Genomic DNA, 55,668 nt, shown 5'->3' on the forward strand with positions numbered 1-55,668 from the left:
CGGGCACGTCCTGAATATGCACGATGTCGCGTCGTTCCTCGCCGAATTCGCCGATCAGCACATGGTCGGCCGTGTAGATACGCAGCGGAACTTTGGGCCGGTAGTCGGTCAATGCATCGAGCGAAGGCAGGTTCGGTGTGGCCACGACCAGTGCATAACCGACTACCAGTAGCACACACAGAATGCCTGCGACGATCAGACCGAAAAAGCCAATGATCAGCTTGAGCCACAACGGGCGTTTGCGCTTCTGCGGCGCGGGCGGCGGGGACGTAGGAGACGTGGATTGCATAGGAGCATTAAAAAAACAGTCCCGCGATTATAGCCGTCTCGCCTCTCAGCTTTCGGCAGGCTTACGACGCTTCTTCACAAATCGGTGCATCACGCAGGTATGACTTCACTGTAGTCGCTTTGATCGCACGCGGGGCATGCGTTAGGCAACGTTAGCCATTTGGCTGAATGTCGCTCGGGGCTGCAACTGCGGACAATTCTTCCTCGTTACTCGCGTTCGAATGGTTCGTCGCGTGAGTCAGAGGGAGGACGTGATGACGTTCAAAAGTTCTTGGCTTCAGGCCATACAAACCGGTGGGCAGCGCTTTGCGGCGGGGATCGACGTGGGCTCGCAAGCCGTGCGTCTGGTCGTGCTGAGTCAGCGCACGCGCGGCTGCGCGCCGCTGCAGATCGAATATCTGAGCAGTATTGCGTTAGGCGCTGGCGTGATGGCCGGCACCGAGATCGCGGATCGCCAGGCCGTGACACGTGCCTTGCGCGACGCATTCGCAGGGCTGCCGCGCGAGTGTGCAACGCACGCATTGCGATGCGCGATGGCGCTGCCCGCGTCGGCCACCGTGACCACTACAGTGCCGCTCACGCGGCTCGCCGCGCAAAGCGGTTGCGCGGACGATGGCGGACATGAACTAGCTGGACTCGAACCCGCAGTGATGAGCGAAGTGGAGCGCATGGCGGGGCTCGAGCGCCACGCGCTTGCGGTCGACTGGTTTGTCGAAGAAGCACCTTCGCCAATCCGCTCGGTGAGGATTGCCGCGACAGCGCGCCAACATCTCGAAGCGCGGATCGAATGCGCGGCGTCGGCGGGCATTTCGCTGAGTGCGATCGACGGCGAACCGCACGCGGCGTTGCGCGCCATTCGTCACGCCACGACCCTTGAACTCGAGCCGCACGAGTCGTACGTCGCGTTGTGGATCGGCACGGATGGCGTCTACGGGTGGCGCATCGAAGACGACAGCATTGCCTGCGAAATGCGCTATCCCGCCCCGGAGCACGCCGATCTCGCCGACGCGCTGCGCGACCTCTCGCAGGGTCCGGCATTCGACTGCGCGCTCTTGAGCGGCGAGGTGGATCTGCTGGACGGCGTGGGCTTCTCGGCGGCAGATGTCGGAGACGTATTGGGGTGCACCGTCCTGCCGTTCGAGTGCGCAGCACTTGGCGCGCGCGCCCGGCAACTGGATGAAGTGCTGTTGTACGAGCCGGCGTGTGCCGTTGCGTTCGGGCTCGCCTTGCGCGGGGTGGTCGAATGATGCGCGGCCTGTTGAGTGCGGCGTACTCGGACACGCCAGCCGCCACGCGCGGCCTTCGCTTCGCGAGGCCGTGGCTTGGCGGATTCAATCTGCTGCCTTACCGGCAGCGCAATGCGCGGCTCGCGAGGCGTCGTCGCGTGCACGAATGGTTTGCAGCAACCTGCAGTGGTGGTGCGGCCGTACTTGCGTTGGCGGGATGGCAGGCGCTCGAAACAGCGCATCTCGATGCACGACGTGTCGCCGTCGACCATTCACTCGCACAACTGAGCGTGCCGCTCACCGAGCACGCGACATTGCAGCGTACCCGCGACGAGCAGCGCAAGGGCGCGGCGCGTGCGAAAACCCTGTCCGACCCGCTCACCTATTTGCGCGATCTGCTCGACATGCTGAGTTTCGAACCGGGTGATGGCGTCGTGCTTCAGCAGTTGCGTCAACGCGAGTACGAGACGGAATTGCTGGCGACGTCGAGCGGACATCTGGCGTCGGCTGAGTGGCTTAAAAGGCTTGGCGGAATTCGCGGGGTGAAAGAGGCGGAAGTGAGCGATCTGCATCGCGTGCCTTTGCCCGGTAATGCGGCTACTGCGGCCAGCGTGAACGTTCCGATCGAATTCGGCGCGCGTCTGCGTTGGGATGGCGCGGTGCAAAAGGGAAGCGCGCTGGCGTCGCGAGCGGTGAAGTCCGAACAGTCAAGGGGTGGGAAATGAGTACGATCTTCGTCGGGTTCGGTGGCGCGGCAAACCAGCGCCCCATTCTGTCCGCACTAATCAAACGCATGCGTGTGCCGCTCGAGGCCTGGAGCCCGCGTCGACGCTGGACAGTCGCGCTGTTGATTGCGTTAGCGGTGTTTGCGCTTGGCGCACACGGCTGGATCGTGGCCGATCTGGGTGGGATCGCGTCGAGCCGGGCGGCGCTGCGGGCGAGCGTCGAGCGTCTCGCCGAAGCGAGGCGCACGCTTGCGCAATTGCCCGCGCTGCGCGCTCAGGTCGCGGCCGTGCCCGCCGTACGGCCACCCGCGGCGTGGAGTTCCGCGGACGATGTGCGTGTCGTCTCCGAACTGGCCGCGCGGAGCGGCGTCACGCTGCTGACGGTGGAACCCGGCGCGGCGATCGGCGAAGGCGCGCAAAGCGAGCGTCCGCTACAACTCGCCGCACGCACTGATTTCGTTCATCTGATGGCGTTCCTGCGCGGTCTATCGGACCTGCCGGTACTGATCGTGCCCGTCGACGTAACGGTGAAACGGGTAGGCGATTCGCTTGCGGTGAGTGCCGCGTTGCGCGTGTTCAGTGCGCTACGGCCGGTTGCGTCCAGTTCCTCGGCGGCTGCTTTCGTGGACGAAAGTCTCGATGCGGATGACCAGGAAGACGTCGTGTTCTTCGACCCGTTCGCGGTGCCTTCGATGTTCGTTGGAGGCGATTTACCTGACGTGTCGCAACTACGTCTGGTCGGTCTCCTGCACGATCGCGTTCGTGGCCTGGCTTTGCTCGACACGGCAGACGGTGTGACCACCGTGGCGTCCGGCCAGCAGATCGGCACCGAGCGCGTCACTGGACTGGACGCGCTAAGCGTCACGCTCGCGAAAGGCGGCGCCACGCGCACGCTGTCGCTGACGGAGGCTTCATGAAGGGGCGCCTGAAGCGAGTGCGCAAGGCGAACCTTCTGCGCCGGTTTCGTGAATGCGTGAGACGACGCGCGTCTCTGGCGCTGTGTCTCAGCGTAGCGTTGAACGTTGGTATCGCGCGGGCGGCGATTCCAACGTTGCCGCCCCTGCCCGCGTATATGCCTGCCGACGACGCTGTCGCGGCACCCGTCGAGGCGTACGGCGCGTCGGCGCGCACGCGAGATGTCTCCGCAGAAGTGGCGAACCCGTTTCGTGATGACACGGCAAAAGATCCCGGTGACTCGCCGACGTCCTCTGGCGCGGAAAATAGCGCAGAGGTCGAACCGTCCACCGACACAGCCGGGTTCACCGACCCCGGCGACGGCTCCATGCCGCTGCGGAAATCCACTGCGCCGGCGACGCGCGCGAGTTTCATGGCAAGCGCCGCCGCGACCACGACGCTGGAAGGTCCGCCCGTTCCTTTGCCGCCCCTCGCCCGCCTGAGCAACGCGCCGAAAACTTCCGCGGATGCTGCCCTCGCCGCCGACGACAAACCGATCTCGCTGAATTTCCAGCGCGCGGAACTCGGCGCGGTGCTGAACGCGTTCGCCCAGTTCACGGGACTAAACATCGTCGCAAGCGAACGAGTGCGCGGCGTCGTCTCGCTGCGGCTCGACAAGGTACCGTGGCGTACCGCGTTCGATACCTTGCTCGACGTCAACGGTCTCGCGATGGAGCGCCACGGCAACGTGATCTGGGTTGCGCCGCTCGCGGACCTTGCCGCGCGCGAGCGGCAACGCTTCGAAGCGCACGCGCGGGCCGCCGACCTCGAGCCGCTGGCAAGCCGTACTTTCCTGCTGCACTACGCGCGCGCCGAGGACGTGCGGCGGCTGCTTGCGGGTTCAGGCGCGCAGCGTGTGCTGTCCAAACGCGGCGCGGCGACAGCCGATCCGCGCACCAATCTGCTGTTCGTGACCGATCTCGAAGGCCGGCTTGCGCAGATCGCGACTCTGCTCGAGCAGGTCGACCGGCCGACCCGGCAGGTACTGATCGAGGCTCGCATCGTCGAAGGGGAGCATGGTTTTTCGCGCAACCTCGGCGTGCGGCTTTCCATGGCAGGCACCAGCGCCGACGGTACGACACGTGGCTTGACCGGCGGCGCGGACGGCACGGTGTACGACCTGTCGGCCCGACCCATTGCCGGATTCGACGCAGCCACTGCCGGACTCACCTTATTTGCGGCAGCCGCCACGCGTCTGCTGAATATCGAGCTGAGCGCGCTGGAAGCCGAAGGTCGCGGCGAGATCGTGTCCAGTCCGCGAGTAGTCACGGCGGACCGAATGAAGGCCGTGGTCGAGCAGGGCACCGAGTTGCCGTATCAGGCGAAGGTGGGGCAGGGCGTGTCGGGCGTTCAGTTCCGGCGCGCCACGCTGAAACTCGAGGTCGAGCCGCAGATCATGCCGGACGGCCGCGTCGTGCTGGACCTCGACGTCGCCAAAGACAGCGTTGGCGAGCAGACCGATGCGGGGCCCGCGATCAATACCAAACACGTGCAAACGCGCGTCGAAGTCGAGGATGGTGGTACGGTGTCGATCGGCGGAATTTATGCCACCGACGACCGCGATGATGTGACGCGAGTGCCGGTCCTGGGCAAAATACCGCTTTTGGGCGCACTTTTTCGCCATCGGGCGCATCGCGACCAGCGCAGCGAACTGGCAGTTTTTATTACGCCGCGTGTCGTTCAGACGAATTAGGGGCAGGCTCGCGCCGCTTACGAGCGGCGGCGCGCAGGCTCGACAAGGCAGCCGCTTTGCCAGTAAGCTGCGGCACGACAAACCATACCGGATTAGCCAGAGGACACCGTTGCAAGCGCGGGACGCACACGCCAATGTTTTTTTTGTAGGGCTCATGGGGGCAGGGAAAACCACCGTGGGCCGGGCCATTGCGCGCCGTCTCGATCGCCCGTTCTTCGATTCCGATCACGAAATCGAGGCGCGTACGGGCGCACGCATCCCGGTGATCTTCGAGCTCGAGGGTGAAGCGGGCTTCCGCGAGCGCGAAGCGAACGTGATTTCCGATCTCACCGGGCGCGACAATATCGTGCTCGCAACGGGCGGCGGCGCGGTGTTGCGGCCGGAAAACCGCGCAGCGCTGCAAAATCGCGGGGTGGTGATCTATTTGCGCGCCAATCCGCACGATCTGTGGTTGCGCACCCGGCGCGACAAGAATCGCCCACTTCTGCAGACCGAAGATCCCAAGGCGCGTCTCGAAGCGCTGTACGAAGTGCGCGACCCGTTATACCGGGAATGCGCGCATTTCGTGATCGAAACCGGCCGGCCTTCGGTCAACGGACTCGTCAACATGGTTCTGATGCAGCTCGAGATGGCCGGCGTCGCCAAACATCCTGCGTCATAATGGGCCATATGATTACCGTACACGTCGAACTGGGCGAGCGCGCCTACCCCATCCATATTGGGGCCGATCTGATCGGCCAGACTGCGCTGTTCGCGCCGCATATTGCCGGCAGTTCGGTCACGATCGTCACCAACACCACCGTCGATCCGCTCTATGGCGACAAGCTGCGCGCCGCGCTGGCGCCGCTCGGCAAACAGGTGTCGACTGTCGTCTTGCCGGATGGCGAGGCATACAAGAATCTCGAAACGCTCAATCTGATTTTCGACGCGCTGCTCGGCGCACGTGCCGATCGCAAGACCACGCTAATCGCTCTGGGCGGCGGCGTGATCGGCGACATGACCGGGTTTGCCGCGGCCTGCTATATGCGCGGCGTGCCGTTCATTCAGGTTCCGACTACCTTGCTGTCGCAAGTGGATTCGTCGGTGGGCGGCAAGACCGGCATCAATCATCCGCTTGGCAAGAACATGATCGGCGCGTTCTACCAGCCACAAGCGGTGATCGCGGATATCGGCGCACTCAGCACGCTGCCGGCGCGTGAGTTGGCGGCGGGTGTCGCCGAAGTGATCAAGACAGGCGCAATCGCCGACGCCGGTTTTTTCAGCTGGATCGAAGCGAATATCGACGCCCTGAATCGCTGCGAACCCGCGGCATTGGCCGAGGCGGTCAAGCGCTCGTGCGAGATCAAGGCGTCGGTGGTGGCGCAGGACGAACGCGAAGGCGGACTGCGCGCCATCCTTAACTTTGGCCACACCTTTGGCCACGCGATCGAAGCCGGCCTCGGCTACGGTGAGTGGCTGCACGGCGAGGCCGTCGGCTGCGGGATGGTGATGGCGGCGGATCTATCCGTGCGCATGGGCTATCTCGACGAAGCCGCGCGCAAACGTCTGGTCGACGTGATCGTCGCCGCCCATCTGCCGACCCGCGCACCCGCGCTGGGCGATTCGCGGTATGTCGACCTGATGCGGGTCGACAAGAAGGCCGAAGCAGGCGCGATCAAATTCATTCTGCTGAAGCGTTTCGGTGAGACGCTCATCACCCAGGCGCCCGACGCCGAGGTGCACGCCACGCTGGCCGCCGCCGTCTAGACGTTAAAGACGGCAACGGTTTCAGCGAGGCATCGCGCATCTGCGTCACGAGGCGCCGCCCATGTTTCGGAGAACCCGGTGACGGACAGGCGCAGCGACGATGTAAAGCATGACATGGCAGGCGTGGCGCCGATGAGCGGCCCCACGCAGGAAACACTCGAAGCGCATCTCGCGCCCTATGCGGCGCACTCCGCGCAAACGCGTGGTCGTCGATATCCGGAAGCCGCGCCGAGTGCGCGCACCGAATTCCAGCGCGACCGCGACCGTATCGTCCACTCGACGGCGTTTCGCCGGCTCGAGTACAAGACTCAGGTCTTCGTGAATCACGAGGGCGACCTGTTTCGCACGCGCCTCACGCACAGCCTCGAAGTCGCGCAGATTGCGCGTTCGGTCGCGCGCAATCTGCGTGTCAACGAAGATCTCGTCGAAGCCATTTCCCTTGCCCACGATCTGGGTCATACGCCGTTCGGCCATGCGGGCCAGGACGCGCTCAACGAATGCATGCGTGAGCATGGCGGCTTCGAGCACAACCTGCAAAGCCTCGCGGTGGTGGACGATCTTGAGGAGCACTACGGCGCATTCAACGGCCTGAACCTCTGTTTTGAAACCCGTGAGGGCATTCTCAAGCACTGCTCGCGCGAAAACGCGCGCCGGCTGGGTGCTCTGGGCGAACGTTTTCTGGAAGGACGCCAGCCGTCGATCGAAGCGCAGATCGCCAATGTCGCCGACGAAATCGCCTACAACAATCACGACGTCGACGACGGTTTGCGCTCAGGCCTGCTCACGGTCGAACAGTTGGCGGAAGTGGAGTTGTGGCAGAAACACTATGAGGCGGCGCGGAGCGATTTTCCGCAGATCGAAGGCCGCAGACTGATTCATGAGACGGTGCGGCGCATCATCAATACGCTGATTGTCGACCTGATCGAGACGACCCGCGCCAATCTGGCGAGACAAGCCCCCATGTCGCTGGAACAGGTGCGTTCAGGACCGCCGCTGGTCGCCCATAGCGAGGCAGTGGCCGTCCAGGCGGCGACGCTCAAGCGTTTCCTGTTCAAGAACCTGTATCGCCACTATCGCGTGATGCGGATGGCCAACAAGGCGCGGCGAGTGGTGATCGGCCTGTTCGACGCGTTCACGGACGATCCACGGCTATTGCCGCCGAGCTATCAATCCGCCGACACCGCCCAGCAACCGCGCCTGATCGCCCACTACATCGCAGGCATGACAGACCGGTACGCCGTGAAGGAATATCAGCGGCTCTTCGTGATCGACGACAACTGACCGGACGGCAAGTCCGGTCAGTGCCAGTCCGGTTCGCTGGCTCAGCGCCTAGCGCAAGCGCGAGGCGAATAGGGCGCCGGCAATCAGCGCTACGCCGCCGACGATCGCAATCGTCTGCCACGGATTTTCGTGCACGTAGTCGTCGGCGTCCGAGATCGCCACCTCGGCGCGTTCCCGCACGGCTTCGCGGGTGTCGTTCAGGCGGCTGCGCGCGGCGTCCAGTTGTTTGCGCAGTTTGCCGCGCAATGCCACCGCGTCGGCCTGAGTGCCGTCCGCGAGGGTCGATTCGAGTTCCGACATCAGCGTACGCAGTTCGCCTGCAATATCTTCGGCCGCATGGCGGCTGTGGCGAGCGATACGCCGCGCACGGCGGCTGGTGCTGGTCCAGGATTCGCCGAGGGCGTCTCGCGTGTTCGGAAGTGCTGTCATGGTCGCTCCGTCGATGAGGGTGAAAAGATCCCGCGTTGGATTACCTGATTTGTTTGTTCAGACGCAGAACTTCACGTCACGACGCGGGAAACACCCGATGAACGCAACTTCGATGCCAAACCCGTCGGCCCCGTGTGTCAAGGCGCACAGGCCTTTATTCATCAGCAGATATTGCACGGGCCTGCGCGAATGTACGTCGTTTTTACAAACGTAATCGACGCAACCCGGCCGGCGCGAGCCTTCCCGACGCGACAAAACGAAGAAAAAACCGCGCGCCCAATAAAAAACGCCGGCATCGGATGGATGACGGCGTTGTCCAACCCGCGAAAATTCGACTACCCTAAGTCAACAGCCCCTAATTTTTCGAGGCGTTAGTTAGAAACGGTAACCGATGTTGACGTAGGAAACGATCGGGTTCAGCTTGATCTTGGTTTGCGACTGGGCGGTCAGCGTGCCCACCGGTGTAGCAGCGGCGGTGGTCAGCTTGGCGGTCGTGCTCAGCGGCAGATACGAGATCGAGACGCCCGCGAACCAGTGCTGGTCGAAAGCGTAGGTGAAACCCGCGTTAAATACCGGCTCCCACGAACTATCCGTATCTACGCTGGTCGGACCATGCAGAACGTTTGCCTGAAATCCGCTGTTGGTGATCTTGGCGTCCGTGAACCAGATGCGGCTCACGCCCACGCCGAGATACGGACGGAACGCAGCGGTCGGGGCATTGAAGTAGTACTTGAACAGCAGAGTCGGACTCCACTGTTTTGCCTGGCCCACTTTGCCGAATTGGGAGAGGCTGCCTGTGCCGTCCAGATCGAACGAAGGCGGAACGCCAATCACGAATTCCGTGGCGATGTGATCGGTGACGAAGTAACCCGCAGTGAAGCCGATGGTGTCGGCGGAACTGAGCGATGCCCCGGTGTTGGCTTCTACGATATGGGTCGGACTGCCGCCAAGGCTCGTAATGGTCAGCGGTTCGCTGCTCGATTGAGGCGCCAGGTGAAACCAACCCGTGGTGACGTAAAAGGTGCCGGCCGATTGTGCGTGCGCTGCCGTTGTCATGCAGGCTAGCGCCGCGATCCCCGTTACGGCCTGTTTTAATTTCATATGTGCTCCTCCAAAAAAGGCCCGCTCATTATGACTACAACGTTTGAAACAAACCATACGCGGCGGTTAGAGTTTTCTCCCTAAGCTCCGCGCGGTTTCTGGCTTAGCCGCGCCGCGCCGAACCTAGGGCGCATGCGGTTCTTCGGACCTTCGGGTATGTACCAACGCGACTATTGGATACTCCAGCATGGCACGGCTTGCACGTCTTTATGTCCCTGACCAGCCGCAACACGTCATCCTCCGCGGCCTCGATCAGCAGCCCGCCTTCGTCGACGACCACGACTACGAGCTTTTCATCGACTGTCTGAAAGCGGCTTCACGCGATCATCACCTTTCGATTCACGCGTATGCGTTGATGCCGGGCGCGGTCCAGCTGCTCGTCACCCCAACCGAGGAGTCGAGTTTGCCGAAGGCGATGCAGGCCGTAGGGCGTCGCTACGTGGCGCACTTCAACCGGCGTTACGCGCGCCGCGGCACGCTGTGGGAGGGCCGCTATCGCGCGACGGTGATCGAGGGCGAGCGTTACTTCCTGCTGGCGAGCCGCGTCGTCGAAATGTGTCCGGTGCGGGCGCAACTGGTGAGCATGCCGGAGGACTACCGCTGGTCGAGCTACCGCCACCATATCGGCCTCACGCTCGACAGCCTGATCACCGATCACCCGTTGTACTGGTCGCTCGGTAATACGCCGTTCGAACGACAGCGCGCCTATCGTGAACTGTGCGAGCAGCCGCTCGACGAGCGGGAGGCCAGCCAGCTTCAGCAGGCCACGTTGAAAGGCTGGGTGTTGGGCAGCGACACCTACCGCGAATGGGCCGCGCGGGCTGCCAACCGGCGTGTTTCGCCTTTGCCGCGCGGGCGGCCGCGCAAGGTCCGCGAGACTCCGCAACAGCAATAAAGCGTTTCGCGTCAAAGGGCTACATCGGAACGGCATCATCGTATGCCGTTTTCTTTTGCCTTCTTTTTGATATGGCACCAATAAAAAATAGCCGCAATGCACCAACTTGATAATTGGGGATCGACCAGCATGTTTTATTTGCTATTCCTTTGATTCGTCGCGTATATTCCGAATTCCGGCGCTTTTTGATACGCGTAGCATTCAACGTATCCACCCAAGGCGCCGTCGCGGTTGCGGTTGCAAGCCGCGGCAATAGAAAAACGGTTTAACGGCCTGTCCGGCCCCTCACAGACGGTGTCCCCATGAACGACCACCAGCAACCGACTCATCCGGTTCCCGCCGCGCAAGGTCTGTACGACCCGGAAAACGAGCACGACGCCTGCGGCGTCGGCTTCGTCGCTCACATCAAGGGCAAGAAGAGCCACGAGATCATCGAGCAGGGTCTGAAGATCCTCGAGAATCTCGACCACCGGGGCGCCGTCGGCGCCGATCCGCTGATGGGCGACGGTGCCGGCATCCTGATCCAGATTCCGGACGGCTTTTATCGCGAAGAAATGGCCAAGCAGGGCGTTGTGTTGCCGCCGCATGGCGAATACGGCGTCGGCATGGTCTTCCTGCCGAAGGAACACGCGTCGCGTCTGGCGTGCGAGCAGGAGCTCGAGCGTACGGTGAAGGCCGAAGGCCAGGTCGTGCTGGGCTGGCGCGACGTGCCGGTCGATCACACCATGCCGATTTCGCCCACCGTCAAGGCGAGCGAGCCGCTGATCCGCCAGATTTTCATCGGCCGCGGCAAGGACATCATGGTGACCGACGCGCTGGAGCGGAAGCTGTACATCATCCGCAAGACCGCGAGCCACCGCATCCAGGCGCTCAAGCTCAAGCACGGCAAGGAATACTTCGTGCCGTCGTGCTCGGCGCGTACGGTGGTCTACAAGGGCCTGCTGCTGGCCGGTCAGGTTGGCGTGTACTACCGCGACCTGCAGGACGACCGCACGGTCTCGGCGCTGGCGCTGGTGCACCAACGCTTCTCGACCAATACCTTCCCGGCGTGGGAACTGGCTCACCCGTACCGCATGATCGCCCACAACGGCGAAATCAACACGGTGAAGGGCAACGTCAACTGGCTCAACGCCCGCACCGGCGCAATCGCCTCGCACGTGCTCGGCGACGACCTGCCGAAGCTGTGGCCGCTGATCTATCCGGGCCAATCGGACACCGCCTCGTTCGACAACTGTCTCGAACTGCTGGTGATGGCCGGCTACCCGCTCGTTCACGCAATGATGATGATGATCCCGGAAGCCTGGGAACAGCACACGCTGATGGACGACAACCGCCGCGCGTTCTACGAATACCACGCCGCGATGATGGAGCCGTGGGACGGCCCCGCCGCGATCGCCTTCACCGACGGCCGTCAGATCGGCGCGACGCTCGACCGTAACGGCCTGCGTCCGGCGCGCTACATCGTCACCGACGACGACCTGGTCATTCTCGCCTCGGAAGCGGGCACGCTGCTGATCCCGGAGTCGAAGATCGTCAAGAAGTGGCGCCTGCAGCCGGGCAAGATGTTCCTGATCGACATGGAACACGGCCGCATCATCGACGACAAGGAATTGAAGGACAACCTCGCGAACGCCAAGCCGTACAAGAGCTGGATCGACGCAGTCCGGATCAAGCTCGACGAAATCGAACCGAAGGCCGAAGACGTCGCGACGGAGCGCCGCGAAGCCGCTGCTTTGCTGGATCGTCAGCAGGCGTTCGGCTATACGCAGGAAGACCTCAAGTTCCTGATGGCGCCGATGGCGCAAGCCGGTGAAGAAGCCGTCGGTTCGATGGGCAACGACTCGCCGCTGGCGGTCATGTCCAACAAGAACAAGACGCTGTATCACTACTTCAAGCAGCTGTTCGCGCAAGTCACGAACCCGCCGATCGACCCGATCCGTGAAAACATGGTGATGTCGCTGGTATCGTTCGTCGGTCCGAAGCCGAACCTGCTGGACACGAACAACATCAACCCGCCGATGCGTCTCGAAGTGTCGCAGCCGGTGCTCGACTTCAAGGACATCGCCAAGATCCGCGAGATCGATCAGTACACGGGCGGCAAGTTCAGCTCGTATGAACTGAACATCTGCTATCCGGTGGCCTGGGGCAAGGAAGGCATCGAAGCGCGTCTCGCGTCGCTGTGCGCGGAAGCCGTCGATGCCGTGAAGTCCGGCTACAACATGCTGATCGTGTCGGACCGCAAGACCGACCGCGACAACGTCGCGATTCCGGCGCTGCTGGCCACGGCCGCGATCCACACGCACCTCGTGCAGCATGGTCTGCGCACCAGCGCGGGTCTGGTCGTCGAAACCGGCTCGGCGCGTGAAACGCACCACTTCGCGCTGCTCGCGGGCTACGGCGCGGAAGCCGTGCACCCGTACCTCGCGATGGAAACGCTCGGCCAGCTGGCAGCCGGCCTGAAGGGCGACCTGTCGCCGGAGAAGGCCGTCTACAACTTCACCAAGGCAGTCGGCAAGGGCCTGATGAAGGTCATGTCGAAGATGGGCATTTCGACTTACATGTCGTACACCGGCGCGCAGATTTTCGAAGCGGTCGGCCTGGCTGAAGACCTGGTGCAGAAGTACTTCAAGGGCACCTCGTCGAAGGTCGGCGGCATTGGTTTGTTCGACGTCGCGGAAGAAGCGATCCGCCTGCACCGCGACGCATTCGGCGACAACCCGGTTCTCGCCAACATGCTCGACGCGGGTGGCGAGTACGCCTACCGCGTGCGCGGCGAAGAACACATGTGGACGCCGGATGCGATCGCCAAGCTGCAACACTCGGCGCGCAGCAACTCGTACCAGACGTACAAGGAATACGCGCATCTGATCAACGATCAGACCAAGCGTCACATGACGTTCCGCGGCCTGTTCGAATTCAAGTTCGATCCGACCAAGGCGATTCCGCTCGAACAGGTGGAATCGGCGAAGGACATCGTCAAGCGTTTCGCCACCGGCGCGATGTCGCTGGGCTCGATCTCGACCGAAGCGCACGCCACGCTGGCGGTCGCGATGAACCGCATCGGCGGCAAGTCGAACACGGGTGAAGGCGGCGAAGATTCGAACCGCTATCGCAACGAACTGCGCGGCATTCCGATCAAGAACGGCGACACGATGAAGTCCGTGATCGGCGAAGAAGTGATCGTCGACATTCCGCTGAAGGACGGCGATTCGCTGCGCTCGAAGATCAAGCAGGTGGCGTCGGGTCGCTTCGGCGTGACGGCGGAGTATCTGTCGTCGGCCGATCAGATCCAGATCAAGATGGCGCAAGGCGCGAAGCCGGGCGAAGGCGGTCAGTTGCCGGGTCACAAGGTGTCCGATTACATCGGCAAGCTGCGTTACTCGGTGCCGGGCGTCGGCCTGATTTCGCCGCCGCCGCACCACGACATCTACTCGATCGAAGATCTGGCGCAGCTGATTCACGATCTGAAGAACGCCAACTCGGCCGCTAGCATCTCGGTGAAGCTGGTGTCGGAGTCGGGCGTCGGCACGGTGGCCGCGGGCGTCGCGAAAGCCAAGGCGGATCACGTCGTGATCGCCGGCACCGATGGCGGCACGGGCGCTTCGCCGCTGTCCTCGCTCAAGCATGCTGGCACGCCGTGGGAACTGGGTCTGGCCGAAACGCAGCAAACGCTGGTGCTGAACCAGTTGCGCGGTCGTATCCGCGTGCAGGCCGACGGTCAGATGAAGACCGGCCGCGACGTCGTGATCGGCGCGCTGCTCGGCGCGGACGAGTTCGGTTTCGCGACGGCGCCGCTCGTCGTCGAAGGCTGCATCATGATGCGCAAGTGTCACCTGAACACGTGCCCGGTCGGCGTTGCAACGCAAGATCCGGTGCTGCGTGCGAAGTTCCAGGGCCAGCCGGAGCACGTCGTAAACTTCTTCTTCTTCGTTGCTGAAGAAGCGCGCGAAATCATGGCGCAACTGGGCATCCGCAAGTTCGACGACTTGATCGGTCACGCCGAACTGCTCGACATGAAGAAGGGTATCGAGCACTGGAAGGCGAAGGGTCTGGACTTCTCGCGCGTGTTCTATCAGCCGCAAGTGTCGGCCGACGTGGCGCGCAAGCACGTGGACTTCCAGGACCACGGTCTGGACAAGGCGCTCGACCACGTGCTGATCGAGAAAGCGAAAGCCGCGATCGAGAAGGGCGAGCACGTCTCGTTCATCCAGCCAGTGCGCAACGTGAACCGCACGGTCGGCGCGATGCTGTCCGGCACGATCGCGAAGAAGTACGGTCACGACGGCCTGCCCGATGACACGATTCATATCCAGTTGAAGGGCACCGCGGGTCAGAGCTTCGGCGCGTTCCTCGCGAGAGGCGTCACGCTGGATCTGGTCGGCGACGGTAACGACTACGTCGGCAAGGGTCTCTCGGGCGGCCGCATCATCATCCGTCCGACCAACGATTTCCGCGGCAAGTCCGAAGAGAACATCATCTGCGGCAACACGGTGATGTACGGCGCGATCGAAGGCGAAGCATTCTTCCGCGGCGTTGCGGGCGAGCGTTTCTGCGTGCGTAACTCGGGCGCGACGGCGGTTGTCGAGGGCACGGGCGACCACGGTTGCGAATACATGACGGGCGGCACGGTGGTCGTGCTCGGCGAAACGGGCCGTAACTTCGCGGCCGGCATGTCGGGCGGTATCGCGTATGTGTTCGATCCGGACAACTCGTTCGCGGGCAAGTGCAACAAGTCGATGGTCGCGCTCGATCCGGTCCTGCAACAGGCCGAACAGGAGCGCACGGTCGACAAGAGCCTGTGGCACACCGGTGTCACCGACGAAGCGCTGCTCAAGGGTCTCATCGAACGTCACTTCCAGTTCACGGGCTCGCCGCGTGCAAAAGCGCTGCTCGAAAACTGGGATGCGTCGCGCCGTCAATTCGTGAAGGTGTTCCCGACCGAATACAAGCGCGCGCTGGGCGAAATGGCCGCGAAGAAGGCGAACAAGGAAATTCTCGCCGCTTAATCGTTCGCTGGCTGCCAGCCAAGACGTCACCACTAGCCGTACCCGCCGCGTGCGACCGTTCAACGGTGCGCCCGGCGGGTGTAGATCACCCCACCTGATACAGATAGAGAAGAGAACCACATGGGCAAGGCAACCGGTTTTCTCGAGTTCGAACGTCGCCACGAGACGTACGAAGCTCCGCTCACACGTGTGAAGCACTACAAGGAATTCGTCGCCGCACTGAGCGACGACGAAGCGAAGATTCAAGGCGCACGTTGCATGGACTGCGGCATTCCGTTCTGCAACAACGGCTGCCCGGTCAACAACATCATCCCGGACTTCAACGACCTGGTGTTCCATCAGGACTGGAAGAACGCGATCGAAGTGCTGCATTCGACCAACAACTTCCCCGAGTTCACGGGCCGCATCTGCCCGGCGCCGTGCGAATCGGCCTGCACGCTCGGCATCAACGACGATCCGGTCGGCATCAAGTCGATCGAACACGCGATCATCGACAAAGCGTGGTCTGAAGGTTGGGTCGCGCCGCAGCCGCCGAAGCACAAGACCGGCAAGAAAGTGGCCGTGGTCGGTTCCGGCCCCGCAGGATTGGCCGTCGCGCAGCAACTGGCGCGCGCGGGGCACGATGTCACCGTGTTCGAAAAGAACGACCGCATCGGTGGTTTGCTGCGTTACGGCATTCCCGACTTCAAGCTGGAGAAGTGGCTGATCGATCGCCGCATGCGTCAGATGGAAGCCGAAGGCGTGACGTTCCGCGCCAATGTGTTCATCGGCAAGGAAGGGTCGCTGCCGGAGCACATCGGCAACACGGCGAAGGAAACCGTCACGCCGGCCGAACTGAAAGAACAGTTCGACGCCGTCGTGATCGCCGGTGGGTCGGAAATGCCGCGCGATCTGCCGGTGCCGGGCCGCGAGCTGGAAGGCATCCACTACGCGATGGAATTCCTGCCGCAACAGAACAAGGTCAATGCCGGCGACAAGGTCGCGAACCAGCTGCTCGCGAAGGCCAAGCATGTCGTCGTGATCGGCGGCGGCGATACGGGTTCGGACTGCGTGGGTACGTCGAATCGTCATGGCGCAAAGAGCGTCACGCAATTCGAACTGCTGCCGCAACCGCCGGAAGAAGAGAACAAGCCGCTCGTGTGGCCGTACTGGCCGATCAAGCTGCGCACGTCGTCGTCGCATGACGAAGGCTGCGAGCGCGATTGGGCGGTCGCCACCAAGCGTCTGGAAGGCAAGAACGGCAAGGTCGAGAAGCTGATCGCCGCGCGCGTCGAATGGAAGGACGGCAAGATGCAGGAAGTGCCGAACTCGGAATTCGAAATGAAGGCCGATCTGGTGCTGCTCGCGATGGGCTTCACGCAGCCGCTGTCGCCGGTGCTCGAAGCATTCGGCGTCGACAAGGATGCGCGCGGCAACGTGCGTGCGTCGACCGAAGGCGACAAGGCGTATTACACGTCGGTGGACAAGGTGTTCACGGCGGGCGATATGCGTCGCGGCCAGTCGCTGGTGGTATGGGCGATCCGCGAAGGCCGTCAGTGCGCGCGTTCGGTGGATGCGTTCCTGATGGGGCATTCGGAACTGCCGCGTTAAACGTCTCAGGCCGGTTTCACGCTAGAAGTAGAAACCGGCTCCCGCTTGCAGGAAGAGGTGGAGACGACAAAGCAGTACATCCAAGCCGTGAAAAACAGAGCCGGGCACCTGAGAGGGTGACCCGGCTTTTTACTGTCAGGCGCCTGGCCGCTTACGCGCGGTCTGTGTGATCGGCTTTACTTGCGATAGCGCGCCAACGTCAGCCCATCGAGATCGATATCCGGTGCGCGCTGCGTGATCAGATCAGCGACCACGCGTCCCGAGCCCATCGACATCGCCCAGCCCGTCGAGCCGTGTCCGAGGTTCAGCCACAGATTGTCTACACCGGATGGGCCGAGCAACGGTGCGCCGTCAGGCGTCATCGGACGGCGTCCGACCCAGAAATGCGCGGAGGTCGGATTGGCCGCGTGCGGAAACCAGTCTTTAAGCACCTTCATCAGCGTCTGCAGCGCCTGCTCGCGCAGGGTGGTTTGCCGGTTACCGAGTTCCGCCGTTCCCGCTACACGCAAGTTGTTGCCGAAGCGCGTGATCGCCGTTTTCAAGGACTCGTCCATCAGCGCCGCGTGCGGAGCCTTTTCTTCATCGGTGACGGGCAGCGTGGCCGAATAGCCTTTCACCGGATACAGCGGCACTTTCACGCCCAGCGGCGCAACCAGCGCTGCGCTATCGACGCCCAGTGCCACCACCACCGCATCGGCCTGCAAGGTCTCGCTGCCGCGTTCGCTTTCGACACGCACCCCGCGTACCGCCCCGCCTTGCACGTCGAGCGAGATCACGTTGGTGTCGAAGCGGAACTGCACGCCATTGCGCTCGCAGATCGCGCGCAGTTCGCGGGTGAAGCGCGCGCAGTCGCCGGCTTCGTCGTCGGGCAGATAGAGGCCGGAGAGCGGCGTCTGACGCGCCCAGCGCAAACCCGGTTCGATCTCGATGCATTGCGCCGCGCTGACTTCGCGGTGAACGATGCCCGCATCGCGCAACACGGCCAACGCGGGTTGCGCGAGTTCGACGTCGTACTCGCTGCGGAACAGTTGCAGATAGCCTTGGCTGCGGCCGTAATCGAACGGATGACGGCCGCGAAATTCGTGCAGACAATCGCGGCTGTAGTAAGCGATGCGCTGCATGCGCTGCTTGTTGACGCGAAAGCGTTCGAGATCGCATTCACGCAGCCAGCGCGCAATCCAGCGCCATTGAGCCGGATCGAAGGTAGGACGAAAGATCAGCGGCGAGGCCGGTTTGAAGAGGTATTTGAGAATCTTCGACGGCATGCCGGGCGCGGCCCAGGGCGTCACGTAGCCCGGCGCGATCACGCCCGCGTTGCCGAAGCTGGTGGAGAGCGCGACATCCGGTTCGCGCTCGATCACGGTGACGTCGCAGCCTTGCTGGCGCAAGTAAAAAGCGGTGGCGACGCCAATCACACCGCCGCCGAGAACAATCGTTTTCATGTATGTGTACTGCGTTTTCAGGCGGCAGGGTGAGCCGCGCCCAGCACTTTGCCCTTGGTTTCCGGCAGGCACAACGCGGCGACGATCACCAGCAGATAGCCCGCACCGGCCACGATGCCCATCGCTTTCACGAGCGTCATGGTTTGCGACAGGGTACCGACCAGAATCGGAAAGAACGAGCCGAGTCCGCGGCCCAGGTTGTAGCAGAAGCCTTGTCCCGAACCGCGAATCGAATTCGGATACAGCTCCGACAAATAAGCGCCTACGCCCGCAAAAATCCCTTGCACGACGATGCCGAGCGGGAAGCCGAGCGCGAGCATCATGACGTCGGTAATGGGCAGCATCGTGTAGACCATGCCGAGCACGAAGGAGCCGATCGCGAACAGCACGAACGACGCGCGTCGGCCGATCCTGTCGCACAAAATCGCCCCGACGATATAGCCGGTAAACGATCCGACGATCAGCACGATCAGATAGCCGCTGGTATTGAACACCGACAGATGACGCACGGTCTTCAGATAGGTGGGCAGCCAGGTGGTGATCGCGTAATAGCCGCCGAGCATGCCGGTACACAACGCACTGCCGAGCAGGGTGGTCTTCAGATGCAAAGCCGAGAAAATCTGCAGAAAGTGTGAGGTGTCGAAGCCACTCTCGCGGGCGCGGCGTGTTTCCAGAAATATCTCGGGATCGCTCACATTGCGACGAATGTAGATGATCCACGCCGCAGGCAGCAGGCCGATCCAGAAGCACGCGCGCCACGCGTATTGCTCGGGCAGCAGCGCGAAGAACGCCCAGTAGATGATGGCCGCCGCCGCCCAGCCGAACGACCAGCTGCTTTGCACGGTGCCCACGGCCTTCGCGCGATGCTGCGGCGAGCGGATGGTCTCGGCCATCATGATCGTCACGACCGACCACTCACCGCCGAAGCCGATGCCCTGTAGCGTGCGCGTGCTGAGCAGTTGCCAGAACGAATTCGTGAAGCCCGACAGAAACGTGAACAGCGCAAAGGTGGCGATGGTCCACTGCAGCACGCGAATACGACCGTAGCGATCCGCAAGAATGCCGGCGAGCCAGCCGCCGATGGCCGACGAGATCAGCGAACTGGTGGCGATCATGCCGGCTTCGCTCTTGGTCATGCCCCACGTCGCGATCAGTGTCGGAATGAGGAACGAATAGATCATGAAGTCGAAGGCGTCGACCGCATAACCGCCGAAGCCGGCATACAGGGTGCGCCGTTCGCGCTGGGTCAGTTCGGTGAACCATTGGAGAGAGGGCATGTTTTGTTGTGGTCTCCAGGGTTTTTCTTGCCGGCGGCGCATTGAGGTCGGCGCATTGGTAGGGTGTTTGTATTCTACGGGGACGAGGCTGGGTGAGGCCAGCGGTGGAAAAAAATGGCGCGAGCGGTAACAAGCCTCCCCTTTCCTTACCAACGACTACCATGTAACGCAAAAACGGTTTACCCCCGTTAAACTGCGGCGGCAGCGTCGATGCTGCGAAATAACTCTTCCCAACACCTCCACGCCCGCGCCCATCACGCCTCATGCCTTTAACCGCCAACACCTGCTCGCCTTTCCGTCGCTCCGCGAGCATGTCCGTGCGGGCAGGTCGGATTTCGTGCGATGAGGTATCTGAATCACGCCGCAGCTTTCTCAAGCGCTCGGCAAGTCTCCTGCTGGTGTCCGGCATGGGCAGCTCGCTGCTCTCCGCATGCGGCGGCAGCCTCGGCGCCGATCAGCCGGATACCCCGCGGCTCGCTTCCGTCGATAACTTCCGCGATGTCGCGGGCGCGGCAGCAGGCTATCCGACCGTCGACGGCAAACAGATGCGGCGGGGCGTCTTCTACCGCTCCAATACGTTGACCTTGAGCGCCGTCGATCAGACCACGCTCGACGCGCTCGGCATCGCCACCGTCTACGACCTGCGCACGCCCGGCGAAGTCGCGCGCACCGGCGATGTCCTGCCGGCCGGCGCGACATCGCAAACGTTCAATGTTCTGGGTATGCGCGACTTCGTCACGCCGGTCTTCGATACGCCCGGCGGCGCGGTCGCGTTCATGGAAGGGCAGGCGCGTTCCTACGTGACGGGCGCCGCACAGCGCGAGAGCTACGGTGCGCTCCTCACGCATCTCGCCGACGAACCCGGCGTGCAGCTATTCCATTCGAGCGCGGGTAAGGACCGCGCCGGGTGGGTGTCGGCATTACTGCTCAGTATCGCCAACGTTCCGCTCGACGTCATTACACAGGACTATCTGCTCAGCAACGTCTATCTGACCTTGTCGATCAAGGCGCAAACCGACACGCTGCGCGCGCAGGATGGCGACGCCGCCGTGACGGTCGAAACGCCGTTGCTGGATGTCCAGGAGAGTTATCTGCAGGCCGGGTTCGACCAGGTGCAGGCGAGCTACGGCACGATGACCAACTATCTGACGCAGGGCCTCGGCGTGTCGCAATCGACGATCGATACGTTGCGTGGTCGGCTCGTGGTCTAAGGAGCGCAAAGCGTTCAGGCAAAAAAAAAGTCCGCCCCAAACAAGCGGGCGGACAGAGAAGGGCGGCATCGAGGTTGCCGGTGGCGACTATAAGGCGCAAGCCATCGAAATAGTCGGTCCAGTAAGGGCACGTAAGCGCGCCCGCCCGATCTCCCTCATGCCAGCGCTGCCACGACCGGCAATTCAATTCGCACTTCCAACCCGCCTTGCGCGTGATTGCGCACCTGACAGCGCCCGCCGCGGTCGTGCGCGAGTCGCGAGACGATGGCGAGACCCAGACCGCAATGACCTTCGCCGCCGCGTGCCGCGTCGAGTCGCACGAAGGGTTTCATCGCCGCCGCGATGCGATCGTCCGGGATGCCCGGACCATGATCGCGCACGCTGATGACCCAACGCTGGTCGTTGCGCACCGTCACGATATCCACCGGTGCGGAGCCATGTTCGAGCGCGTTGTCGACGATGTTCGTGACGAGCCGGTCGAGCAGCGTGCGCGGCAACGTGAACGACGGACCGGCGCGCAGATCGAGCGTGAATAGCGGGGTTTCGGTGCTGTCGCTGGCGGAAAACTGTTCCTGCAGGAATTCGTCGACCTCGACCGGCGGACCCGCGTCGGCGGACTGACCGGCGAATTCGAGAAACTGCTGGACGATGTTGGTGAGCGAATCGACGTCACGAATCAGACCCGCACGTTCGTTCTCCGCGACCAGCACGCTCGCGCGCAATTTGAGCCGGGTGAGCGGCGCCTTCAGATCGTGCGCGACGCCTGCCAGCATCACCGCCTGGTCGTCGCCGGCTTCGTTCAGGCGCCGCATCATGTCGTTGAACGAGCCGATCAGATCGCGCAGTTCGCGCGGGCCTTGTACCGTCACGGGCTCCGGGCGGCCGCCCGAGCCGAATGCACGGGCCGCATCGGCGACGCGCGACAGCGGCCGTTGCATTTGCCAGACCGCGAGCAGCGACAGAACCAGCGCCCCGACCAGCATCGAAACGGACTCGACGAGAAAGCGCGGGCGCGGCGGCACGTCGACCGGCACCACGACCCAGTTCGATTTGCCGGGGAATAGTACCCACAACTGCGGCGGGTGCAGGTCATCCACCGCGATGCGCGTACCGGGCGGCAGATTCTCACGCAAATGCCGGCTCAGCTCCACCAGCGGACGCATGGTGGGCTCCTGCAAGTGCACGCTTGCCGGCATGTTCCAGGTGGGCACGAGATGCACGCGCATGGCGGGCGCGAGCGCGGCGCCTTTCATCGGCTCGCCGTTGACGGCTTGCAGCACCAGCAGAATGCCCCGTGCGAAGCCGTCGATTTCATGGCGTGGCGGCTGCATCACCACCAGCACGAACCAGCCGGCCTGAATCGCAAACAAGACCGCCGTGGACAGCAACGCCATTCTGCCGAACAGCGTGTTCAGCGGATTTCTCATGCGGTGGGGCTGGCCTCGTCGGCGAAGGGCGTGCCGTCTGCGTCGGGCACGAACACGTAGCCTTTGCCGCGCACCGTCTGCACGTAGCAGGGGTTGGACGGATCGTCTTCGATCACGCGGCGCAGACGCCAGATCGGTACGTCGAGGCTACGGTCGCGAAAGGCCAGATTGTCGCGATGCACGAGATCGTGAATCAGCACGCGCGACAACACCTTGTACGGATTGTTGACGAAGATCTTCAGGAGCGCGAACTCACTGTCGCGCAGCGGCAGCTTCGTGTCGTCGCGCGACAGCGCGCGGGTCGCGAAGTCGAGTTCGAACGGCCCGAACCGGTAAGGCTTGCGAGCCTCCGGCGCGCTGGTGGTGGAGGGCCCGCGACGACGCAAGACCGTGTGGATACGGGCGAGCAATTCGCGTGGATCGAACGGCTTGGTCAGATAGTCGTCCGCGCCCAGCGAGAGCCCGACGATGCGGTCGGCCACCGTGCCGCGCGCGGTCACGAAGATCACCGGAATGTCGTCGCCGGCGGCACGCAGCGCGGTGAGCGCGCGCAAGCCGTCGGTGTTCGGCATCATGATGTCGAGTACGACGACCGACGGCCGTTCGCGCTCGAGCCGGCGCTGGAGATGGGTGCCGTCATGCAGCACTGACGCGTCGAAGCCGTTCGATTGCAGAAACTTGCAAAGCAGATCGCGTACGACCGGATCGTCGTCGACGATAAGGACCTGTGGATTCATGGCGAAATTCTAGACTGGCGTGCGCGAGGCGCGGCCGACTGTTTTCTTACCAATGCTTACGCAGCGCCGCACGGCCTGCGCCGGTTCGCACTCAAGGCCCACCAGACAAGGCCCGCGGCCGGATTCAACGCGTCCATATTTGGCAATGTGCGCCGTCGCGCGCAATTCGCTTCGCATCGCTTAGATTCCTCCGATGAAACAATTGGCGCGGAATGGGAAGCCCTTGAAACGAGTCGGAACGGGTCGTAAGAACCGCTGAAAAGCGCGCTTTCCTTCGTGCATCGGCAACGCCTGCACGGCGAGATGATTCGTCGTGCAGTACGTTGCGTCGCATGCCGAAACAGCCTAACGCCTTGGGCCCACGGCAGGCGGCGTGAAATCGACAACCTAGCGCCACGCGAGGCTCATCATGACCATTCATAGCAATTTAGGCTCGACCCGCTTTTCATCGCTGGCGCCTACGCCGCCGGCTGCGGCAAAACCCGCTACCTCCGCCAACGAGAACGCCAGTGCGCAGCCCCGCGAATCCGCGGCCGAGGCGTTGCCCTCGCTGCCGGCCGGACTCGTCGGGCACAACGTCAACACCACAGCCTGACGCAACGAGGCCCGTGTGTCGACCCCGAAAATGCCTGATCGCCTGATTCGTGTCGTTGCGTGGTTGACGCTCGGCGCGGCGCTGCTGCCGCTCGGCGGCTGCGCCGTGGCTGCGCTGCCGTGCCGGCTGACGTCGGCGACCCTGAAAATCATCCCGGTCGTCGGCCATGCCGCGGCCGCCCCGTTCGACATGTGTTCATCCGCCATCGACTGAATCATGACACTCAAACGGATTGCCCGCGTTCTCATGCTGCTCGGCGGCGCGGTCTCGTTGGCGACAGTCGTCGCATCGGCGCAAGCGCAGCCGCCATCTGCCGCGCTGGTGCGCGTGGCGAATGCGTCCGCTGCGGTAACCCGTGACAGCGCCGCCGATGCGCGGCGGCGTGCCCAGGACACACCGTTCGCTTTTCGCGGCGTGGCGCTCGGCATCACGCTCGACGAGTTTCGCGCGGGTTCGACCGTGCGTGCCACGCCGATCGGCAGCGTGCCGGTTTGCGAAACCGACGTGCAGGCCGGCGCGCTCGGTATGCGGCTGAAATCGCGCGACAGCCTGACGGTGGCCTGCCGCTGGGCGCATCGTGCGGATGACGGCTGGGCCGTCTCACGCGCGGTGGTGGACGGCGCGCCGGCGCTCGAACACGTGCTGCGTTTTGCGCGTGTCGACGGGCAGAGCGCGCTGCGTCTGTACGAGATTTCTTTCGTGATCGATGAGATCACCGCCGACGATTTGCGCGACGCGCTCGAAGATCGCTACGGCGCACCGCGGCTCGCGACGCAGAACGTCTCGGTCTCGGGCGCAATGCCGACCTATGTCTGGGAAAACGCGGTGAGTTCGATCACCTTGTGCTTTTTGCCGGGCACCCGCAACGGCACGCTCACCTATTTGCTGAAGGGCTCGGACGCGTGGGTGAAATCGGTGGTGCGGCAATGGCAGGCAAGCGGCGCCGAGGCGGGTTGATTGATGTCCAGGCTCCATGCGCGCTCACGCAGCGCCACTGCCGGTGTCGTTTCGACGGCGGCAGGTCCCATCCATCTCGCCAGGGAGCAGGCATGACTACGCTTCGTCTAACGGTCGCGCTCGGCGCGGCGGCTTGCCTCGCGGCTTGCGCGAGCAGCCAGAATTCGATCGTCGAAACGCCGATGGCGCCGCCGCTCGCGTCGGCTCCGCTTAACGTCAACACGCAAGGCGCGATCTATCAGGCGGGCATGCCGCTGCTGTTGTACGAAACCCCGCGTGCGCAACATATCGGCGACGTGCTGACGATTCGTCTCTCGGAATCGTATAGCGGCAACAACAGCGCCAACGCGGCGGCCAGCCGGTCGAGCAGCATCACCGCAACAGCTGCCGATCAGTCGACCAACGCGGCTGCGCGGCTCGCGCGACTCTTCAACATTGGCTCATCGAGTACGGACTACAAAGGGCAGGGTAGCCTCACCGACACCAGCGGCATGACCGGCACGCTGGCCGTCACGGTGATCGGCACGATGTCGACCGGTAACCTCGTGGTGTCCGGTGAAAAGATCATTTCGATGAGCGGCAATCGCGACCGCTTGCGCCTCTCGGGTATCGTCAATCCGAAGGATATCGAAGCGGGTAACTACGTCGCGTCGGGCAAGGTCGCGAATGCGCGTATCGAGCAGGCCGGTGTAGGGATGGTCTCCGACGCGACGACATTGGGCTGGCTGCAGAGAATGTTCCTGAGCGTTCTGACGTTCTGATTCTCATGCGGCGGTGCGGTGCGGTGCGCACCTCGCGCTGCCGCTTACGACAGCGGTGCCAGACTGCGCTCCGCAGCGCCGATTTCACCGTCCGGCACGAACACATAGCCGCGTCCCCATACCGTTTGCACATAGCGCGGCTCGGAGGGGTCCACCTCGATCAACCGACGCAAGCGCCAGATCGATACATCGAGACTGCGGTTGCGATGCGCTTCGCTATTGCCGTGCAGTTTCTCCAGCAATTGTGCGCGTGTCAGCACGGTCATCGCGTGAGTGACGAACACTTTCAGCATGGCGAATTCGCTCGAACGCAACGTGATGCGTTCGCCGTCGCGGCGCAACTCGCGCGCCGGAAAATTCACTTCGTAACGACCGAACCGGTATGGCGCGCGCTGTTCCGGCGCGCTTGGCGCGATCGCGCCGCGACGGCGCAGCACCGTGCGAATGCGCGCGACCAGCTCGCTCGGTTCGAAGGGCTTGCCGAGGTAATCGTCGGCGCCGAGTTCGAGGCCGATCACGCGATCGATCGGATCGGCGCGCGCGGTCAGCAGAATCACGGGAATATCGTCGCCGGCGACGCGCAACGCGCGCAGCGCGCTGATGCCGTCGAGCTCCGGCATCATGATGTCGAGCACCACCAGCGCGGGACGTTCGCTCTGCAAAGTACGCTGCAACGCCATGCCGTGTTCGAGCGTGGTGACCTTGAAGCCGCGCCCCTGCAGATATTCGCTGACGAGCTCTCGGACGACGGGGTCGTCATCGACGACCAGAATAGATTGGTTCATCAGGCCATCTTAGTGATCCATGCGTGCCGAGCAAAGCGCATCACGCTTTCGAATCCTTTCCCGTGTAAGAGAAAGCAAGCAGCCTGCGAACCTAGTTGGCCTGGGATGTCTGAATGGTTTGCATCGTCTGGCGCGCGAAATCGGTTTGATCGACCACCATCCGGTCGATCAAACCGTTGAGCTTGGTCGACGCCGACGAAAAACGATCCGTGTTGAGGCCGCCGGTCTGATAGCGCGCGGTGACGAGAATGCGGCCGCTCTGGACCAGCGTGAGATCGATGATCGAGAGGTATTGGATCGTTTCGTCGCTGAACGAGCGGCGGCCGTAGTCGATGGCGGCGTTGTAGACGAGACGCGCCTCGCAGCCGGCCGGCGAGGTGCCGGGGTTGTAGACGTCCGAATGAATGCCGCGCCGCTCGAGCGCGAGTTGCAGCGCCGGCACGAAGTCGCCCACCGAAACGTTCTGGTTCACTTCGATGCACACATGATGCAGATCCGCCGGCTTGCCGTTGATGAAGGTCGGCGACGAGTAATTCGCCGCGATCGCATAACCCGCCTGAATCACCGAGCCGGTGGCGTCGGCGGCCTGGATCAGTGTCCACGCGCAGCCGTTCAATCCCAGCGCGAGCGCGCCGGAAGCCGTGAGCCTCGCGCATGGCCGCCGCAGTCTGAACCAGGCGGCGCGCGTTCCCTTTAAGGTCCGCGTGAAAGCATCGGCGTGCGTGCTCGGCATGAAGGTCATGGGGCGGTGCCTGGTGGCGGTCAGAGGAGGAAACGGATCACGGCGCGGATCAGGACGGATTGCAACGGATCGCAGCGGACATGGCGGACACAGAGATCGCAGCGATCACAGCGATCACAGCCACGCTCAGCGCGTGATGCGCAGGCGCAGTTCGTTTTGCCCTTGCACGCTGGCTGTGACGTTCACGCGCCGCTCGGCGGTGGTCACGATGAAATGCTGGCGAGTCGGCGTGTTGATGTCGTGGACGACGTTCGGAAAGCAGGCAGCGATATCGGCGCCGAATTCCTCCAGCGGATCGCTGACGACGCCGTCGGCTTGCCAGTGTGCGCGCCAATGGCAGTCGTAGGCGTTCTTGTTCGCGCGACAGTCGTCCGCGTTGGCGAGGCCCGGCAATTGCGCGGCGGTCTGGGGCGGCAACTGCCGGAAATCGCGAGCGTCGACGATGTGCGTGAGCGCGGGGCACACGTCCGCCGGCTCGTTGGCTTGCGTGGTTTGTGCCGCGTGAGCGACGCTCGTGAGCAGCAGCGCCGCGCCGAAAGCGAGCGCGAAGCGCCGGGTCAAAGGATGGGAGCAGCGATCGAATGACATGTGCGAAGAGTCCAGTAGCAGTGAATGACGTGCGGACAGGACGTGGTCCGGTCCGCACGACTATCGTCGCTGCCAGCGAGCATCTTCAAAGCGCGGAACAGCTTGCCTGCTTCGCAAATGCTTTCTAACTGTTCTCGCGTGTTTCAGGATGTTGCGCCGGGTGGTGGTTCGCTGCGTGATGCGGCGACTTCCGTGCGCGGGTGGATGGCCGAATCGATGCGACTCAGCCGAGCGTGAGACCGCCGTCGATGTGAATCACCTGGCCGGTGATGTGACGCGCTTCGTCGCTGAGCAGGAAGGCGATTAGCGCGGCGATATCCGCAGGTTCGGCGACATGGCCGAGCGGCGTTGCTTCGGCGGCGCGTGTCCAGACAGATGCATTATCGGCACTCGGGCCGCGATCTTTACGGGTGTAGCCGGGCGCCACGCAATTGACCGTGACGCCGTGTTGCGCCAACTCTGCTGCTGCGGTTTTTGCCAACGATTCGAGCGCGGCTTTCGCGGCCGCGGTGGCGGCAAACGGCGTATCCGCGCGATAGCGGTGCGCGACGAACGAACTCAGAGCGACCACACGACCGCGCTTCGAGGTTTCGAGCGCGGGCGTCGCGCGTTTGACCAGCGCGGCGAACGCGGCCGGCATTGTTGCGAAAGCGGCGGCGAAGGTGTCGGGGTCGAGGGCATGCAGCGACTGACGTTGTGCATGGCCAGCGTTGGCGACCAGTTGATCGAGTGCGCCGAAGCTCGCCAGCGTCTGGTGGATGACGTGGTCCGCCGCACCGCGTTCGGCGAGATCGGCGAACACCGTCGCGCACTGCGCGCCGTTCGCGCTGCAATCCGTGGCGACGTGTGCGAGACGCTGACGCGCTTCTTCGTCGGCGCCTCGGGCGTGCAGCATCAACGCCGTGCGCGGACCGGCGATGCGCCGCGCGAGCGCCGCGCCGATGCCGGAGCCCGCGCCGGTGATCAGCACGACGCGGTCGAAGCCGGCATGGTGTACGTCGCGTGCATCGTCGATCGTGGCCGTGGTATCCACGCTGCTTGCGTCGCTCATGCCGCCCGTGCCGCTCATGCCGCGACCGGTTCGCTCGAGCGTTCGACGTCGAGCGTCTCTTCGTGGTACGCCGCCAGCGATTCGCGATGCGCCACGCTCACGATCGCCGCCTTCGGCAGCCGTTCCGTGAACAGGCGATACAGACGCGCCTCGTTCTCCGCGTCGAGCGCGCTGGTGGCTTCGTCGAGGAACAGGTAGTCGGGCTTGTGCAGCAACACGCGTGCGGCGGCAAGGCGCTGTTGTTCGCCCGGCGACAGAATCCGGGTCCAGTGTCCCGATTCCTGCAGCCGGTCGGTGTACTCCGACAGATGGCACGTGACGAGCGCTTCGCGGCACTCTTCGTCGCTGTAGGTGTCGGCCGAGGACGGGTAGGTGAGCGCCGCCTTGAGCGTGCCGATCGGCATGTAGCTGACTTGCGGGATGAACATCATGCGAGCGTTGACGGGCGCATCGATCGAGCCGTCGCCGAACGGCCACAAGCCGGCCAGCGCACGCATCAAGGTGCTCTTGCCCGAACCCGACGGCCCGCGCACCAGCCAGCGCGAACCCGGCTGAATCGCGATATCGCGGATACGCGACAGCGGATTGCCGTTGGGCAGCGCGAGGGTGAGGCCTTCGGTGGAGAGCTTGTCCGCGTCGACGAAATGCAGGTTGATACCGCCATGCGCGGTGGCCGGCGAGACCGACTCTTTCATATGCGAAGCGTGCACGACCCGCTTGAATTCGCGCAGACGATTCACGGTAGCGCGCCAGTCGACCAAACTGCCGTAACTGTTGATGAACCATGAGAACGAATCGCTGACGGTGCCGAACGCCTGCTGGATCTGCATCAGCACGCCGAACGTGAAGGCGCCGGCGAAGTAGCGGGGCGCCGCCACCACGAGCGGGAAAATGATCGCGATCTGGCCATAGAAGCTCAGTACGAAACTCAGGCGCTTGGTGTACTTCATCACGCGCCACCAGTTGTCGCGAATCCGCGCGAAGATGCCTTGAGCATTGGCTTTCTCCGTGTCCATGCCGTCGTAGAAGGCGATCTGTTCGGCGTTTTCGCGCACGCGGATCAGGCCGAAACGGAAGTCAGCCTCGACGCGCTGTTGCTGGTACGTGATCGAGACGAGCGGATGGCCCAGCTTGTGGATCAGATACGAACCGCCGAGAGCGTAGAGTGCCGCGACCCACACCATGTAGCCCGGAATCACGAGCGGCATGCCGCCGAGCGTCACGGTCAGCGCGCCGGCCAGACCCCACAGAATGGTGATGAACGACACGAGCGTGACGACCGTCGACAGCAGATCGAGCGACAGCGACAGCGTGCTGGTGGCGAACGACTGCAGGTCGTCGCTGATCCGCTGGTCGGGGTTGTCGGCGAGGCCGTCGCGTTCGATGCGGTAGAACGCACCTTTGCCGAGCCATTCGTCGAGATACTCGTTGGTGAGCCATTGACGCCAGCGGAAGCCGAGCATCTGGCGCAGATACCGGCCGTAGACGAACAGGATGATCATCGGGAAGACGATCAGACAGAACACGACCATCAGGTGCGGAAAGTCGCGAACGTTCTTGCTTTGCAGGGCGTTGTAGAACTGCCCGCTCCACGTATTGAACTTGACGTTCAGCCAGACGCTGGTGAGGTTGATGGCGATGATCGCGACAAGAAGGCTCCACGCCACCTTCCATTCTTTCGAAACCCAGTAGGGTTTGATCAGCGTCCACGCGGTGATCTTTTCGTCCGGCGGTAGCGCGGGGCTGGCAGAGGTATTGGGTGTCATGAGCATCCTGAAGTAGTGCTGGCCTTCGTGCCTGGGCGTCGTGCTCGACGAACGCTCGTCCGGCGAGCGTCCGATTCTGGCGCGCGGCCCTTAAGCGAAAATTAATTTCGGCGCAGGCCATGCGCCGTGGCCGCCGTGGCGCGGGCGGCGATGAGCGCCGTCCTGGCCGTGTTCCCGCAGCATCCGGTCTGTGCATTGTGCCAGAGCGCCGCCGTGGCTCACACCGATCGCGCCGAAGATGGTGCCGGATCGGATCCCGCTCGGCGGCGCCGGCCGCTGGTTTGCGGGTGCCGCGCCTTTTATGGTCTAATGGACTTCGACGAAACAGGGGTGCTTCGCCCACAGGCGGCGTGATTTTCACGCCACGGCGGCGAGGCTGAGAGAGACCCTTTGCACCCGATCCGGGTAATACCGGCGCGGGAAGTTTCCGGAAGACACCCGTCTTCCATGCCCCGCCGGGCGGCGTCCGTTATGCGAACGCAGATTGCCCGGCCGGCCTCACCCGCCGGTTTCGTCCTGGGTACGTGCGTTTTTTCGGCCGTACGGAAAGGACTCGATGACCGCCAACTGTTCAACTATGTGTTTTGCTCTTCGCCGCGTAGCCTTCGGCGCGCCGTACCGTCTTGCTCCGGCCTGCCGTCGTGAAACGGAGTTCGTGCGATGAACCGTGCAGCACAACCCGATTTCGCGGTGCTCGGCGGTGGTCTGAGCGGTCGGCTGGTCGCGTGGCGGCTCGCTGGTCTTGGGCATCGCGTGGCGCTTTACGAGCGTGGCGATGCGGCCGGTTCGCAGGCTGCCGCGTGGGTGGCCGCGGCCATGCTGGCGCCGCTCGCCGAAGCCGCCAGCGCCGAACTGCTGATCACCCGCCTCGGCGCAAGCTCGCTCGATACCTGGCCACGATTGCTGGCCGAATTGCCCGAACCGGTCTTTTTTCAGCGCAATGGCACGCTGGTCGTCTGGCATCACGCCGACCGCACCGAGGCGCCGCTGTTCGAGCGCCGGGTGCGCTCGAATGCCCCGGCTGATTTACTGGACGGCGGCTTCGTGACGCTGGCCGGCGCGCAGATCGGCGCGGCCGAGCCGGCCTTGGCCGGACGCTTCAACCAGGGCTGGCTGTTGCCGCGCGAGGGTCAACTGGACAATCGTCAGGTGCTGGCCGCGCTCGCCGCGGGCCTCGCCCAACGCGGCGTCGAGACACACTGGAATACGCCGATCGACGATCGCGCGCTGCCCGCCGCGCGCGTCACGATCGATTGTCGCGGTCTCGGCGCGAAGCCCGTGCTGCCCACGCTGCGTGGTATTCGCGGCGAAGTCGCGCGCGTGCATGCGCCGGGTATCAATCTGACGCGTCCGGTGCGACTGCTGCATCCGCGTTACCCGCTTTATATTGCGCCGAAGCAGAACGATCTCTACGTGATCGGCGCGACCGAAGTGGAGGGCGAGGACATGTCGCCGGTCAGCGTGCGCTCGGCGCTCGAACTGCTGAGCGCGGCGTTCTCCGTGCATCCGGGCTTCGGCGAGGCCCGTATCCTCGAACTGAATTCGCAGTGCCGCCCAACCTTGCCGGACCACCGTCCGGCCTTGCTGTGGGATGGCGCGCAGACACTGCGCGTGAACGGCCTGTACCGGCACGGCTACATGATCGTGCCCGAAGTCGCCGACGAAGCCGTGCGCTTCGCCGCGGCGCTGCTCGACGGCCGTATCGGCGACGCCGATGCGTTCGCCGACTGGCAACGCGACGCGCGCTGGAGCGAGCTTTTTCAACTGGATTCCGCGCGGGAGCCGGCCTGAGCGTGGCGTCGCGAGACGCCGTGCGCGAAGCCGCTTTCGCCATCGACTGAACCGTATTTGAACACCATGGACATTCATATCAATCAGAAGCCGTTGTCGCTGCCCGAAGGCGCGACGGTTGCCGATGCGCTCGCCGCATTCGGCGCGCGTCCGCCGTTCGCGGTCGCGCTGAACGGCGATTTCGTCGCGCGTACCCAGCATGCGGCGCGCGCGCTGCAAGCGGGCGACAAGCTCGATGTCGTGCAACCCGTGGCCGGCGGTTGATGCCGCCACGCCTTGCCGGAGACTAATGATGCAAATGACTTCCCCCCAAAGCGCCGACGCGCTCACGCTGTACGGCCAGACCTTCGCGAGCCGCGTGCTGCTTGGCACCTCGCGTTATCCGTCGCTGCAGTCGCTGTCCGATTCGATCGACGCAGCGCGGCCCGGCATGGTGACCGTCGCGCTGCGCCGGCAGATGAACGAAGGCGGTGCCGAAGCCGGCTTCTTCGATCTGCTCAAGCGCCACGGCGTGCCGCTTCTGCCGAACACGGCGGGCTGCCTGACCGTCGGCGAAGCGGTGACTACCGCGCACATGGCGCGTGAAATCTTCGACACCGACTGGATCAAGCTCGAACTGATCGGCGACGACTACACGCTGCAACCCGACCCGGTCGGTCTGATCGAAGCGGCCGCGCAACTCGTCAAGGACGGCTTCAAGGTGCTGCCGTATTGCACGGAAGACCTGGTGATCGGCCGTCGACTGCTCGACGCCGGTTGTGAAGCGCTAATGCCGTGGGGCGCGCCGATCGGCACCGGCAAGGGCGTGATCAATCCGTACGGCCTGCGCGTGTTGCGCGAGCGTCTGCCGGACGTGCCGCTGATCGTCGACGCGGGTCTCGGCGTGCCGTCGCATGCGGCGCAGGTGATGGAGTGGGGCTTCGACGGCGTGTTGCTGAACACAGCAGTCTCCCAGGCGACGCACCCGGACGCGATGGCGCGCGCTTTCGCGCTGGGTGTCGAAGCCGGCCGCCAGGCTTATCTGGCGGGACCGATGGCCGAGCGCGAAAGCGCGCACGCGAGTACGCCGGTGGTCGGCATGCCGTTCTGGCATCAAGACGGGAGCGCGGCATGACGCAAACACTGACTCTGAAAGATCGCGACCTGTTCTGGCCGCCCGCCGACGAACTCACCGAAGCCGCGGAACGCATCCGCGCGCGGCTCGGCGACTGGCCGCCGACCCACGCACCGTGGCGCATCTGCCTGAGTGCACCGAACGATCTGAACGGTGGCGACCTGGTCGTGATCGCCGATGCGCAGGACCACGGCGAGCAGATGGCACGCTGGCTGGTGCAGGGCGCGGGCGTGATCGAGGCGTCGCAAAACAAGGCCACCTTGCATCTGGGCGGCGAGAAATACCGCCTTGAAGGTCATCTGGCCGAAGACTGGATCGCTGCGCTGGCCGCGTTCCTGGATTGCGGTTTCGATCCGCACGACGCGCTGGTGCTGGCGCTCGCGTGGCGCGATGGCGACGAAACCCGCGCCGCCGACGCTTTCCCGACCGACATCGCGCATTTCCCGCGCCTCGCCGGTTTGCCGGACGCGCCGGCTCAGCCGTTCGCGCGTTGCCCGGACCGGCTTGGCCTGTATCCGGTGCTGCCGACGGCGGAGTGGGTCGAGAAGGTGGTGGGCTTCGGCGTAAAGACGGTGCAGTTGCGCCGCAAATCGGCTGAACCGGCTGACGAACTCAAGCGCGAAATCGCCCGTTGCGTGGCGGTGGGCCGTCAGCACGACGCTCAGGTGTTCATCAACGACCACTGGCAGGCCGCGCTCGACGCGGGCGCTTACGGCGTCCACCTTGGCCAGGAGGATGTGCATACGGCCGACCTGTCTGCATTGGCCAACGCCGGCATCCGCCTCGGTCTGTCGACGCACGGGTTCTACGAGATTCTGAAAGCGCTGCATTTCCGTCCCAGCTACATCGCGTTGGGTGCGGTGTTCCCGACCACCACCAAAGTCATGCCGACCGCTCCGCAGGGCCTGCGGCGTCTGGCACGCTACGTGCGCCTGCTCGACGGCGTCGTGCCGCTGGTGGCGATCGGCGGGATCGATCTGCAAGTGCTGCCTCAGGTACTGGCGACGGGCGTCGGCTGCGCGGCCGTGGTGCGGGCGGTGACGGAAGCGGCCGACCCGGCTGCCGCCGTTACTGCGCTGCAACATGCGTTTACGCAATAATCGTCACGTTTGGTAAAGGGGCAGGGCACCTCCACGGCAACTTTTGCACGGTGGCCCTATAATTCGGCCTTCCGCGTAAAAGGACTGTCAGTTTCGTGTCTTCCAATCCCGAGACCTTACTCGAGCTGCGTGACGTCGACTTCGGTTACGGCGACCGGCTCGTTCTGTCGAACCTGAACCTGCGCTTCAAGCGCGGCCAGGTGGTCGCTGTCATGGGCGGCTCGGGGTGCGGCAAGACCACGGTGCTGCGCCTGATCGGCGGTCTGGTGCGCGCGCAGCGCGGCCAGATTCTGTTTCAGGGCCAGGACATCGGCCAGCAAACGCGCGACGGCCTGTATGCGCTGCGCCGCAAAATGGGCATGCTGTTCCAGTTCGGCGCGCTATTCACCGACATGTCGGTGTTCGAAAACGTCGCCTTCGCGCTGCGTGAGCACACCGATCTCCCCGAAGAACTGCTCCGCGATCTCGTTCTGATGAAACTCAACGCGGTCGGCCTGCGCGGCGCGCGCGAACTGCTGCCGTCGGAGATTTCGGGCGGCATGGCGCGGCGCGTGGCGTTGGCGCGCGCCATCGCACTCGACCCCGAACTGATGATGTACGACGAGCCGTTCGCCGGCCTCGATCCGATTTCGCTCGGCATCACCGCGAATCTGATTCGCGCGCTGAATCAGGCGCTCGGCGCCACGTCGATCCTCGTCACGCACGACGTGCCGGAGTCGTTCGCGATTGCCGATTACGTATATTTCCTCGCCAACGGCGGCGTGCACGCCGAAGGCACGCCGGCCGAATTGCGGGCGTCGACGGATGCCACGGTGCGCCAGTTCATCGACGGCGCGCCGGACGGCCCGTTCAAATTCCACTATCCCAGCAAGACGCCGCTCGCGGCGGACTTCGGCATCGGCGGAGGCCAATCATGATCAGTGCGATCGGCCGCTCGGTGATCGGCGGGCTCGGCACGGCCGGCTATGCCACGCGTTTCTTCTTCCGTTTGCTGCTGGAATTTTTTCCGCTGTTGCGCCGTCCGCGGCTTGTCACGAAGCAGATCCACTTCGTGGGTAATTATTCGCTTGTGATCATCGCCGTGTCGGGGTTGTTCGTCGGCTTCGTGCTTGGATTGCAGGGTTACTACACGCTGAATCGCTACGGTTCCGAGCAGGCCTTGGGGCTGCTGGTGGCGCTGTCGCTCGTGCGGGAACTCGGACCGGTGGTCACGGCGCTGCTGTTCGCCGGCCGCGCGGGCACCTCGCTCACTGCCGAAATCGGTCTGATGAAAGCGGGCGAACAACTCACCGCGATGGAAATGATGGCGGTCGACCCGGTCAAGGTCGTGGTCGCGCCGCGCCTGTGGGCGGGCATCATTGCGATGCCGGTCCTTGCTGCGATTTTCAGTGCGGTCGGCGTGTTCGGTGGCTATGTGGTGGGCGTGCTGCTGATCGGCGTCGATTCCGGCGCGTTCTGGTCGCAGATGCAAGGTGGCGTCGATGTCTGGCGCGATGTCGGTGCCGGCGTCGTCAAGAGTGTGGTGTTCGGCCTCGCGGTGACGTTCGTGGCGCTGTTTCAGGGCTATGAAGCCAAGCCGACGCCGGAAGGTGTGTCGCGTGCCACGACCAAGACGGTCGTGTATGCGTCGCTCGCGGTGCTCGGCCTCGATTTTCTGCTGACCGCATTGATGTTCAGCTAAGACTGCGCCGTACGTTTTCCGCCGGCGGCGCGTCGATGCACGCGCCCGGCGGGCAGCGGCGACGGCGTGGCGGATTCACTTTGGGATGACGATGAAAAAGACTGCTCTCGACTTCTGGGTCGGCCTGTTCGTAGTGTTGGGTTTCGTGGCGCTGCTGTTTCTCGCGCTGAAGGCCGGCAACATGAGCTCGTTGTCGTTCCAGGCAACGTATCCGGTCAAACTCAAGTTCGACAATATCGGCGGCCTCAAGGCTCGCGCGCCTGTAAAGAGCGCGGGCGTGACGGTGGGCCGCGTCGAGTCGATCGGTTTCGACAGCAACGCGTATCAGGCTGTCGTGACGATCGACCTGGACAAGCAATACCAGTTTCCGAAGGACACGTCGGCCAAGATTCTGACCTCGGGTCTGCTCGGTGAACAGTACATCGGGCTCGAACCCGGCGGCGACACCGAGATGCTCAAGGCGGGCGACACGATCTCGATGACGCAATCGGCCATCGTGCTCGAAAACCTCATCGGACAATTTCTGTATAGCAAGGCCGCGGATTCGGGCGCGTCCAAGCCGGGCGCAGCGCCGCCGGCTGCGCCCGCAGCAGCGCCCGCGCCGGCGGTTGCGGCGCCGGGTGTCGCGGCCTCGGGCGTAGCGGCGTCCGGCGCCGCCGCCCAATAAGGAGAACAAGAAAATGCAGACCACACAAAACGGGGGCGCGCGCGCGTTCCAGACGGCCAAACTTGCGCTCGCGGTAGCGCTGCTGGCCGGTTGCACGACCGTGCAGACACCGACCAAGGGCGACCCGCTCGAAGGCCTGAACCGCACGATCTTCACTGTCAACGACAAGCTCGATCAGTACGCGCTGAAGCCGGTTGCCAAGGGCTACGTGTGGGCGACGCCGCAGCCGGTGCGCGACAGCGTGACGAACTTCTTCTCGAACATCGGCGACGTCTACATTGCGGCGAACAACCTGCTGCAGTTGAAGATCACCGATGGCGTGGAAGACATCATGCGGGTGGTGATCAACACGGTGTTCGGTGTCGGCGGCCTGTTCGACGTGGCGACGCTTGCCAGGCTGCCCAAGCACGACAACGACCTCGGCCTGACGTTGGGTCACTATGGCGTGCCGGCGGGTCCGTATCTCGTGCTGCCGCTGTTCGGGCCGAGCACCGTGCGCGACGCAGTGGGCTCGATCGGCAACTACTACGTGAATCCGCTCAGCTACATTCATCCGGATGGTCTGAGCTGGGCGCTGTATGGTCTGAACGTGGTCAACACGCGTGCCAACCTGCTGAACGCGAGCGACGTGCTGGAAGGCGCCGCGCTCGACAAGTACTCGTTCGTACGTAACGCGTATCTGCAGCGTCGCGAGTATCTGTTGTCGGACGGCAAGCAGTCGCAGTCGCTGCCGAACTACGGCGACGAAGCCCCGCTGCCCAAGTATGACGATGTCGACAGCGGCGCAGCCGCGCCGGCGGCCGGAGCGACCGGCACGGCCGGCGCCGCGGCGGGCACGCAAGCTGCTGCCAGATCGTCGGCGGCATCCGGTGCGGCCGCGGCGACGCCGCCGCAAGCGGCATCGGCGGCAGGCGCGAATGCGGCGGCTCCCGAGGCCGCTTCCGGCAGTTCCGAATCGCCGCCGCTGGACCTGAACGGCGGCCCTGAAACGACGCAGATTCCGGCTGGGCAGCTGGTGCCGCCTTCGCGTTTCAACTTCCCCTCATTCAAATTGCGCTGATCGTACGGCCGTAACAGTTCGACACGACTCTCGCAGTTTGCGCGTGGATTACCGCTGAACTCGCGTGTTAATGTCGGCTCAAACGGTTGCACTATTTTTAAGGCTAAGCTCGAAATGAAAAAATTCTTCCTGATTCCGTTGTTCGCTGCATTGTTCTCGTTCGCCAGTGCCGGCGCATCGGCACAAGCGGTCGATTCCAATTCGCCGGACGGCATGATCAAGACGGTTACGCAGCAAGTGATCGACGCGGTTCGCAGCGACAAGTCGATCCAGCAAGGCGATATCTCGCACATCACCAGGCTCGTCAACGAAAAGATTCTGCCGTACACGGATTTCCGCCGCACCACGCAACTGGCGATGGGCCGCAACTGGCGCAGCGCCACGCCCGAACAGCAGAACCAGATCGTCGACCAGTTCAAGATGCTGCTGATCCGCACGTACTCGGGCGCGCTCGCTCAAGTTCGCGACCAGCAGATCCAGTACAAGCCGTTCCGCATGAACCCGGACGACACCGACACGGTGGTGCGCTCGGTCGTGATGAACAACGGCTCGCCGATCGAACTCGACTACCGTCTGTACAAGACGCCGCAAGGCTGGCGCGTGTATGACATCAACGTGCTCGGCGCATGGCTGATTCAGGCGTATCAACAGCAGTTCAACGAGCAGATCCAGCAGAAGGGCGTGGACGGACTGATCCAGTTCCTCACGCAACGCAACCAGCAACTGGCTGCGGGCAAGGCGTCGTGAGCGACGTGCTGAGCCCGGTCGCGGACCGCTTCGAATGCGGCGCGACACTGACCCACGAGAGCGCGAAGGCCGCGCTCGAGGCGGGTCTGCAACGGATCGCTGCGGGCGCGAACGGGGTCGACTGCGCGCCGCTCGCGCAGTTCGATTCGTCCGCGCTGGCGGTTCTGCTCGCGTGGGAACGGGCCGCGCAGGCGCGCGGCTTTCACTTCGAGATCGTCAATTTGCCGGCTGGTCTCGCCAGTCTCGCGCATGCCTACGGCGTCGATACGCTGATCGGTTGACTCGAGTTGGCGCTTTAGCGCTTACTCCGGTCCCACGCAGCTTCGTTGTATGGGACGACATTGACGCTCTGAGCGCGTCACCTTCAATCCTCTCCGCTCAGATGGGGCTGTCGATTTTTGCCCTATAATCAAACGTTTTTTGGGGCACTTAACCGGCCCCAATTCCGTCCTCCCAGCACTTGTGCGCCCCTCCCGGGGCCTCTATAGGCGCCGCGACGCACGCGGCCCACAGTCATGTCAGCCATAGAAATTCGTAACGTCAAGAAGCGCTACAAGGATTTGCAAGCGCTCAAGGGCGTCAGCCTCACGGTGGAAGAAGGCGAGTTCTTCGGACTGCTCGGTCCGAACGGCGCGGGCAAGACGACGCTCATCAGCATCCTCGCAGGTCTCGCGCGTGCCGACGAAGGCAACATCGCCGTACGCGGCCACGACGTCGTCAGCGATTTTCGCGATGCGCGCCGCTCGCTCGGTGTAGTGCCGCAGGAACTCGTGTTCGATCCATTCTTTACCGTCCGCGAAACGTTGCGCATTCAGTCCGGCTACTACGGGCTGCGCAATAACGACGCGTGGATCGACGAGATCATGGCCAATCTCGACCTCACCGACAAAGCCGACGCCAACATGCGCGCGCTGTCGGGCGGCATGAAGCGTCGCGTGCTGGTCGCGCAGGCGCTGGTTCATCGGCCGCCGGTGATCGTGCTCGACGAGCCGACCGCGGGCGTCGACGTCGAATTGCGTCAAACGCTGTGGAAATTCATTTCGCGCCTGAATCGCGAAGGTCACACTATCGTGCTGACCACGCATTATCTGGAAGAAGCCGAATCGCTGTGCGACCGCATCGCGATGCTGCGGCGCGGGGAAGTGGTCGCGCTCGAACGCACCAGCACGCTGTTGCAGCGCTTTGCCGGCATGCAATTGTTCCTGCGTTTCGCGCAGGGCGCGTTGCCGGCTGAATTGCGCGCGCTCGAAGTGGAAAGCGGCCCGGGCAACGGCAATGGCCGCCAGCATCTGCTGCGCCTCGCGAGCTACGACGACGTCGAGAAAATTCTCGCGCAGTGCCGCGCGGCGGGCTGCACGCTGGAAGAAATCGAGGTCCGCAAGGCCGATCTCGAAGATGTGTTCGTTCAGGTGATGAACGGTCCGGAAGTGATCGAGGGGCTGGCATGAGCGGTTTTCGTACGCTGTTTTATAAAGAACTGCTGCGGTTCTGGAAGGTCGCATTCCAGACCGTGCTCGCGCCGGTCATCACCGCGCTGCTGTATCTGACGATTTTCGGCCACGCGCTGCGCGGCCACGTGCAGGTCTATCCGGGCGTCGAATACACGAGCTTCCTGATTCCAGGCCTCGTCATGATGAGCGTGTTGCAGAACGCGTTTGCGAACAGTTCGTCTTCGCTGATCCAGTCGAAGATCACCGGCAACCTGGTGTTCGTACTGCTGCCGCCGCTCTCGCACTACGAGATGTTCGGCGCCTACGTGCTCGCGGCGGTCGCGCGTGGGCTGGCGGTCGGCTTCGGCGTGTTCATCGTGACGATCTGGTTCGTGCCGGTCAGCTTCAACGCGCCGCTCTACATCGTCGCGTTCGCCATTCTCGGCGCGGGAATTCTCGGCACGCTCGGCCTGATCGCCGGCATCTGGGCCGAGAAATTCGATCAGCTCGCCGCGTTCCAGAACTTTCTGATCATGCCGCTCACGTTCCTCTCGGGCGTGTTCTACTCGACGCACACACTGCCGCCGGTATGGCGCGAAGTGTCACGGCTGAATCCCTTTTTCTACATGATCGACGGCTTTCGCTACGGTTTCTTCGGGATGTCGGATATCGATCCGCTCGCGAGCCTGGCGATCGTTGCCGGTTTCTTTGTGGTGCTGGCCGTGATCGCGATGCGCATGCTCGCGTCCGGCTTCAAACTGCGCCACTGACAGGAGCTTCTCTCATGTTGCCGACTCCCGAACAGGTCAAGCAATACATCGCGGCTGGACTCGCTTGCCAGCATCTCGAAGTCGAAGGCGACGGTCAGCATTTCTTTGCGACCATCGTTTCGCCTAGCTTCGAAGGCAAGCGTCCGATTCAGCGCCACCAACTCGTGTATGCGGCGCTCGGCGACCGCATGCGCGAAGAAATCCACGCGCTCAGCATGAAGACGCTGACGCCCGCCGAATGGCAGAACGCGTAATCTGGAAATTTAGTGCGAATTACTCAAGAAGGGCGCGACGCCGGTAGCGGCGCGTCGAACACAGTCAAAGCAGCCCCGGCCGAAGTTCGGGGCAATCAGGAAGTGACAGGCATGGATAAACTCGTCATTGAAGGTGGCTACCCGCTGTCGGGTGAAGTGGTCGTCTCGGGTGCGAAGAACGCGGCGTTGCCGATCCTGTGCGCGGGCCTGCTCAGCGCGGAGCCGGTGCATCTGGATAACGTGCCCGATCTGCAGGACGTGCGTACGATGCTCAAGCTGCTCGGCCAGATGGGCGTGCGCATCGAGAGTGGCGAAGGACGCGTGTCGCTGGACGCGTCGAAGGTCGATAACGTCGTCGCGCCGTACGAAATGGTCAAGACCATGCGCGCGTCGATCCTCGTGCTCGGTCCGCTGGTGGCGCGCTTCGGCCACGCCCGCGTGTCGCTGCCGGGCGGCTGCGCGATCGGTGCGCGTCCGGTGGATCAGCACATCAAGGGCCTGCAGGCGATGGGCGCCGAGATCACCATCGAACACGGCTTCATCGAAGCGCGCGCGAAGCGTCTGAAGGGCGCACGCATCGTCACCGACATGATCACCGTGACCGGCACTGAAAACCTGCTGATGGCAGCGGTGCTCGCCGAAGGCGAAACGGTCATCGAGAACGCGGCGCGTGAGCCGGAAGTCGGCGATCTGGCGCATCTACTGGTCGCGATGGGCGCGAAGATCGAAGGCATCGGCACCGATCGCCTGGTGATCCAGGGCGTCGACAAGCTGCATGGCGCGAAGCACACGGTGATTCCCGATCGTATCGAAGCCGGCACGTTCCTGTGCGCGGTGGCGGCTGCCGGTGGCGACGTCACGTTGCGCAAGGTGCGTCCGCTGATTCTCGAAGCAGTAACCGAAAAGCTGCGCGAAGCCGGCGTCACGATCGAAGAGGGTGACGACTGGATGCGCGTGCGCATGGACAAGCGTCCGAGCGCCGTGACGTTCCGCACGTCCGAATACCCGGCGTTCCCGACCGACATGCAGGCGCAGTTCATGGCGCTGAACACGATCGCGGACGGTACCTCGCAAGTCGTCGAAACGATTTTCGAGAACCGCTTCATGCACGTGCAGGAATTGAACCGCCTCGGCGCGAGCATCACGGTCGACGGCAATACCGCGCTCGTAAGCGGCGTCGATAAGCTGTCCGGCGCCATGGTGATGGCCACCGACCTGCGCGCGTCCGCGAGTCTCGTGATCGCCGCGTTGCGCGCCGAAGGCGAAACGCTGATCGATCGCATCTATCACCTGGATCGCGGTTACGACCGGATGGAAACCAAGCTCACCGCGATCGGCGCCAAGGTGCGCCGCGTGTCGGGGAGCCAGGCATGAGCGCGATGCCGCAAACGTCGTCGTCGCCGGCGGTGAACGCGCCGCTTACGCTGGCTTTGTCGAAAGGGCGTATCTTCGAAGAGACGCTGCCGCTGCTGGCGGCGGCCGGCATCGAAGTGACGGAAGACCCGGAAACCTCGCGCAAGCTGATCCTGCCGACCACGGACTCGAACGTGCGCGTGATCATCGTGCGCGCAACCGATGTGCCGACTTACGTCGAATACGGCGCAGCCGACTTCGGCGTGGCGGGTAAGGACGTGCTGCTCGAACACGGCGGCAGCGGTTTGTATCAGCCGGTCGATCTGGAAATTGCGCATTGCCGCATGTCGGTCGCGGTTGCGGCAGGTTTCGATTATGCGAACGCGGTGCGCCAGGGCGCCCGTTTGCGCGTGGCCACGAAATACGTGGAAACCGCGCGCGAGCACTTTGCGGCCAAGGGCGTGCACGTCGACCTCATCAAGCTATACGGTTCGATGGAACTCGCGCCGCTGGTCGGTCTGGCCGACGCGATCGTCGATCTGGTGAGTTCGGGCAACACCTTGCGCGCCAACAATCTCGTCGAGGTGGAGGAGATCATGGAGATTTCGTCGCGCCTCGTGGTGAACCAGGCGGCGCTGAAGCTCAAGCGCGCCGCGTTGCGGCCGATCCTCGACGCGTTCGAACGCGCGTCGAAGGCGGGCTGAAAAGCGGGCCAAGCGGCCCGATCGTTGTTAGTGTGACCACGCTGTAGCCTTACCGGAACGGATACCCGTATGTCTATCAAGATTCGCAAACTCGATTCCACTGCTCCCGGCTTTCATCAGTCGCTGCACGCGGTGCTCGCTTTCGAGGCGAGCGAAGACGAAGCAATCGAGCGCTCGGTCGCGCAGATTCTGAGCGACGTGAAGGCGCGTGGCGACGCGGCGGTGCTCGAGTACACGAACCGTTTCGACCGGCTCGAAGCAAAAAGCGTCGACGCGCTCGAATTGCCGATGGCCGAGCTCGAAGCCGCGCTGGAAGGGCTCGAGCCGAAGCGCCGCGCAGCGCTCGAAGCGGCGGCGGCGCGCGTGCGCGGCTACCACGAGAAGCAGAAGATCGAATGTGGCAGCCATAGCTGGCAGTACACGGAAGCCGACGGCACGGTGCTCGGCCAGAAGGTCACGCCGCTGGATCGCGCGGGTATCTATGTGCCGGGCGGCAAGGCGGCGTATCCGTCGTCCGTGTTGATGAACGCGATTCCGGCGCGAGTGGCCGGCGTGCGCGAAATCGTCATGGTCGTGCCGACGCCGGACGGCGTGAAGAATCCGCTGGTGCTGGCCGCCGCGCTGCTGGGCGGCGTGGATCGCGTGTTCACGATCGGCGGCGCGCAGGCAGTGGCGGCGCTCGCCTACGGCACGGCAACGGTGCCCGCGGTCGACAAGATCTGCGGGCCGGGCAATGCGTATGTCGCGTCGGCCAAGCGCCGCGTGTTCGGCACGGTCGGTATCGACATGATCGCCGGTCCGTCGGAAATCCTGGTCTTGTGCGACGGCACCACCGACCCGCGCTGGGTCGCAATGGACCTGTTCTCCCAAGCCGAGCACGACGAACTCGCGCAATCCATCCTGCTGTGCCCGGACGATGCATTCATCGCCCGCGTCCACGATGCGATCAACGAATTGCTGCCGACCATGCCGCGCCGCGACGTGATCCGTACGTCGCTGGAAAATCGCGGCGCGCTGATCAAGGTGCGCGACATGGCGGAAGCCTGCGCGATCGCCAACGAAATCGCGCCGGAGCACCTCGAAATCTCCGCGCTGGAACCGCATCAATGGGGCCAACTGATCCGCCATGCCGGCGCGATCTTCCTCGGCCGCTACACCAGCGAAAGCCTCGGCGACTACTGCGCTGGACCTAATCACGTCTTGCCAACGTCTCGTACCGCACGGTTCTCGTCACCTTTGGGCGTCTATGATTTCTTCAAGCGTTCGAGCGTGATCGAAGTGAGCGCGGAAGGTGCGCAGACGCTCGGCGAAATCGCTGCCGAACTTGCGTACGGCGAGGGTTTGCAGGCGCATGCCCGCAGCGCCGAATACCGGATGCGGCACAACGGTGAACGCGGCTAAGCGCCGCCGATCGCGGCAAGCCTGAAATCGGTATAGGAACGCGGGGGCATCGAACCGATACCCCTTCGATTCCAGCGACGGATTGCGCCCGCTGCGCCGTTCAATAACGAGAACACAGACCAACCTGGGACGGCTCCCTAGCCGCCATTGCCAGGCCGGCGCCCCTCTCGCGGCCCGGTCCACTGACCTATGACGACACCTCAAGACATTATTCGCCGCGACGTGCTCGCGATGACGAGCTATCCGGTTCCGGACGCGACGGGCTACATCAAGCTCGACGCGATGGAAAATCCGTTCCCGCTGCCGCCGGTACTGGCCGCGCATCTCGGCGAGCATCTCGCCGGCGTCGCGCTGAACCGCTATCCGGCGCCGCGTCCCGAAGCGCTGATCGAGAAGATCAAGCGGGTGATGAACGTGCCCGCCGGCTGCGACGTGCTGCTCGGCAACGGTTCGGACGAAATCATCAGCATGGTGTCGGTGGCGTGCGCCAAGCCGGGCGCCAAGGTGCTCGCGCCGGTGCCGGGTTTCGTGATGTATCAGATGTCGGCGAAGCTGGCGAATCTGGAATTCGTCGGCGTGCCGCTCACGGCCGATTTCACGCTCGACACCGAAGCGATGCTCGCGGCGATCGCCGAGCACCAACCGGCCATCGTCTATCTGGCCTACCCGAATAACCCGACTGGCACGCTGTTCGACGACGCCGACATGGAGCGCATCATCGCCGCGGCCAGCAAGAGCCTGGTGGTGATCGACGAGGCGTATCAGCCGTTCGCGCAGAAGAGCTGGCTGCCGCGCGCCGATGCGTTCGACAACGTCGTCGTGATGCGCACGGTGTCCAAGTTGGGCCTCGCCGGGATTCGCCTCGGGTATCTGGTCGGCAAGCCGGCCTGGCTGACGGAATTCGACAAAGTGCGGCCTCCTTACAACACCAATGTGCTGACGCAAGCCGCCGCCGATTTCCTGCTCGACCACGTCGACGTGCTCGACGCACAAGCCGCGCAATTGCGCGAAGAACGCACGAAACTGGCCCACGCCGTGGCCGAACTGCCCGGCGCCGAAGTGTTCCCGAGCGCCGGCAACTTCCTGCTGGTGCGGGTGCCGGAGGCCTCGGTTCTCTTCGAAACGCTGCTCGCAGCGCGGGTTTTGATCAAAAACGTGAGTAAAATGCATCCATTGCTGGCCAATTGCGTGCGTTTGACCGTCGGTTCTCCCGAAGAAAACGCCCAGTTGCTCGCCGCACTGAAACTCGTGCTGCACTGAACGGCGTGCCGAATGGCCGCGTGAGCGCTTTTCCGTCACAGCGGAAAAGCGCGCGCGGCCGGCTCGTTTTCCCCTCCCACCTACCTATCGCTTTCTAGCTCGATTCGAGGAATTACCATGCGCCTTGCGGAAGTCGTTCGCAACACCAGCGAAACGCAGATCCGTGTGAAGATCAATCTGGACGGCACCGGTCAGCAAAAGCTGGCCACCGGCGTGCCGTTTCTGGATCACATGCTCGACCAGATTGCACGGCATGGATTGTTCGACCTCGACATCGAAGCGCATGGCGACCTGGAAATCGACGACCACCATACGGTCGAAGACGTCGGTATCACGCTAGGCCAGGCGGTTGCCAAGGCGATCGGCGACCGCAAGGGCATCGTCCGCTACGGTCATTCCTACGTGCCGCTGGACGAAGCGCTGTCGCGCGTCGTGATCGACTTTTCCGGCCGTCCGGGCCTTGAATTCCACGTGCCGTTCACGCGTGCACGCATCGGCACGTTCGACGTCGACCTGTCGATCGAATTTTTCCGCGGTTTCGTGAATCACGCCGGCGTCACGTTGCATATCGACAATCTGCGCGGCCTGAACGCTCACCATCAGATGGAAACGGTGTTCAAGGCATTCGGACGTGCACTGCGCATGGCCACCGAAATGGACGCACGCGCGGCGGGGCAGATTCCGTCGACCAAGGGCAGCCTTTAAGCGACGCCTCAGCCCGCTCATTTAACAGGACCGGGACGGGCGCCGCTAGCGCTTGCGCTCCGTGTGCAATGGACATTCTGAAGTCGTTTATTTCGCTGCTGGCGCTGATCAATCCGGTCGGCGCCATTCCGTTCTTCATGAGCCTGACGGCGCATCAAAGCGACGTCGAGCGGCGTAGAACGATTCGGATCGCGGCGATTTCGGTGTTCTGCGTGATTGCGGTGACCACGCTGCTCGGTCAGCAGATCATCAGCTTCTTTGGTATTTCAGTCGGCTCGCTCGAAGTGGGCGGTGGGATCATCATGCTGCTGATGGCGATCAACATGCTCAACGCGCAGATCGGCAACAGCCGCTCGACGCCGGAAGAGCGCCACGAAGCCGAGCAGAAGGACAATATCGCGGTCGTGCCGCTGGCGATTCCGCTGTTGACCGGCCCGGGCGCGATCAGCACCACGATCATTTATGCGGCCGGTTCGGCGCACTGGTACGACCGGATCAGCCTGGTCGGCATCGGCGCGGTGCTGGCGGCGATCTGCTTTTTTTCGCTGCGTTTGGCCGAACCGATTGCCCGCTGGGTGGGTCGCACGGGTATCAATATCGGCACGCGGCTCATGGGTTTGATGTTATCGGCGCTGGCGGTGGAATTCATCGTCGATGGATTGAAGGCATTGCTGCCTAACTTGAAATGAAAACTTCGATAGCGATTGTGGATTACGGAATGGGCAACCTGCGTTCGGTCGCCCAGGCATTGCGCAAAGCGGCGCCGGAAGCGGATGTGGCGATCGTCGACCGGCCGGAAGCGATCCGCGCGGCCGACCGCGTGGTGCTGCCCGGCCAGGGCGCGATGCCCGACTGCATGCGCAGTCTCGGCGAGTCCGGCCTGCAGGAAGCGGTGATCGAGGCCTCGCGCAGCAAGCCGCTGATGGGCGTATGCGTCGGCGAGCAGATGCTGTTCGACTGGAGCGCCGAGGGCGATACGCCGGGTCTGGGCCTGCTGCCCGGCAAGGTGCTGCGTTTCGACCTCGAAGGCCAGATTCAGGACGACGGTTCGCGCTTCAAGGTGCCGCAGATGGGCTGGAACCGCGTGCGTCAGGCGCAGCCGCATCCGCTGTGGGACGGCGTCGCGGACAACGCCTTCTTCTATTTCGTGCATAGCTATTACGTTCGGCCCGACAATGCCGCCCACACCTCGGGCGAAACCGTGTACGGTGTCCCCTTTACCTCGGCGGTGGCGCGGGATAACATCTTCGCGACCCAATTCCACCCGGAAAAGAGCGCCGAAGCGGGGCTGCGCGTGTATCGCAACTTCGTGCACTGGAACCCGTGAGCGCCTTTCTTCATTCTGTTGCCGTGTGCCGTTCCGCCACAAGCGGAACGTGCACCGCGCGCCACGATCACAGCACTGCAAATTTGCACCTGAATGGCGCTCAGCAAGGGCGTCGAAAGAGTTGTACTAAACTAGCGAAACGGCGTGACAGCGAGCTGGCTTGCCAGCTGTTGCCGCCGACCTTCAACCCATTCCCAGACAACACCCGATTGCTATGCTGCTGATTCCCGCCATCGATCTGAAAGACGGTCACTGTGTACGCCTCAAACAAGGCGATATGGACCAGGCGACGATATTCTCCGAGGAACCGGCGGCGATGGCCCGACATTGGGTCGATCGCGGTGCTCGCCGTTTGCACCTCGTCGACCTGAATGGCGCGTTCGCCGGCAAGCCCAGGAATGAAGACGCGATCCGCGCCATCATCGAGGAAGTGGGCGGCGCGATTCCCGTTCAGCTGGGCGGCGGTATCCGCGACCTGAACACGATCGAGCGCTATCTGGACGACGGTTTGTCGTACGTGATCATCGGCACGGCGGCGGTCAAGAATCCGGGCTTTCTGCAGGATGCCTGCACGGCGTTCGGTGGCCATATCATCGTCGGGCTGGATGCGAAAGACGGCAAGGTCGCGACCGATGGCTGGAGCAAGCTGACCGGTCACGAAGTCGTCGATCTCGCGCGCAAGTTCGAGGATTACGGCTGCGAGTCGATCATCTACACCGACATCGGCCGCGACGGCATGCTGCAAGGCATCAACATCGAAGCGACGGTGCGCCTCGCGCGTGCGGTCAAGATTCCGGTGATCGCGAGCGGCGGATTGTCGAACCTCGCGGACATCGAATCGCTCTGCGAAGTCGAAGACGAAGGCATTGAAGGCGTGATCTGCGGCCGGGCGATTTACTCGGGCGATCTCGACTTCGCGGCCGCGCAAACCCTCGCGGACCGGCTGCGCGAATCGGACGACGCTTAAAGCGCGTGCTTCGGCTTGCGGCGATCCCTTTCGACGCATGAGGCGCGCGCCTCGGCGGCGCGCCGGCCCTGTGCCGTTCGCCTCAGCGCGAACGGCCTCATCAGCGGTACTGGCAGAATTGCAAGATCATGGCTCTAGCTAAACGCATCATCCCCTGTCTCGACGTCACGGCTGGCCGCGTGGTCAAGGGCGTCAATTTCGTCGAACTGCGCGACGCGGGCGATCCGGTCGAAATCGCCCGGCGCTACGACGATCAGGGCGCCGACGAACTCACCTTCCTCGACATCACCGCCACTTCCGATCAGCGCGATCTGATCCTGCCGATCATCGAAGCGGTCGCCTCCCAGGTGTTCATTCCGCTGACGGTCGGCGGCGGCGTGCGCGCCGTCGAAGACGTGCGGCGTTTGCTGAACGCGGGCGCGGACAAGATCAGCATGAACTCGTCGGCGGTGGCCAATCCGCAACTCGTGAAAGACGCGACCGACAAATACGGCTCGCAATGCATCGTCGTCGCGATCGACGCCAAGCGCGTCTCCGCCGACGGCGAAACCCCGCGCTGGGAAGTCTTCACGCACGGCGGCCGGAAGGCAACCGGCCTCGAAGCGGTCGAATGGGCGCGCAAGATGGCCGAACTGGGCGCGGGCGAAATCCTGCTCACCAGCATGGACCGCGACGGTACCAAGAGCGGCTTCGACCTGGCGCTCACGCGCGCGGTGTCGGACGCGGTGTCGATTCCCGTGATCGCCTCGGGCGGCGTGGGTAACCTCCAGCATCTGGCCGACGGCATCAAGAACGGTCACGCTGACGCGGTGCTGGCCGCGAGCATCTTCCACTACGGCGAACACACCGTGGGCGAGGCCAAGCGCTTCATGGCCGATCAGGGCATTTCGGTGAGGTTGTGACGTGGTGAATCCCTCGGCAGTGAATTGGCTCGACAAGGTCAAGTGGGACGCGAACGGTCTGGTGCCGGTGATCGCGCAGGAAGCGTCGACCAACGACGTGCTGATGTTCGCGTGGATGAACCGCGAGGCCTTGGCGAAAACCGTCGAAACCGGCCGCGCGGTGTATTTTTCGCGCTCGCGCCAGCGCCTGTGGTTCAAGGGCGAAGAGTCCGGCCACGTGCAGCATGTGCGCGACATCCGGCTCGATTGCGACGAAGACGTCGTGTTGCTGAAGGTGGAGCAGGTGTCGGGCATTGCTTGCCACACTGGTCGCCATTCGTGCTTTTTCCAGAAATTCGAAGGCTCGGTGGAGGATGGCGACTGGGTTGCCGTCGATCCCGTGCTGAAAGACCCCGAACACATCTACAAATGACGCAATCCATCCCAAACACGGAAGCCGCTTCGCCTACTACCAACGACACGTTGATGCGCCTCGCTGCGATCATCGACAGTCGCAAGGGCGGCGACCCGGACGTTTCCTATGTGTCGCGCCTGTTTCACAAGGGCGACGATGCGGTGCTCAAGAAGATCGGCGAAGAAGCGACCGAAGTCGTGCTGGCGGCCAAAGATGCACGCCATGGCGGCGCGCCGAAGGCGCTGGTCGGAGAAGTCGCGGACTTGTGGTTCCACTGCCTCGTGATGCTGTCGCACTACGATCTGAGCCCGGCCGACGTGCTTGCCGAACTCGAACGCCGCGAAGGCATGTCGGGCATCGAGGAAAAGGCGCTGCGCAAGAGCCGCGAACGCGAGCAGAACGGCGACTGAGCGCCGCTTCGCGAAACGCGTCGGTGGTGTCTTGAACTGGCGGGCGGTGGCGCCCATATTGCACTGAACATATCCGATCGCATCCTCGGGAGGACGCCAAGCATGGAACAGTCGCAAGAAAACTACCCGCTGCCGGTCTATCGCAATGCCATCGAGCCCGAGCGCGAACGCAGTCTGCGCACGCTCACCCACGTGCTGTACGCGCTCTACGCGGTCCACTGGTTGACGGGCGGCCTGACGATCCTGATCGCGATCATCATCAATTACGTGAAACGCCCCGACGTGGTGGGCACGCCCTACGAAGCGCACTTCGAGTGGCAGATCCGTTCGTTCTGGATGGCCTTGCTGGGCTATGCGATCGGCGGCGTGCTGCTGTTCGTCGTGATCGGCATTCCCGTGCTGTGGGCCGTCAGTATCTGGATGTTGTACCGTATTATCAAAGGCTGGCTGTATCTGTACGATAACAAGCCGCTTGCGAATCCGCGTGGCTGGTTCTGAGTCTGGTCCGATCCCGGTCGGGCCCGCGCGAACTGCGCCGCGTCAGGTTTCGCGCTTTAGCCACATTGCGTCAGGAATACGATGAGCCACGACCCGAACTGCCTTTTCTGCAAGATCGCCGCCGGCGAGATCCCGTCGACCAAAGTCCACGAAGACGACGAGTTCCTGGCCTTCCGCGATATCAACCCGGCCGCCGAAACCCACGTGCTGGTGATTCCCCGCAAACACATCGCCACGCTGTCGAATTGCACCGAAAACGATGCGCCGCTGCTTGGTAGAATGCTTGTCTTGGTGGCGCGTCTGGCCGATCAGTTGGGCGTGGCGTACAAAGGCGGAGAAACGGGTTTCCGGACGGTCATCAATACTGGTCCGGGCGGCGGGCAAGAGGTGTATCACCTGCACGCGCACATTCTCGCCGGGCCGCGGCCGTGGCAGCGCATGGGCTGAAAGCGCGACGCGGGCCGGCTCGGTCCGCCAGCACTTATGTTCGGCCACCATGGCGCGACCGTTGTATTTACAACATTGTAATGACGCCGACGCGAACGTCCGGTCACAATGACTTTCGCCGGCCCGCCGGTTGAATCGGAACAGCCTGCGGTTACGTATAGAGGAAGCGTACGCGCTTCAAGTCACGCCGCAAGGCGCACGAGTTTCGCCGCATCATGTGCGGTGTCGGGGTTAAGGAGAGTAGTCATGGGTTCGTTGAGCATTTGGCATTGGCTGATCGTGTTGTTGATCGTGGCGCTCGTGTTCGGCACGAAGAAGCTGCGCAATATCGGTGGCGATCTGGGTGGCGCGGTGAAGGGCTTCAAGGAAGGCATGAAGGAAGCCGAAACGCCGCCGGCTGCCGACGCGCAGCAGCGCGAACTGCCGCGCAACGGCGCCGTGGATGTGGAAGCGAAGGAAAAGACGCCGCGTTCCGGCGATTACCGCTAAGCCGCGGCTCACCCGCGTTACTGACGGACACTCCACTTCATGCTGGACCTCGGTCTAACCAAGATGGCGCTGATCGGCGTCGTCGCGCTAGTCGTACTCGGGCCCGAGCGCCTGCCACGCGTCGCCCGTACGGCCGGCGCGTTGTTCGGCCGCGCGCAGCGGTATATCAACGACGTCAAGGCCGAAGTGACGCGCGAGATCGAACTCGACGAACTGCGGAACATGAAAAGCGAGTTCGAAAAGGCTGCGAGCAACGTCGAAAATTCGGTTCAGGACAATCTGCGCAAGCACGAGACCGAATTGAACGATGCCTGGAACAGCGGCTCGCCGGTGTCGCCGAGTATTGCCGGCGGCGCGCTCGAAGACGTCGGTAATACGTCGTGGGCCAGCAGCACGCCGTCCACGAGCCCCAAACGCAAGAACTGGCGCGTCAAGCAAACGGCTATGCCCACCTGGTACAAACGCGCAACCACGCGCCGCACGCGCGTGCAGTCGGGTGCGGCACGCGTGGCGCGACATACGCCGGCCACCATGCGTCGTCCGACGCGGTTCTTCTGATGATCAGAACGACAATCTCTAACCGAGGGCCGGCGTGAGCGACCCCCAGCAAACCCAGGACGAAGGCACTGAAGAGACCTTCATTTCCCACCTCGTTGAATTGCGCGATCGCATCATCCGCGCCGGCCTTGCCGTCATCGTGGTGTTCGTCGGACTCGTGTATTGGGCACCGGACATTTTCCGTCTGCTCGCGCGCCCGCTGATGCAGAACTTGCCGAAGGACGGCAAGATGATCGTGACGGACGTCACCGGCTCGTTCTTCGTGCCGATGAAGGTGACCATGATGGTCGCCTTCGTGATCGCGCTGCCGATCGTGCTGTACCAGATCTGGGCGTTCATCGCGCCTGGTCTCTACCAGCACGAGAAGAAGCTGGTCGGGCCGCTGGTGGGCAGCAGCTATACGCTGTTCCTGTGCGGCATGGCGTTCGCGTACTTCGTGGTGTTTCCCACCATCTTCCGTGTGATGGCGCACTACAACGCGCCGCTCGGCGCGGAGATGACCACGGATATCGACAATTACCTGAGCTTCGTGTTGACCATGTTCCTCGCGTTCGGGGTGACCTTCGAGGTTCCGATCGTGGTGGTGCTGCTGGTCCGCATGAACTTGCTGACCATCAAGAAGTTGCGGGAGATTCGTCCGTATGTGATCGTCGGCGCGTTCGTGATTTCGGCGGTGGTGACGCCGCCGGACGTGTTCTCGCAGCTGATCCTGGCAATTCCGCTGATCGTGCTGTACGAGGCCGGGATCATTGCGGCGCGGTTGATTGTCGGCAAACAGCCGGCGGTGATCGAAGAGGCGAGTTCGCCGGATTGATTCCGCGGCGCACTGATCGCTCACTGTGAACTGAAACAAAAAGGGCAGTCCGTGATGGACTGCCCTTTTTGTTTTGCGCCTGTCTTGCGCGGCACGTCGACATTCTGTTAACCGCCGTCGTCGTCCTGATCGCCGCCGCCGTTGTCTTCCGCCGGTTGCTTCGGCGGAGGAGGACGCTTGCCGATCGTCACATCCAGATCCATCTCGCGGGTCTTGCGCACCAGGTGCACCTTGGCCGCCGTGCCCGGCTTGATCTGCGCGATTACGTTCAGCAGCCGCGTGGTGTCGGTGATCTCCTGACCATTCACGCTCATCAGGATATCGCCCGGCTTGATGCCCGCGCGATCCGCCGGCCCGTTCTTCAGCACGCCCGCGACGATTGCTCCCGACTTCTGTTCGAGCCCGAACGACTCGGCGATCTCCGGCGTTACGTCCTGCGGTTCGACACCGATCCAGCCGCGCGTGACCGAGCCGGTGGTAATGATGCTTTCCAGCACGCTACGCGCCGTTGACACCGGAATCGCAAAGCCGATGCCGAGCGAGCCGCCCGAGCGCGAGTAGATCGCGGTGTTGATGCCGAGCAGATTGCCGTTCACGTCGACGAGCGCGCCACCCGAGTTGCCTGGGTTGATTGCCGCGTCGGTCTGAATGAAGTTTTCGAAGGTGTTGATGCCGAGGTGGTTACGCCCCAACGCACTGACGATCCCCATGGTCACCGTCTGCCCGACGCCGAACGGATTGCCGATCGCCAGCACCACGTCGCCCACGCGCGTCTGGTCCATGCGGCCGAGCGTAATGGTGGGCAGATTGGTCATGTTGACCTTCAGCACGGCCAGATCCGTCTCGGGATCGACGCCGATCACCTTGGCATTCGTGGTGCGGCCATCGGCCAGCGCGATTTCAATCTGATCGGCGCCGTCGACGACGTGCTGGTTCGTTAGAATGTAACCTTCCGAACTCACTATGACGCCGGATCCCAGGTTGGACGCGGGCTGTTCCTGCTGCTTGTTTTTGTTCTTGTCGCCAAAGAAGTAGCGGAACAACGGATCTTTCGCGCGCGGGTCGGGCGGCAGTGAGCCATCCTTGCTGGAGAATACATTGACGACCGCGGGCATGGCCTTTTGTGCCGCGTCCGCATAGGACGCCTGGGCGGGGCCGCTGCCGATGCCTGGCGCCACTTCCCGTAGGGCGACGATCGGTTCGGCGAGTTGCTTGCCGAATTCGCCTTGACGCTGCAGCCACTGCGGTTTGAGGGTCGCAATGATGAACATGAGCGCCAACAGCACGGTCACCGCTTGGGCAAAGAACAGCCAAAAGCGTCTAAGCATCTGAAGACTAGAGGTTTATATGGATCGGATCGAACTTGAATTGTACTTGAACAATCTCCTTGAAACCGCGCGCTTCAAGGACTATTGCCCCAATGGTTTGCAGGTCGAGGGGCGTCGCAAGATTAATAAGCTCGCGACCGGCGTAACCGCCTCGGTGGCCTTCCTGGAGGCCGCGCTCGACTGGGGCGCGGACGCCGTGCTGGTTCACCACGGCTACTTCTGGCGCAACGAAGCGCCGCAGATCACCGGCCGCAAATACGCGCGCCTGAAGCTGCTGCTCGGCAACGATCTGAACCTGTTCGCCTATCACCTGCCGCTCGACGACCATCCGCTGTACGGCAATAACGCGCAGATCGGCGAGAAGATGGGCTGGATCAGCGACGCGCGGTTCGGCGAGAACAATCTCGGTTGGCTCGCCACCTTCCCGATGCCGATCACGCTCTCGCACCTCACTGCTGAGATCGAGCAGACGCTCGGCCGCACGCCGCTCGTGTTCGGCGACCCGGACCGCGAACTGCGCCGCGTCGGCTGGTGCACCGGTGCCGCGCAAGGCATGTTCGACGCCGCCATCAACGCGGGCGCGGACGTCTACCTTACCGGCGAAGTGTCGGAGTCGATCATGCACACATCGGCGGAAAGCGGCGTGGCGTTTCTGGCAGCCGGCCACCATGCCACGGAGCGCTTCGGTGTGCAGGCAGTGGGCAAGCATCTGTCCGAGGAGTTCGATATCGAACACACGTTTATCGATATCTCTAATCCCGTTTAAATTGCCAAATCCGGGATAAGCGCATGGCAGAAGAAAAAGGTACGAATAACGCATAAGACGCTTAAAAGGAGGAGCGAAAAAGTTTGCGATTCGTACGGAGAAACCCTGATTTATCAAGGGCTTCGCACGGTTTTTGGCAATCGGCCCTTGTAAATGGCGACTCCATTCGCGCAAACTAGCGGCGGTAGAAGCGACGTGAAGGAAAAATCCAACTCAGAAGTGGGGCGTGTGATGCGAGACAAGGAAGATGAACGCGTCGACGGCAGCCGCCGTACCTGGCTGATAGCGACGACCGTAGCAGGTGGCATAGGAGGCGTTGCCACTGTCGTACCCTTTGTTAGTTCGTTTGCACCATCTGAAAAGGCCAAGGCAGCGGGTGCCCCGGTCGAAGTCGATATTAGTGATCTCAAGCCCGGCGACATGAAGACCGTTGCCTGGCGCGGTAAGCCGGTGTGGAT

At 63.3% G+C, this 55,668-nt stretch carries 59 protein-coding genes and 1 riboswitch (2 of these 60 only partly in view); of the genes, 46 read left to right on the forward strand and 13 right to left on the reverse strand.

Annotated elements, in window-relative coordinates; translation table 11 throughout:
• On the reverse strand, nt 1-289 hold the start of the coding sequence (locus FQ705_RS03245) for a penicillin-binding protein 1A (protein WP_144137985.1). 2,108 nt of this gene lie to the left of the window's left edge; the window shows 289 of its 2,397 coding nt (coding positions 1-289); its start codon is at nt 287-289; the stop codon falls past the left edge of the window.
• 253 nt (nt 290-542) lie between these two features.
• Here FQ705_RS03245 and pilM point away from each other — a divergent pair, with 253 nt between their 5' ends.
• The 7 genes from pilM (at nt 543) to FQ705_RS03280 (ending at nt 7,913) form a co-directional block, all read left to right on the forward strand.
• The gene (gene pilM / locus FQ705_RS03250) at nt 543-1,535 is read left to right on the forward strand and encodes a type IV pilus biogenesis protein PilM (protein WP_144137986.1); all 993 of its coding nucleotides are present in this window, start codon (nt 543-545) and stop codon (nt 1,533-1,535) included.
• Entirely contained in the window at nt 1,532-2,239 is a 708-nt protein-coding gene (locus FQ705_RS03255; protein ID WP_144137987.1) for a fimbrial assembly protein, read from the forward strand. The genes pilM and FQ705_RS03255 overlap by 4 nt, the downstream gene beginning before the upstream one ends.
• Nucleotides 2,236-3,156 (forward strand): hypothetical protein, encoded by a 921-nt coding sequence (locus FQ705_RS03260; RefSeq protein ID WP_144137988.1) that lies wholly within the window; start codon nt 2,236-2,238, stop codon nt 3,154-3,156. The genes FQ705_RS03255 and FQ705_RS03260 overlap by 4 nt, the downstream gene beginning before the upstream one ends.
• Nucleotides 3,153-4,886 (forward strand): type IV pilus secretin PilQ, encoded by a 1,734-nt coding sequence (locus tag FQ705_RS03265; protein ID WP_144137989.1) that lies wholly within the window; start codon nt 3,153-3,155, stop codon nt 4,884-4,886. The genes FQ705_RS03260 and FQ705_RS03265 overlap by 4 nt, the downstream gene beginning before the upstream one ends.
• A gap of 109 nt (nt 4,887-4,995) precedes the next feature.
• Nucleotides 4,996-5,547 carry a shikimate kinase gene (locus FQ705_RS03270; protein ID WP_144137990.1) on the forward strand — a complete coding sequence of 184 codons (552 nt, stop codon included), beginning with the start codon at nt 4,996-4,998 and terminating at the stop codon, nt 5,545-5,547.
• The gene (gene aroB / locus FQ705_RS03275; protein WP_144137991.1) at nt 5,547-6,632 is read left to right on the forward strand and encodes a 3-dehydroquinate synthase; all 1,086 of its coding nucleotides are present in this window, start codon (nt 5,547-5,549) and stop codon (nt 6,630-6,632) included. The genes FQ705_RS03270 and aroB overlap by 1 nt, the downstream gene beginning before the upstream one ends.
• Nucleotides 6,633-6,710: 78 nt before the next feature.
• Entirely contained in the window at nt 6,711-7,913 is a 1,203-nt protein-coding gene (locus FQ705_RS03280; protein ID WP_144137992.1) for a deoxyguanosinetriphosphate triphosphohydrolase, read from the forward strand.
• Between the two features lie 48 nt (nt 7,914-7,961).
• Here FQ705_RS03280 and FQ705_RS03285 read toward each other — a convergent pair whose 3' ends face one another.
• Both FQ705_RS03285 and FQ705_RS03290 read right to left on the reverse strand, forming a co-directional pair.
• Nucleotides 7,962-8,342, reverse strand: coding sequence for a YqjD family protein (locus FQ705_RS03285; RefSeq protein WP_144137993.1), 381 nt, complete (start codon nt 8,340-8,342; stop codon nt 7,962-7,964).
• 375 nt (nt 8,343-8,717) lie between these two features.
• Nucleotides 8,718-9,443 (reverse strand): OmpW/AlkL family protein, encoded by a 726-nt coding sequence (locus FQ705_RS03290; protein WP_144137994.1) that lies wholly within the window; start codon nt 9,441-9,443, stop codon nt 8,718-8,720.
• A 187-nt stretch (nt 9,444-9,630) separates the two neighbouring features.
• Here FQ705_RS03290 and FQ705_RS03295 point away from each other — a divergent pair, with 187 nt between their 5' ends.
• From FQ705_RS03295 to FQ705_RS03305, 3 genes are all read left to right on the forward strand, one after another.
• Nucleotides 9,631-10,338: a transposase gene (locus tag FQ705_RS03295; protein WP_144137995.1), complete on the forward strand. Its 708-nt coding sequence runs from the start codon at nt 9,631-9,633 to the stop codon at nt 10,336-10,338.
• 302 nt (nt 10,339-10,640) lie between these two features.
• A complete protein-coding gene (locus tag FQ705_RS03300) occupies nt 10,641-15,344 on the forward strand; it encodes a glutamate synthase-related protein (protein ID WP_144137996.1) in 4,704 nt (1,567 codons plus the stop codon).
• 120 nt (nt 15,345-15,464) lie between these two features.
• Entirely contained in the window at nt 15,465-16,934 is a 1,470-nt protein-coding gene (locus FQ705_RS03305; protein ID WP_144137997.1) for a glutamate synthase subunit beta, read from the forward strand.
• 176 nt (nt 16,935-17,110) lie between these two features.
• Here FQ705_RS03305 and FQ705_RS03310 read toward each other — a convergent pair whose 3' ends face one another.
• A complete protein-coding gene (locus FQ705_RS03310) occupies nt 17,111-18,376 on the reverse strand; it encodes a D-amino acid dehydrogenase (RefSeq protein WP_144137998.1) in 1,266 nt (421 codons plus the stop codon).
• Between the two features lie 17 nt (nt 18,377-18,393).
• Nucleotides 18,394-19,653 (reverse strand): MFS transporter, encoded by a 1,260-nt coding sequence (locus FQ705_RS03315; RefSeq protein WP_144137999.1) that lies wholly within the window; start codon nt 19,651-19,653, stop codon nt 18,394-18,396.
• A gap of 263 nt (nt 19,654-19,916) precedes the next feature.
• Between FQ705_RS03315 and FQ705_RS03320 the strand changes: the two genes are divergently transcribed.
• Nucleotides 19,917-20,864, forward strand: coding sequence for a tyrosine-protein phosphatase (locus FQ705_RS03320; RefSeq protein ID WP_144138000.1), 948 nt, complete (start codon nt 19,917-19,919; stop codon nt 20,862-20,864).
• A 155-nt stretch (nt 20,865-21,019) separates the two neighbouring features.
• On the opposite strand, the gene FQ705_RS03325 is transcribed toward FQ705_RS03320, so the two are convergent.
• Nucleotides 21,020-22,291 carry an ATP-binding protein gene (locus FQ705_RS03325; protein ID WP_144138001.1) on the reverse strand — a complete coding sequence of 424 codons (1,272 nt, stop codon included), beginning with the start codon at nt 22,289-22,291 and terminating at the stop codon, nt 21,020-21,022.
• Entirely contained in the window at nt 22,288-23,028 is a 741-nt protein-coding gene (locus FQ705_RS03330; protein ID WP_144138002.1) for a response regulator, read from the reverse strand. Before FQ705_RS03330 ends, FQ705_RS03325 begins: the two co-directional genes overlap by 4 nt.
• Before the next feature lie 409 nt (nt 23,029-23,437).
• Here FQ705_RS03330 and FQ705_RS03335 point away from each other — a divergent pair, with 409 nt between their 5' ends.
• The 4 genes from FQ705_RS03335 (at nt 23,438) to FQ705_RS03350 (ending at nt 25,341) form a co-directional block, all read left to right on the forward strand.
• On the forward strand, nt 23,438-23,623 hold the full coding sequence (locus FQ705_RS03335; protein WP_144138003.1) for a hypothetical protein: 186 nt from the start codon (nt 23,438-23,440) through the stop codon (nt 23,621-23,623).
• 30 nt (nt 23,624-23,653) lie between these two features.
• Nucleotides 23,654-23,836, forward strand: coding sequence for a DUF6726 family protein (locus FQ705_RS03340; protein WP_186307772.1), 183 nt, complete (start codon nt 23,654-23,656; stop codon nt 23,834-23,836).
• A 3-nt stretch (nt 23,837-23,839) separates the two neighbouring features.
• On the forward strand, nt 23,840-24,580 hold the full coding sequence (locus FQ705_RS03345; protein WP_144138005.1) for a hypothetical protein: 741 nt from the start codon (nt 23,840-23,842) through the stop codon (nt 24,578-24,580).
• Nucleotides 24,581-24,672: 92 nt separating this feature from the next.
• Nucleotides 24,673-25,341: a flagellar basal body L-ring protein FlgH gene (locus tag FQ705_RS03350; RefSeq protein ID WP_144138006.1), complete on the forward strand. Its 669-nt coding sequence runs from the start codon at nt 24,673-24,675 to the stop codon at nt 25,339-25,341.
• 44 nt (nt 25,342-25,385) lie between these two features.
• Here FQ705_RS03350 and FQ705_RS03355 read toward each other — a convergent pair whose 3' ends face one another.
• The 5 genes from FQ705_RS03355 to FQ705_RS03375 form a co-directional block, all read right to left on the reverse strand.
• Nucleotides 25,386-26,126, reverse strand: coding sequence for a response regulator (locus tag FQ705_RS03355; RefSeq protein ID WP_144138007.1), 741 nt, complete (start codon nt 26,124-26,126; stop codon nt 25,386-25,388).
• A 91-nt stretch (nt 26,127-26,217) separates the two neighbouring features.
• A complete protein-coding gene (locus FQ705_RS03360; protein ID WP_144138008.1) occupies nt 26,218-26,868 on the reverse strand; it encodes a hypothetical protein in 651 nt (216 codons plus the stop codon).
• 126 nt (nt 26,869-26,994) lie between these two features.
• Nucleotides 26,995-27,456, reverse strand: coding sequence for a hypothetical protein (locus tag FQ705_RS03365; RefSeq protein WP_144138009.1), 462 nt, complete (start codon nt 27,454-27,456; stop codon nt 26,995-26,997).
• A gap of 223 nt (nt 27,457-27,679) precedes the next feature.
• Nucleotides 27,680-28,507, reverse strand: coding sequence for an SDR family NAD(P)-dependent oxidoreductase (locus FQ705_RS03370; protein ID WP_144138094.1), 828 nt, complete (start codon nt 28,505-28,507; stop codon nt 27,680-27,682).
• A 14-nt stretch (nt 28,508-28,521) separates the two neighbouring features.
• Nucleotides 28,522-30,273, reverse strand: a complete 1,752-nt coding sequence (locus FQ705_RS03375) for an ABC transporter ATP-binding protein/permease (protein WP_144138010.1) — start codon at nt 30,271-30,273, stop codon at nt 28,522-28,524.
• 316 nt (nt 30,274-30,589) lie between these two features.
• Nucleotides 30,590-30,713: riboswitch (TPP riboswitch) on the forward strand.
• 220 nt (nt 30,714-30,933) lie between these two features.
• Here FQ705_RS03375 and FQ705_RS03380 point away from each other — a divergent pair.
• From FQ705_RS03380 to tatC, 29 genes are all read left to right on the forward strand, one after another.
• Nucleotides 30,934-32,064, forward strand: coding sequence for an FAD-dependent oxidoreductase (locus tag FQ705_RS03380; RefSeq protein ID WP_144138011.1), 1,131 nt, complete (start codon nt 30,934-30,936; stop codon nt 32,062-32,064).
• Between the two features lie 66 nt (nt 32,065-32,130).
• On the forward strand, nt 32,131-32,328 hold the full coding sequence (gene thiS / locus FQ705_RS03385; protein WP_074265857.1) for a sulfur carrier protein ThiS: 198 nt from the start codon (nt 32,131-32,133) through the stop codon (nt 32,326-32,328).
• A gap of 34 nt (nt 32,329-32,362) precedes the next feature.
• Entirely contained in the window at nt 32,363-33,178 is an 816-nt protein-coding gene (locus FQ705_RS03390; protein ID WP_144138012.1) for a thiazole synthase, read from the forward strand.
• The gene (gene thiE / locus FQ705_RS03395; protein WP_144138013.1) at nt 33,175-34,278 is read left to right on the forward strand and encodes a thiamine phosphate synthase; all 1,104 of its coding nucleotides are present in this window, start codon (nt 33,175-33,177) and stop codon (nt 34,276-34,278) included. Before FQ705_RS03390 ends, thiE begins: the two co-directional genes overlap by 4 nt.
• 95 nt (nt 34,279-34,373) lie before the next feature.
• Nucleotides 34,374-35,195, forward strand: coding sequence for an ABC transporter ATP-binding protein (locus FQ705_RS03400; RefSeq protein ID WP_144138014.1), 822 nt, complete (start codon nt 34,374-34,376; stop codon nt 35,193-35,195).
• Entirely contained in the window at nt 35,192-35,959 is a 768-nt protein-coding gene (gene mlaE, locus FQ705_RS03405; RefSeq protein WP_144138015.1) for a lipid asymmetry maintenance ABC transporter permease subunit MlaE, read from the forward strand. Before FQ705_RS03400 ends, mlaE begins: the two co-directional genes overlap by 4 nt.
• Before the next feature lie 91 nt (nt 35,960-36,050).
• Nucleotides 36,051-36,626: an outer membrane lipid asymmetry maintenance protein MlaD gene (mlaD, locus tag FQ705_RS03410; protein ID WP_144138016.1), complete on the forward strand. Its 576-nt coding sequence runs from the start codon at nt 36,051-36,053 to the stop codon at nt 36,624-36,626.
• 13 nt (nt 36,627-36,639) lie between these two features.
• Nucleotides 36,640-37,686, forward strand: a complete 1,047-nt coding sequence (locus FQ705_RS03415; RefSeq protein ID WP_144138017.1) for a VacJ family lipoprotein — start codon at nt 36,640-36,642, stop codon at nt 37,684-37,686.
• 114 nt (nt 37,687-37,800) lie between these two features.
• Complete coding sequence (locus FQ705_RS03420; RefSeq protein ID WP_144138018.1) at nt 37,801-38,433, forward strand: phospholipid-binding protein MlaC; 633 nt, start codon at nt 37,801-37,803, stop codon at nt 38,431-38,433.
• Complete coding sequence (locus FQ705_RS03425) at nt 38,430-38,714, forward strand: lipid asymmetry maintenance protein MlaB (protein WP_144138019.1); 285 nt, start codon at nt 38,430-38,432, stop codon at nt 38,712-38,714. Before FQ705_RS03420 ends, FQ705_RS03425 begins: the two co-directional genes overlap by 4 nt.
• Nucleotides 38,715-38,948: 234 nt before the next feature.
• Entirely contained in the window at nt 38,949-39,881 is a 933-nt protein-coding gene (locus FQ705_RS03430) for an ABC transporter ATP-binding protein (RefSeq protein ID WP_144138020.1), read from the forward strand.
• Entirely contained in the window at nt 39,878-40,633 is a 756-nt protein-coding gene (locus FQ705_RS03435; protein WP_144138021.1) for an ABC transporter permease, read from the forward strand. Before FQ705_RS03430 ends, FQ705_RS03435 begins: the two co-directional genes overlap by 4 nt.
• Nucleotides 40,634-40,647: 14 nt before the next feature.
• Nucleotides 40,648-40,887 carry a BolA family protein gene (locus FQ705_RS03440; protein ID WP_007180203.1) on the forward strand — a complete coding sequence of 80 codons (240 nt, stop codon included), beginning with the start codon at nt 40,648-40,650 and terminating at the stop codon, nt 40,885-40,887.
• 111 nt (nt 40,888-40,998) lie between these two features.
• Nucleotides 40,999-42,261 carry a UDP-N-acetylglucosamine 1-carboxyvinyltransferase gene (gene murA / locus FQ705_RS03445; RefSeq protein WP_144138022.1) on the forward strand — a complete coding sequence of 421 codons (1,263 nt, stop codon included), beginning with the start codon at nt 40,999-41,001 and terminating at the stop codon, nt 42,259-42,261.
• Nucleotides 42,258-42,944, forward strand: a complete 687-nt coding sequence (hisG, locus tag FQ705_RS03450; protein ID WP_144138023.1) for an ATP phosphoribosyltransferase — start codon at nt 42,258-42,260, stop codon at nt 42,942-42,944. The genes murA and hisG overlap by 4 nt, the downstream gene beginning before the upstream one ends.
• 69 nt (nt 42,945-43,013) lie before the next feature.
• Nucleotides 43,014-44,345, forward strand: a complete 1,332-nt coding sequence (gene hisD, locus FQ705_RS03455; RefSeq protein ID WP_144138024.1) for a histidinol dehydrogenase — start codon at nt 43,014-43,016, stop codon at nt 44,343-44,345.
• Nucleotides 44,346-44,534: 189 nt separating this feature from the next.
• Nucleotides 44,535-45,605 (forward strand): histidinol-phosphate transaminase, encoded by a 1,071-nt coding sequence (hisC, locus tag FQ705_RS03460; RefSeq protein ID WP_144138025.1) that lies wholly within the window; start codon nt 44,535-44,537, stop codon nt 45,603-45,605.
• A gap of 117 nt (nt 45,606-45,722) precedes the next feature.
• Nucleotides 45,723-46,310 (forward strand): imidazoleglycerol-phosphate dehydratase HisB, encoded by a 588-nt coding sequence (gene hisB, locus FQ705_RS03465; protein ID WP_144138026.1) that lies wholly within the window; start codon nt 45,723-45,725, stop codon nt 46,308-46,310.
• A gap of 68 nt (nt 46,311-46,378) precedes the next feature.
• Nucleotides 46,379-46,999, forward strand: coding sequence for a MarC family protein (locus tag FQ705_RS03470; RefSeq protein ID WP_144138027.1), 621 nt, complete (start codon nt 46,379-46,381; stop codon nt 46,997-46,999).
• The gene (gene hisH / locus FQ705_RS03475) at nt 46,996-47,637 is read left to right on the forward strand and encodes an imidazole glycerol phosphate synthase subunit HisH (protein WP_144138028.1); all 642 of its coding nucleotides are present in this window, start codon (nt 46,996-46,998) and stop codon (nt 47,635-47,637) included. The genes FQ705_RS03470 and hisH overlap by 4 nt, the downstream gene beginning before the upstream one ends.
• A gap of 214 nt (nt 47,638-47,851) precedes the next feature.
• Nucleotides 47,852-48,604 carry a 1-(5-phosphoribosyl)-5-[(5-phosphoribosylamino)methylideneamino]imidazole-4-carboxamide isomerase gene (hisA, locus tag FQ705_RS03480; protein ID WP_144138029.1) on the forward strand — a complete coding sequence of 251 codons (753 nt, stop codon included), beginning with the start codon at nt 47,852-47,854 and terminating at the stop codon, nt 48,602-48,604.
• A gap of 128 nt (nt 48,605-48,732) precedes the next feature.
• Nucleotides 48,733-49,506 (forward strand): imidazole glycerol phosphate synthase subunit HisF, encoded by a 774-nt coding sequence (gene hisF, locus FQ705_RS03485; RefSeq protein WP_144138030.1) that lies wholly within the window; start codon nt 48,733-48,735, stop codon nt 49,504-49,506.
• Nucleotide 49,507: 1 nt separating this feature from the next.
• Nucleotides 49,508-49,918 (forward strand): phosphoribosyl-AMP cyclohydrolase, encoded by a 411-nt coding sequence (hisI, locus tag FQ705_RS03490; protein ID WP_186307769.1) that lies wholly within the window; start codon nt 49,508-49,510, stop codon nt 49,916-49,918.
• The gene (locus tag FQ705_RS03495; RefSeq protein ID WP_144138032.1) at nt 49,915-50,310 is read left to right on the forward strand and encodes a phosphoribosyl-ATP diphosphatase; all 396 of its coding nucleotides are present in this window, start codon (nt 49,915-49,917) and stop codon (nt 50,308-50,310) included. The genes hisI and FQ705_RS03495 overlap by 4 nt, the downstream gene beginning before the upstream one ends.
• A 102-nt stretch (nt 50,311-50,412) precedes the next feature.
• A complete protein-coding gene (locus FQ705_RS03500; protein WP_144138033.1) occupies nt 50,413-50,808 on the forward strand; it encodes a DUF4870 family protein in 396 nt (131 codons plus the stop codon).
• A gap of 81 nt (nt 50,809-50,889) precedes the next feature.
• Nucleotides 50,890-51,255 (forward strand): histidine triad nucleotide-binding protein, encoded by a 366-nt coding sequence (locus tag FQ705_RS03505; protein ID WP_144138034.1) that lies wholly within the window; start codon nt 50,890-50,892, stop codon nt 51,253-51,255.
• Nucleotides 51,256-51,501: 246 nt separating this feature from the next.
• Nucleotides 51,502-51,744: a Sec-independent protein translocase subunit TatA gene (gene tatA / locus FQ705_RS03510; protein ID WP_144138035.1), complete on the forward strand. Its 243-nt coding sequence runs from the start codon at nt 51,502-51,504 to the stop codon at nt 51,742-51,744.
• Nucleotides 51,745-51,783: 39 nt separating this feature from the next.
• The gene (tatB, locus tag FQ705_RS03515; RefSeq protein WP_144138036.1) at nt 51,784-52,302 is read left to right on the forward strand and encodes a Sec-independent protein translocase protein TatB; all 519 of its coding nucleotides are present in this window, start codon (nt 51,784-51,786) and stop codon (nt 52,300-52,302) included.
• Between the two features lie 34 nt (nt 52,303-52,336).
• The gene (gene tatC, locus FQ705_RS03520; RefSeq protein WP_144138037.1) at nt 52,337-53,116 is read left to right on the forward strand and encodes a twin-arginine translocase subunit TatC; all 780 of its coding nucleotides are present in this window, start codon (nt 52,337-52,339) and stop codon (nt 53,114-53,116) included.
• Nucleotides 53,117-53,223: 107 nt separating this feature from the next.
• Here the strand turns inward: tatC and FQ705_RS03525 are convergent, their stop codons facing one another.
• A complete protein-coding gene (locus tag FQ705_RS03525; protein ID WP_144138038.1) occupies nt 53,224-54,444 on the reverse strand; it encodes a Do family serine endopeptidase in 1,221 nt (406 codons plus the stop codon).
• 19 nt (nt 54,445-54,463) lie between these two features.
• On the opposite strand from FQ705_RS03525, the gene FQ705_RS03530 reads away from it, so the two are divergent.
• Both FQ705_RS03530 and petA read left to right on the forward strand, forming a co-directional pair.
• The gene (locus FQ705_RS03530; RefSeq protein ID WP_144138039.1) at nt 54,464-55,210 is read left to right on the forward strand and encodes a Nif3-like dinuclear metal center hexameric protein; all 747 of its coding nucleotides are present in this window, start codon (nt 54,464-54,466) and stop codon (nt 55,208-55,210) included.
• Between the two features lie 231 nt (nt 55,211-55,441).
• A protein-coding gene (gene petA / locus FQ705_RS03535; RefSeq protein WP_012434493.1) for a ubiquinol-cytochrome c reductase iron-sulfur subunit crosses the window boundary here: on the forward strand, nt 55,442-55,668 show its 5' portion. Its footprint extends 394 nt past the window's final position; the window shows 227 of its 621 coding nt (coding positions 1-227); the start codon lies at nt 55,442-55,444; its stop codon lies beyond the right edge, outside the window.

The organism is Paraburkholderia sp. BCC1884 (genome assembly GCF_900996225.1).
Lineage (GTDB): Bacteria > Pseudomonadota > Gammaproteobacteria > Burkholderiales > Burkholderiaceae > Paraburkholderia.

Excerpts from the sequence above, each read along its gene's own strand:
- pilM (WP_144137986.1), top strand. The coding sequence starts at position 543 with ATGACGTTCAAAAGTTCTTGGCTTCAGGCCATACAAACCGGTGGGCAG.
- FQ705_RS03255 (WP_144137987.1), top strand. The coding sequence starts at position 1,532 with ATGATGCGCGGCCTGTTGAGTGCGGCGTACTCGGACACGCCAGCCGCC.
- FQ705_RS03260 (WP_144137988.1), top strand. The coding sequence starts at position 2,236 with ATGAGTACGATCTTCGTCGGGTTCGGTGGCGCGGCAAACCAGCGCCCC.
- FQ705_RS03265 (WP_144137989.1), top strand. The coding sequence starts at position 3,153 with ATGAAGGGGCGCCTGAAGCGAGTGCGCAAGGCGAACCTTCTGCGCCGG.
- aroB (WP_144137991.1), top strand. The coding sequence starts at position 5,547 with ATGGGCCATATGATTACCGTACACGTCGAACTGGGCGAGCGCGCCTAC.
- FQ705_RS03285 (WP_144137993.1), bottom strand. The coding sequence starts at position 8,342 with ATGACAGCACTTCCGAACACGCGAGACGCCCTCGGCGAATCCTGGACC.
- FQ705_RS03290 (WP_144137994.1), bottom strand. The coding sequence starts at position 9,443 with ATGAAATTAAAACAGGCCGTAACGGGGATCGCGGCGCTAGCCTGCATG.
- FQ705_RS03295 (WP_144137995.1), top strand. The coding sequence starts at position 9,631 with ATGGCACGGCTTGCACGTCTTTATGTCCCTGACCAGCCGCAACACGTC.
- FQ705_RS03300 (WP_144137996.1), top strand. The coding sequence starts at position 10,641 with ATGAACGACCACCAGCAACCGACTCATCCGGTTCCCGCCGCGCAAGGT.
- FQ705_RS03305 (WP_144137997.1), top strand. The coding sequence starts at position 15,465 with ATGGGCAAGGCAACCGGTTTTCTCGAGTTCGAACGTCGCCACGAGACG.
- FQ705_RS03310 (WP_144137998.1), bottom strand. The coding sequence starts at position 18,376 with ATGAAAACGATTGTTCTCGGCGGCGGTGTGATTGGCGTCGCCACCGCT.
- FQ705_RS03315 (WP_144137999.1), bottom strand. The coding sequence starts at position 19,653 with ATGCCCTCTCTCCAATGGTTCACCGAACTGACCCAGCGCGAACGGCGC.
- FQ705_RS03320 (WP_144138000.1), top strand. The coding sequence starts at position 19,917 with ATGCCTTTAACCGCCAACACCTGCTCGCCTTTCCGTCGCTCCGCGAGC.
- FQ705_RS03325 (WP_144138001.1), bottom strand. The coding sequence starts at position 22,291 with ATGAGAAATCCGCTGAACACGCTGTTCGGCAGAATGGCGTTGCTGTCC.
- FQ705_RS03330 (WP_144138002.1), bottom strand. The coding sequence starts at position 23,028 with ATGAATCCACAGGTCCTTATCGTCGACGACGATCCGGTCGTACGCGAT.
- FQ705_RS03335 (WP_144138003.1), top strand. The coding sequence starts at position 23,438 with ATGACCATTCATAGCAATTTAGGCTCGACCCGCTTTTCATCGCTGGCG.
- FQ705_RS03340 (WP_186307772.1), top strand. The coding sequence starts at position 23,654 with ATGCCTGATCGCCTGATTCGTGTCGTTGCGTGGTTGACGCTCGGCGCG.
- FQ705_RS03345 (WP_144138005.1), top strand. The coding sequence starts at position 23,840 with ATGACACTCAAACGGATTGCCCGCGTTCTCATGCTGCTCGGCGGCGCG.
- FQ705_RS03350 (WP_144138006.1), top strand. The coding sequence starts at position 24,673 with ATGACTACGCTTCGTCTAACGGTCGCGCTCGGCGCGGCGGCTTGCCTC.
- FQ705_RS03355 (WP_144138007.1), bottom strand. The coding sequence starts at position 26,126 with ATGAACCAATCTATTCTGGTCGTCGATGACGACCCCGTCGTCCGAGAG.
- FQ705_RS03360 (WP_144138008.1), bottom strand. The coding sequence starts at position 26,868 with ATGACCTTCATGCCGAGCACGCACGCCGATGCTTTCACGCGGACCTTA.
- FQ705_RS03365 (WP_144138009.1), bottom strand. The coding sequence starts at position 27,456 with ATGTCATTCGATCGCTGCTCCCATCCTTTGACCCGGCGCTTCGCGCTC.
- FQ705_RS03370 (WP_144138094.1), bottom strand. The coding sequence starts at position 28,507 with ATGAGCGACGCAAGCAGCGTGGATACCACGGCCACGATCGACGATGCA.
- FQ705_RS03375 (WP_144138010.1), bottom strand. The coding sequence starts at position 30,273 with ATGACACCCAATACCTCTGCCAGCCCCGCGCTACCGCCGGACGAAAAG.
- FQ705_RS03380 (WP_144138011.1), top strand. The coding sequence starts at position 30,934 with ATGAACCGTGCAGCACAACCCGATTTCGCGGTGCTCGGCGGTGGTCTG.
- thiS (WP_074265857.1), top strand. The coding sequence starts at position 32,131 with ATGGACATTCATATCAATCAGAAGCCGTTGTCGCTGCCCGAAGGCGCG.
- FQ705_RS03390 (WP_144138012.1), top strand. The coding sequence starts at position 32,363 with ATGACTTCCCCCCAAAGCGCCGACGCGCTCACGCTGTACGGCCAGACC.
- thiE (WP_144138013.1), top strand. The coding sequence starts at position 33,175 with ATGACGCAAACACTGACTCTGAAAGATCGCGACCTGTTCTGGCCGCCC.
- mlaE (WP_144138015.1), top strand. The coding sequence starts at position 35,192 with ATGATCAGTGCGATCGGCCGCTCGGTGATCGGCGGGCTCGGCACGGCC.
- mlaD (WP_144138016.1), top strand. The coding sequence starts at position 36,051 with ATGAAAAAGACTGCTCTCGACTTCTGGGTCGGCCTGTTCGTAGTGTTG.
- FQ705_RS03415 (WP_144138017.1), top strand. The coding sequence starts at position 36,640 with ATGCAGACCACACAAAACGGGGGCGCGCGCGCGTTCCAGACGGCCAAA.
- FQ705_RS03420 (WP_144138018.1), top strand. The coding sequence starts at position 37,801 with ATGAAAAAATTCTTCCTGATTCCGTTGTTCGCTGCATTGTTCTCGTTC.
- FQ705_RS03430 (WP_144138020.1), top strand. The coding sequence starts at position 38,949 with ATGTCAGCCATAGAAATTCGTAACGTCAAGAAGCGCTACAAGGATTTG.
- FQ705_RS03435 (WP_144138021.1), top strand. The coding sequence starts at position 39,878 with ATGAGCGGTTTTCGTACGCTGTTTTATAAAGAACTGCTGCGGTTCTGG.
- FQ705_RS03440 (WP_007180203.1), top strand. The coding sequence starts at position 40,648 with ATGTTGCCGACTCCCGAACAGGTCAAGCAATACATCGCGGCTGGACTC.
- murA (WP_144138022.1), top strand. The coding sequence starts at position 40,999 with ATGGATAAACTCGTCATTGAAGGTGGCTACCCGCTGTCGGGTGAAGTG.
- hisG (WP_144138023.1), top strand. The coding sequence starts at position 42,258 with ATGAGCGCGATGCCGCAAACGTCGTCGTCGCCGGCGGTGAACGCGCCG.
- hisD (WP_144138024.1), top strand. The coding sequence starts at position 43,014 with ATGTCTATCAAGATTCGCAAACTCGATTCCACTGCTCCCGGCTTTCAT.
- hisC (WP_144138025.1), top strand. The coding sequence starts at position 44,535 with ATGACGACACCTCAAGACATTATTCGCCGCGACGTGCTCGCGATGACG.
- hisB (WP_144138026.1), top strand. The coding sequence starts at position 45,723 with ATGCGCCTTGCGGAAGTCGTTCGCAACACCAGCGAAACGCAGATCCGT.
- FQ705_RS03470 (WP_144138027.1), top strand. The coding sequence starts at position 46,379 with ATGGACATTCTGAAGTCGTTTATTTCGCTGCTGGCGCTGATCAATCCG.
- hisH (WP_144138028.1), top strand. The coding sequence starts at position 46,996 with ATGAAAACTTCGATAGCGATTGTGGATTACGGAATGGGCAACCTGCGT.
- hisA (WP_144138029.1), top strand. The coding sequence starts at position 47,852 with ATGCTGCTGATTCCCGCCATCGATCTGAAAGACGGTCACTGTGTACGC.
- hisF (WP_144138030.1), top strand. The coding sequence starts at position 48,733 with ATGGCTCTAGCTAAACGCATCATCCCCTGTCTCGACGTCACGGCTGGC.
- FQ705_RS03495 (WP_144138032.1), top strand. The coding sequence starts at position 49,915 with ATGACGCAATCCATCCCAAACACGGAAGCCGCTTCGCCTACTACCAAC.
- FQ705_RS03500 (WP_144138033.1), top strand. The coding sequence starts at position 50,413 with ATGGAACAGTCGCAAGAAAACTACCCGCTGCCGGTCTATCGCAATGCC.
- FQ705_RS03505 (WP_144138034.1), top strand. The coding sequence starts at position 50,890 with ATGAGCCACGACCCGAACTGCCTTTTCTGCAAGATCGCCGCCGGCGAG.
- tatA (WP_144138035.1), top strand. The coding sequence starts at position 51,502 with ATGGGTTCGTTGAGCATTTGGCATTGGCTGATCGTGTTGTTGATCGTG.
- tatB (WP_144138036.1), top strand. The coding sequence starts at position 51,784 with ATGCTGGACCTCGGTCTAACCAAGATGGCGCTGATCGGCGTCGTCGCG.
- FQ705_RS03525 (WP_144138038.1), bottom strand. The coding sequence starts at position 54,444 with ATGCTTAGACGCTTTTGGCTGTTCTTTGCCCAAGCGGTGACCGTGCTG.
- FQ705_RS03530 (WP_144138039.1), top strand. The coding sequence starts at position 54,464 with ATGGATCGGATCGAACTTGAATTGTACTTGAACAATCTCCTTGAAACC.